The organism is Frankia sp. ACN1ag (genome assembly GCF_001414035.1).
GTDB classification, from domain to species: domain Bacteria; phylum Actinomycetota; class Actinomycetes; order Frankiales; family Frankiaceae; genus Frankia; species Frankia torreyi.
Genome location: NZ_LJPA01000020.1, coordinates 1 through 57,671 on the forward strand (window position 1 = coordinate 1; position 57,671 = coordinate 57,671).

Below are 57,671 nucleotides of genomic sequence, written 5' to 3' on the forward strand. Positions count from 1 at the left end.
GTCTGATACTGCTTCAACACCTGCTGGCCTGCCTGCGCAGGCAGCACGGAAAGCCACTCGAAGCCTTCCGGTAGATTCTTCCGCGCTTCCCGCATCTGCCGATCAACCTCGGCCACGGCGAGCATGGGACGGCGATGCTCGCGGCACGTCGTGTGCCATTCGTGTAGCAGATTCCACAACCCCCGCGCCGCATGACCCTGCCCGTCCAGTTTCCCTGCCTGACCCGAATCCGGGTACAGACGGGCGACGTGAACCGACCGGGGCATGGCTGTAATTCTACCCGAATACACGGCGATTCACCTCCCGACTAAAGGCGGAAGCCCTCTCGCCGAAGCCTGGTAGCGATCAGCGTCGAGACGGCCCGGTCGCGGTCGAGCTGGCCGGTCTTCGTCGGTGGAATCCCCGGGCGGCTCCCCAGGCGGCATCAGTCCGGTGCGTCTGATCCGCTGCCGGCTTCCACCAGCCATCCAAGATCATTTATGTTGCTCCCGTTTCGTCAACAACGTTGATTATCTTGTGTACGACGGGCCTTCACCGGACCGAGTCCGGCGGGGGCCGGCCGTGCTCCAGCAGCAGCGGGAGAAGGAGGTCGACGAGCTCGGTGCAGGCCGCGACGGTCTCCGCGTCGCTGGTGGTGTCCGTCTCGAGACCATGAGCCAGCGCCTTCAGGGTGATCGCGCCGTANAGGCACTCGATGACACGGGCCCGGGTGATCGGGTTGATGGGTTCGCCGCGCTCGGCGGCCCGGGTGAGCACCACGCCTGCGGCTCGGCGATGGCGTTCGGCCACATCGATGGTGACCTGGGGGGCGGCGCGGCTGGCCACGGCCTCGACCGCGAGGCGCAGCGTCGCGAACCCCACGGGGTCGAGCAGGAATCGCAGCATGTTCGTACTCAGGGCGATCAGGTCGTCGCGCAGTGATCCGGTGTCGACGTCCTCGATCGCGCGGGACCGCGCCAGGACGCTGTCGACGAGGAGCGTGTCGCGGTCGGGCCAGCGCAGGTAGACCGTGGACTTGCCGACCCCGGCGCGCCGGGCGACGGCGTCGATGGTGAAGCCGGTCGCGCCGCGTTCGAGGTACTCGTCGATGGCGGCGTCGAGGATGCGCCGCTCGGCGTCGGCCTTGCGAGGCCGGCCGGGGGATCGTCGCGCGGCCGTCGCGCCGTCACCCATGGATCTCCTCTCCGCCGCGTCCGCGAGCTGATCCTCACCGTAGCGGCGAGCAGCGGGGCCTGCGGAGCCGATCTCCGCGCAAGGATTTACGGACGACTTTGTCCGATTCCTTGACACGTGACGACCACCACAGTTCACTAAGGTCACTCAGTCACCTCACTGTTCAGCCCCGAGCGGCGCACCTCCGAGCGGCCCGCCTCCCATCCGCCCGCCTCTGATCCGCCCGCCTCCGATCCGCCCATCCACTCCGTCGTGCGCGCGAGAACGTCCCGAGGAGCCCCATGCCAGACATCGACCGCACCCCACCGAGGGTCCATCTCCGCATCAACGGTGAGAAGCGTGCGTCCGGATCGGGCGGCACCTACGGTCACGTCAACCCGGCCACCGGCGAGGTCGACGCGCAGATTCCGTTGGCGGACAAAGACGAGATCGACCTCGCCGTCACCGCGGCGCACGAGGCGTTCCAGACCTGGAAGCGGACCCCGCCCGCCCAGCGCCGCGCCCTGCTCCACCGGCTCGCGGACCTGATCGAGGCCCACGCGGACGAGTTCGCCCGGCTCGGGGCGCTCGACAACGGCACGCCGCTGTCCGTCGGAGCGGCCTTCCCGGTGCTCTCGGCGGAGTGGACCCGTTACTACGCCGGCTGGGCCGACAAGATCCACGGCGACCTGACCGGCAACCCCGTCCAGGACTCCGAGCTCGGTTACACCCTCGCCCAGCCGTACGGCGTCATCGGGATCATCATCACCTGGAACGGCCCGCTCATCTCGCTGGCCATGAAGATCCCGGCCGCGGTCGCGGCCGGGAACACCGTGGTGGTCAAGCCCTCCGAGCTCACCCCGTTCAGCGGGGAACTGTTCATGGACCTCGTCGAGCAGGCCGGGTTCCCGCCCGGGGTCGTCAACGTCCTGCCCGGCACCGCCGAGGCGGGCGCCCAGCTCGTCTCCCACCCGCTGGTCCGGAAGGTCACCTTCACCGGTGGCCCGGCCACGGCGACCAGGATCCTCGAGGCGTGCGCGCCCAGCATGAAGCCCGCCGTCCTCGAACTCGGCGGCAAGTCCGCCAACATCGTCTTCGATGACGCCGACCTCGACGTGGCCTGCCAGCTCGGGACGACGTTCTCCCTGATCGCGCTCTCCGGCCAGGGCTGCGCCTTCGCGACCCGGATGATCGTCCACGAGGACGTGTACGACGAGGTCGTCGCGCGAGTGAAGCTGATCGCGCAGAACATCCCGGTCGGTGACCCGTTCGATCCCGCCGTGGCCTCCGGTCCGGTCGTCAACCAGGCGGCCGTCGAGCGGATCCTCGGGATGATCGAGCGGGCCTCCGAGCAGGGCGCGACCCTGCTGACCGGCGGGAGCCGGATCGACCGGGCCGGCTTCTACCTCCAGCCGACGGTCTTCACCGACGTCGACCCGGACTCCGAGCTCGCCCAGACCGAGGTCTTCGGACCGGTGCTGACGATCTTCCGGTTCCGGACCGAGCAGGAGGCGGTCGCCCTGGCCAACGGCACCCGGTACGCGCTGTCCTCCTACGTCCAGACCAGGGATCTGCAGCGGGCGCTGCGGGTCGCCGCCGAACTCGACGCCGGCGAGACGCTCATCAACGGCGCGACGAACCTCAAGGTCGGCCGGCCGTTCGGGGGGTTCGGGCTCTCCGGGGTCGGCAAGGAGGGCGGCCGCGAGGGCATCGAGGAGTTCCTCCGCATCCGCAGTGTCGGCATCGCCGTCTGACCGCACCGGCCGACCTCACCGGCACCGGCTTCTCGGCGGCCCTGGCCGCTCAGCGGCACCGGCTTCTCATCGGCTCGCGAGACAGGACAGGAACAATGACCGGAAAGCTCGAAGGGCNCGTCGCGTTCATCACCGGCGCCGCCCGTGGCCAGGGCCGCGCGCACGCCGTTCGCCTCGCCCGGGACGGCGTCGACATCATCGGCGTCGACATCTGTGCGGACATCCCGTCGATGAACTACCCGTGCGGCACCTGGGCCGAGCTTCAGCAGACCGCCGACCTGGTCGAGAAGGAAGGCCGCCAGGCGGTCATCGGCAAGGCCGACGTCCGTGACCAGCCTGCGCTTCGGGCCGTCTTCGACGAGGGATACGCCGCGTTCGGCCGGGTCGACATCATCCTGGCCAACGCCGGCATCCTGCGGGTCGGCGACAGCGTCGACCCGCAGCGCGAGTGGCAGGACACCATCGACATCCTGCTCACCGGCACGTTCAACACCGTCCAGGTGGCCCTGCCGCGGTTGCGGGCGGGTGGGCGCGGTGGCTCGATCGTCATCACCTCCTCGAGCGCGGGGCTGAAGGGCACCGCCAGCGAGGAGCCGAGTGCCCAGGCCTACACGGCGGCCAAGCGGGGCCTCGTCGGCTACATGCAGGTGCTGGCCACCCAGTACGCCGCCGAGATGATCAGGGTCAACACCATCCACCCGACCGGTGTCGTCTCGGGCATGACGATGAACGCCGCGATGCAGGCGGCGATGGCGAAGGCGGACAGCAACGTCTCCGCGATGCAGAACGCCCTGCCCATCCCCATTCTGCAGCCCGAGGACATCGCGGGCGCCGTCGCCTACCTGGTCTCCGACGAGGCGACGTTCATCACCGGGACCCAGTGGGCCCTCGACGCCGGCTTCACCGTCCGCTGACAGCCCGGGACAGCCGACAGCCCGGGACAGCCGACAGCCCGGGACAGCCGACGGCCCCGGACAGCCGACGGCCCGGGATAGCTGAGGAGAATCTGCGATGACAACGCCCACCACCGAGGTCACCGACCACCGACTCGTGGGAGTCGGCGCGGTCGGCGAAGCAGGCGACCGTTTCGACGCGCTGCGTGCCTTACACCGCGTCGTGCGGGTGACCGAACCCGCCCTGTCGTACTGGATGGTGCTGGACCACGATCTCGTCCGCGAATGCCTGCAGAATCCGGCGGTCTTCTCCAGCGAGGTCATCACCCCGCTCAGCCCGGACCCGCCGTTCGCAATGATTCCCATCCAGCTCGATCCGCCGGAGCACACGCAGTGGCGGCGGCTGCTGGCACAGTACTTCTCCCCGCGCACCATGGGGTTGCTGCGGCCGCGTCTGGAGGAGCGCACCGCCGAGCTCGTGGCGGCGATCCGCGCCAGGGGCGAATGCGACTACGTCGAGGATTTCGCGCTGGAGCTGCCGACGGTGGTCTTCCTCGAGCTCATGGGGCTGCCGATCGACGAGTTGCCGACCTTCCTGGAGTGGGAGAAGCAGGCGCTCGCCCCGACCGACGAAGGCGTCTTCGACCCGGACCGGCAGATCGGCGGGATCTTCTCGGTCGTCGGGTACTTCCAGGCCGAGATCGCTCGTCGGCGGGAGAGCGGCGAGCGGGGCGAGGGACTGCTCGGCGCGATGCTCGGCTGGGAGCTCGACGGCGCGCCGGCTCCCGACGACGCGCTGGTCAACTGCTGCCTGCTGCTCTTCCTCGCGGGGCTCGACACCGTGGCGATGAGCCTGTCCTTCGCGATGCACCACCTCGCCACGCATGAGGCCGACCGGCGTTATGTCGCCGGGCTGGCCGCCGCCGGCGAGCCGATCGACGGCGTCGTCGAGGAGCTGCTGCGGTTCTACGCCGTGCCCGAGATCGGCCGGAAGGTGACCCAGGACATCGAGGTCGGCGGCCAGCAGCTACGGGCCGGTGACCTCGTGCTCTTCCCGCTGGTCTCCGCGAACCGGGACGAGGCGCTCGTCGCCGGCGCGGACGCCCTCGACCTCACCTCGCGACAGCCCGCCCCGCACCTGGCGTTCGGCGCGGGCCCCCACCGGTGCCTGGGCTCACACCTCGCCCGGATCGAGATGACCGTCGCGCTCGCCGGCTGGCACCGCGTCATCCCGGACTACGCCCTGCGCGACGGCGCCACGCCCCGGGCGTACTGGGGCAATGTCCACGGCATCTTCTCCCTGCCCCTGGCGGGATTCGGATCCCGGCCCGGGCGAAAGGACGACCGATGAGAATCGTGGTCGACACCGGGCGCTGCTCGGGCCACGCCCGCTGCAACGCCACCGCCGACGATCTCTTCCCCCTCGACGACCTGGGCTACGTCGCCGTGACCGACCCGGAGGTTCCGGCGGGCCAGGAGAAGCGCGCCCGCGACGCCGTCGCCGCCTGCCCGGAGCGGGCGCTGAGCCTCGTCGACGAGTGAGTGCCCGCGGTCGTGCTGTACGTGATCGTGGGAGGTCGAACCGGCGGGCGCTGAAGTCGCGGGAGTCCCGCCGGGCGCCCGGCGGGCCGACCCGGCCGGCAGGCCCTCGACCGGGTGGGTCCCTGCACGCGTCAACGTCGTCGTCGAAGGTGTGGAAACCTGCATCTGTGACGGATGCGAACAAGGTGATCAATCTGGCGGCGCTGTCCGGCTGGCTGGACGAGCACGTCCCGAGCCTGGGCGACGGGCCGCTGGAGACGGCCCTGGTCTCGGGCGGGTCGACCAACCTGATCCTGAGCCTCGACCGGGGCGGCCGGAAGGCGATCTTCCGCAGCCCGCCGCTCGAGGGCAGCCCGCAGGGTGCGCGCACGATCCAGCGCGAGGCCACCGTCCTGCGCGCGCTGACCGGGACCGACGTCCCGAGCCCGGAGTTCCTCGGCTTCTGCGCGGATGACTCCCTGCTCGGGGTCAGCTTCTACGTCATGGAGCTGGTCGACGGCTGGGCGGCCACCATCACCGCCGAGAACGAGACGATCTGGCCGGCGGGTTTCGACGGCGGCCCCGACCAGCACTACATCTGCTGGGCGATGACCGACGGGCTGGTCGCGCTGGCCAACCTCGACTACGAGGCGGTCGGGCTGGGCGGCTTCGGCCGGCCCGAGGGATTCCTCGAGCGCCAGCCGGACCGGTGGCTGGGCCAGGTCGACGGCTACCGCCGGCGCTACCCGAAGTACGAGCCGCGCGACCTGCCCGGGCTACGGTACGTGGCGGACTGGCTGCGGGACAACGTCCCGGCGGGCTCGCGTCCCGCGCTCATCCACGCCGACTACGCGCCGAACAACGCGCTGTTCCACCACCGGCCGCCGGCCCGACTCGCCGCGATCATCGACTGGGAGACCGCGACCATCGGCGATCCCCTGCTCGACCTCGCCGCGTTCGCGAACAACCTCGTCACCGCCGAGGAGGACGACGGCGCCATGCGGTACTTCACGCCGGGGCGTTTCCCGCACCGCGACGACGTCATCGCCTACTACGGCGAGCAGACCGGCCGCGACGTCTCGACGATCGGCTACTACTCGGTCCTGTCCAAGTGGCGCGNGGCCTGCATGATCGAGTACAAGGTCGCCGAGTCGCTCCAGGGCCTGTCACCGAAGGCCAAGGGTGACCGCTTCGACGCGATCGTCCGCCGCCTGCTGCTCGACTCCGAGGCACTCGCCCGCTCCCTGACCTGACGGCCGAGCCCCAGTGCGGGCAGGCCACCCCATGAGCCGAACCAGGCCCGCTGGTTGTGCCGTGGCCGCGGGCCGACGGGAGCCAGGTCTGCCCCTCCGGCACGCAGGCAGCAGTGGTCAGGATCGGGTGGATGCGACGAGCAGCTCGTCGGTGGCCTGGCGGAGATGGCGGCGGGCAGCGGGGTCGTAGGCCTGGGCGAGAGCGCGGGCCTCACGTTGGCCGACGAAGTAGCGGCCGGTGCCCGAGGTGGCTGCGGGGCCGGTGATCAGGTTCAGGGTGGCGTCGCCGCCCTCGGTGACGGTGCTGCTCACGGGGGAGCCGGCCTGGCGGACCATCGTGGTGTCCATGAAGGTCGCGGGGTGCAGGGCGTCGACGGTGACGCCGGTGCCGGCCAGCTGTTCGGCCAGGTCGAACGTTCCCATGATTTGGGCGATCTTGCTGCGGCGGTAGGCGCGAATGCCGCCGTAGTCCCGAGTGGTAAGCAGGTCGGCGAAGTCGAGGGGTTCCTGCCCGGCGGAGGCGACGTTGACGATCCTCGCCGGGGCGGAGCGGGTCAGCAGCGGCAGCAGCAGGCGGGTCAGCCGGTAGCCGGCCAGGTAGTTGACGGCGAAGCGCAGCTCGATGCCGTCGGCACTGGTCTCGCGGACGGCGCCCGGCGTGCCGAACCCGACCCCGGCGTTGTTGACCAGCACGTCGAGCCGGTCGGTGTGCCGTTCGACGGCGGCGGCGAGGCCGTCGACCTCGCCCAGATCCGCGAGGTCGGCGAGCAGCACCTCGGGCCGCGGCCCGCCGGCCGCGCGGATGCGGCCGGCCACCCGCTCGGCGCGGTCGGCGTCGCGGCCGTGCACCAGCACCCGCCAGCCCGCACCGCCCAGCCGTTCGGCCAGGTGGGCGCCCAGCCCGTCGGTCGCCCCGGTGATGAGGACCGTGCCCTCGTTCACGTGCGTTCTCCTCTCGCCTGTCCTGGCAGGGACCGTGCCCGACAGCGGGGCCGTTCCTGTCGAAGCGGCCCTGCTCCTCAACCGGCCCTGCTCCTCAACCGGGTGGGAACCCGTCGACCGCGGCGGCTCTTCCCGTGACGGCTCTTCCCGCGACGGATCCGAGCGGTTGGATGAGACGGGTAGGAACGTTCGGTACGGGCATAGGCACCTTCAGCGACCGCGGCGCGCCACCGGCTCGCGGCGGCGCGGGATCGCGGCCGCCGGTCCCCCGATGCCATGCCCGTAGCGGAGTCGGGGCTGGACCGCATCACGATGCTCAGAGGGCACGACGCCCAGAGGAGAGGTCGCCCATCATGACCACGACCGTGGAGCACGGGAACATCACCGGGACGAAGGACGCCCAGTACGACCTGCTGTGGTTCACCGAGATCTGCCTGAACAACGCGCTGCGGCTGGAGACCTACGCCGCCGACGCCGAGCGCGACGGGGACCGGGAGCTGCACGACCTGTTCCGCCGGGCGCAGACCGAGAGCCGCAAGGGCGCCGAGCAGGGCAAGCAGCTCCTGCGCAACCGGTTGTAGACCACCGGCGGCGTCACGGGGCGTCGGCGGCGTCACGGCACGCCGGGCGGGACGAAGGGCAGGCCGGGCGGGGCTCCCCCGTCGAGCAGGCGGCGCAGTGCGGCGGTGTCGAGATGGTCGGCGACCAGATCGCCGAGGACGTCGAGGCGGCGGCTGCGCACGTCGGCGAAGCGGGTGCGGGCCGGAACGAACGCCCGCCCGGCCGCACCGGCGACGTCGGCGAGGTAGGCGCGGCGGAACTCGTCGTTCTCCAGCAGGCCGTGCCAGCTCGTACCGGCGACCGCGCCGACCCGCACGCCGTCGGCGGCGAACGGCTCGGCCCGGGGATGGTCGGCGACGGTGAGCCGGCCGTGGCGGATCTCGTAGCCGGTCACCGGCCGGCCGTCCGCGTCGGTCGCCGCGCGGCGGCCGAGCAGCTTCGACGCCTCGAAGGTGGTTGTCACCGGCAGCAGGCCGAGGCCGGCGACCTCCCCCGCACCCGACTCGACGTCGTCGTGGATGCGCCGGCCCAGCATCTGGTAGCCGCCGCAGATGCCCAGCACGGGCCGGCCGGCGGCGGCGCGGGCGGCGACGGCGTCGGCGAGGCCGCGGCGGCGCAGCCAGCGCAGGTCCTCCACCGTCGAGCGGGTGCCGGGCAGCACCACCAGGTCGGCGCCGGCCAGCTCATCCGGACCGGTGACCAGCCGCACCACGACGCCGGGCTCGGCGCGCAGCGCGTCGAGGTCGGTGACGTTCGACAGCCGGGGCAGCCGGACCACGGCCACCCGCAGGCTCTCCCGCCGCACACCCTCCCCCGCCGATACGCCCTCCCCCGCCGATACGCCCTCCCCCGCTGGCTCGGCGTCGGGGTCGGGGTCGGCGTCGGGGTAGGAGGCCAGGTCGAGGGAGTCCTCGACGTCGAGCCAGAGCCCGGAGCGGAACGGGACGACGCCGTGCACGGGCCGGCCGGTCAGCGCCTCGATCTGGCGCAGCCCGGGTTCGAGCAGCCGGGCGTCGCCGCGGAACCGGTTGATCACCCAGCCGGCGACGAGAGCCTGATCGGCGCGGTCGAGCAGCGCCAGCGTGCCGAACAGGGCGGCGAAGACCCCGCCCTTGTCGATGTCGCCGACGACGATCACCGGCAGGTTCGCGGCGCGGGCCAGGCCCATGTTCGCGATGTCGGTGGACCGCAGGTTGATCTCCGCCGGCGATCCGGCGCCCTCGCAGATCACCGCGTCGAACCGGCCGCGCAGGTCGTCGAGGCAGTCCAGGACGATCTTCGCCAGCCGTTCCTTGTACGGGCGGTAGCCGAGCGCGTCGACCTCGGCGACGGGGCGGCCCAGCACGATGAGCTGACTGTGGCGGTCGCCGCCCGGCTTGAGCAGCACCGGGTTCATCGCCGCCTCCGGCTCCACCCCGGCCGCCGCGGCCTGCATCGCCTGCGCCCGGCCGATCTCCGCGCCGTCTGCGGTGACGGTGGAGTTCAGCGCCATGTTCTGTGCCTTGAACGGCGCGACGCGCACGCCCTCCCGGGCCAGCCACCGGCAGATGCCGGCGGTCAGCACGCTCTTGCCGGCGTCCGACGCCGTCCCGGCGACCAGCAGTCCCCCGCTCACCGACGTGGCCCCCCTTCGACCCCGACGCGGCGCACCCGGCGCAGGCCGCTGGCCAGCAGCGCGCCCGCCGCGCCGCCGACCAGCGCCGTCACCGCGAGGCACAGCACGCTGACCGCGCCGGACAGCCGGGCGGCGGCGGCGACGTCGGCGCCCCGCGGCGGGCGGCCGAACCCCAGCTCGGGCCGATGCTCGACCCGGTACGGGTAACGCAGCTCCCCGCCGAGGCGCAGGCCCAGCGCCCCGGCGAACGCGGCCTCGGCCATCCCGGCGTTCGGGCTGGGATGCGATCGGCCGTCGCGGCGCATCACCCAGAACGCATCGGCGGCGCTGCCCCCGACAACCGGCGCGCACACGCAGGCCGCCAGCGCGCACAGCCGGGCCGGCAGCAGGTTCACCAGGTCGTCGAGGCGGGCCGCCGCCCAGCCGAACCGTTCGTAGCGGTCGCTGTGATGGCCGATCATCGCGTCGAGGGTGTTCACCACCCGGTAGCCGACCAGCCCCGGCAACCCGGCTACCGTCCCCCACCACAGCGGCGCGACCACGGCGTCGCAGGTGTTCTCGGCGATCGACTCGATGGCGCCGCGAGCGATCCCGGCCTCGTCGAGCAGTGACGGATCCCGTCCGCACAACGTCGGCAGCCGCGCCCGGGCGGCGGCCAGGTCGCCGGCGAGCAGCTCGGCACCGAGCCGACGGCCCTGCCGGCGCAACGACGCCCCGCCGAGCACCACCCAGGTCCCCGCGGCGGTCATCGCGACCGCTGCGCTGCCACGCTCCCAACGGCCAACACGCTCCCCGCCGCCGGACCGGTCCTCCACGGTGGACCGCGCCGGCACCGCCCGGGGACGTCCCCACGCGTGCTCGACCGCGGCGGCCGGAACGGCGACGGCGGCCAGCAGCAGGGCGGTGTGCAGCACGCCGGCGGCGCGGCCGTCCCGGTAGTCCAGCCGTTCCAGCCGGACGGCGGCCCGCCCGAAGCCGGCGACCGGGTGCAGCCGCGTCGGATCGGCGAGCAGCGCGTCGAGGGCCGCGCCGAGCACCAGCCCACCGGCGCGCGCCGCCGCGCGCCGCCCTGCCGTACCACCCACCGACACCGCCCCGGACACCGACACCGCCCCGGACACCGGCACCGCCCCGGACACCGGCACCGGCACCGGCACCGGCACCGGCTCAGACACTGGTCGCGTAGGCGACGACGCCGCGGCGCAGCGCGTCCATCGCAGAGCGGGCGGTGCGGCGCACCCGGGAGTCGTCGGGGGCCACCTTGGCGATCTGGTCGAGCAGGTCGAGCAGTTGGCGCATCCACCGGACGAAGTCGCCGGCGGTCAGCTCCAGCCCGCTGTCGGTGAGGACCCGTTCCAGCGGCCGGCCCACCGCCCAGTCGTGGGCGGCGGGGACGAAGCCGAGCTCGGGCGGGCGCAGGAACGCCAGGCGGTGGCCCTGCTCGGTCGCGGCGAGCCGGAACGCCAGGCGGCCCATCTCGTCCAGGCAGTCGCGTAGCGCCGCGCCGCCGGGCAGCGCCGGGACGCCCACGTCGTCGCCGCGCGGCTCGAAGACCAGGCTGGACACGGCGGCGGCGAGCGCCGGCGCGGTCAGGTCCTCCCAGATGCCGGCGCGCAGGCACTCGGAGACGAGCAGGTCCTGCTCGGAGTAGATGCGCGCCAGCACCCGGCCGGCGTCGGTGACCGTGTCGCCGTCGAGGTAGCCGAGCTCCGTCAGCGCCGCGCGGACCCGGTCGAACGTCTTCGCGACCGTGTTCGTGCGGCCCTCGACCTTTCGCGAGATCGCCGCGGTCTCCTTGGCGAGCCGGTTGACCTGCTCGGCCGAGCGTAGATGCTCCTCGCGGCGCGGGCAGTCGTGCACCGGGTGGGCGCGCAGGGCCCGGCGCAGCCGGGCGAGCTCGGCGTCGTCCGCGGCCGCGGAGCGCGCCTTGGCCCGCCGGCTGGGCGGACCGTCGGGGTCGACGTCCGCGGCCCGCAGCGAGGAGGCCAGATCCCGGCGGGACTGCGGCGAGCGCGGGTTGAACGACCGCGGCACCCGGACCCGTCCGAGCGGCTCCACCGCGACCGGGAAGTCGACCAGCGACAGCCGCCGCACCTGCTTGTCCGCGGTCAGCACGACGGGCCGGGGCCCCTCGGCGCCGACCGCGCCCGCATCGGCGTCGAGGACGACGGCGAGCCCGCTGCGCCGCCCGGCGGGCACCCGCACGATGTCACCGGTGCGCAGCCGACCCAGCGCCGCCGCCGACTCGGCGCGTCGGCGCGCCGAACCCTCCCGGGACAGCGCCGCCTCCCGCTCGCGGATGTCGCGGCGGATCCGGTCGTACTCGGCGGCGTCCCCGCGGTCACAGCTCACCTGCGCGCGCATCTCGTCGATCGCCTCGGTGTTGCGCGCCACCACCCGCGCCAGACCCACCACGTCCCGGTCGGCCTGGAACTGCGCGAACGACGATTCGAGGACGGTGCGGGCCCGATCGGCGCCGAGCCGGCCGACGAGGTTGACCGCCATGTTGTAGGAGGGGCGGAACGACGAGCGCAGCGGATAGGTGCGGGTGGACGCGAGCCCGGCCAGCGCCAGCGGGTCCAGCCCCGGCTGCCACAGCACGACGGCGTGGCCCTCGACGTCGATGCCGCGGCGACCGGCGCGGCCGGTGAGCTGCGTGTACTCCCCCGGGGTGATGTCGACGCGGCTCTCGCCGTTGAACTTCGTCAGCCGTTCCAGGACGACGGTGCGCGCCGGCATGTTGATGCCGAGCGCCAGGGTCTCGGTGGCGAACACGACCCGGACCAGCCCCTGGACGAACAGCTCCTCGACGATCTCCTTGAACGTGGGCAGCATCCCGGCGTGGTGGGAGGCGATGCCCCGCTCCAGGCCCTCCAGCCAGGCCCAGTAGCCGAGGACGCCGAGATCGGAGTCGGGGATCCCGACGGTGCGCTCGCGGACGATCGTCCGGATGCGCTGCTGCTCGGCCGGCCCGACCAGGCGCAGCCCGGAACGCACGCAGGAGGTGACCGCGTCGTCGCAGCCGGCCCGGCTGAACACGAACACGATCGCGGGCAGCAGGCCGTCCCGGTCGAGGCGTTCGACGACCTCCGGCCGGCCCGGCACCCACATCCGCCGACGCGGGCCGCCGGGGCCGCCGGGGCCGCCGCGGCCCCGGCCGTAGCCGCCGGGCATCGCCCGGTTCTCCTCCCGGGCGAGCCGGACCAGGTCCGGGTTGACCACCCGGCCGCCCACCTTGGCCGTCGCGCCGCGGGCCGGGCCGTCGCCGCCGACGCGTGCCGCGGGCACCGTCTGCGACGGGGCCCGAGTGCCGTCGGCAGCGCGCCCCCGCCCGTCGCGGCGCCGGCCGCGTTCCCCACCGCGGCCCCGGTCCCCGGACCGCCCGCCNGCGNCGGNCGGNACCGNGNGGNCGGACCCGGCGGCGGGCGGGNCCNNNCNGNCGGNCCGGGCGAGCTCCTCCTCGGACACCGCCCGGGCGAGTGCCGCCCCGGCGGACGGCGCCGGCGCGCCGGAACCGTCCTCGAGGAACAGGTCGTGCAGGGTGCGGTCGGCGAGGACGTGCTGCCACAGCGGCACGGGCCGGTGGTCGCTGACGATGACGCGGGTGTGCCCGCGGACGGTGACGAGCCACTCGCCGAACTCCTCGGCGTTGCTCACCGTCGCCGACAGCGACACCAGCCGGACGTGCGCCGGCAGGTGGATGATGACCTCCTCCCAGACGGCGCCCCGCTGGCGGTCGGCGAGGTAGTGCACCTCGTCCATGACCACGTAGGCGAGGGTGTCGAGGCCGCCGCCGCCGACCGGGCCGGCGTAGAGCATGTTGCGCAGCACCTCGGTCGTCATGACGACGACCGGCGCGGAGCCGTTGCGAGAGGTGTCGCCGGTCAGCAGGCCGACCTTGTCGGCGCCGTAACGGGCGACAAGATCGGTGTACTTCTGGTTGGACAACGCCTTGATCGGCGTCGTGTAGAAGCAGCGCGTTCCCGTGCTCAGGGCGAGGTGGGCGGCGAACTCGCCGACGACCGTCTTGCCCGCTCCCGTGGGCGCCGCGACCAGGACCCCTTCACCGGCCGCCAGCGCCGAGAGCGCCTCGAGCTGGAACGGGTCGAACCCGAAGGGGAGGCTGGCAGCGAACTCCACGAGAGCCTCAGGCGTGGAGGACACAGTGCCACCCTACGGGACGCGGCGCCCCCGCACCGACCGCCACGGCAGGTGGGAGCGGGGCACGTCAGGTGATGTCGAGGTCAGGTGATGTCGAGGTGCGACGGATCGCCGCCGGGGGCCGCGGAGCCGGTCCCCGCGCCGACCGGCGACGCCGGGGTCGCCTCGGCCGGCCGGGCGGCGCCGGGCGCGCGGGGCGGGGCGTCGTCGTAGTCCAGCGGCGAGGTCTCGTCGTCNCCGAGGTCGGCGTACGGGGAGTCGTCGCCGCGGCGGGCCTTGCGCCGATCGTTGATCCAGCCGACGATCAGCGCGACCTCGTAGAGGATCACCATCGGCAGACCCAGCGCCAGCATGGTGAACGGATCCTGGCTGGGCGTGACGACGGCGGCGAAGACGAACACGAGGAAGATCTCGGCGCGCCGCCAGGACCGCAGCCGGGCGGTGGTGACGACACCGGCCAGGTTCAGCATGGTGACGAGCAGCGGAATCTCGAACGACAGCCCGAAGATCAACAGCATCGCCTGGACATAGCTGAGGTACCTGTTGCCGTCGAGGACGCTGACCAGGCCGTTGCCGCCGAACCCGAGCAGCAGGCTCAGCCCCGTGGACAGGGTCAGGTAGGCGAAGACGGCGCCGGTGGCGAACAGGATCAGCGAGATCCCGACGAACGTGAGCGACCAGCGCCGCTCGTGCCGGTGCAGGCCAGGGGTGATGAACGACCAGAGCTGGTAGAGCCACACCGGGGAGGACACCACCGCCGCGGCGATCATCGAGATCTTCAGCCGGATGGTGAACGCGTCGAGGATGCCGAAGAAGTACAGCGTGCAGTTGGTCGACGCCGCGCCGTCGGGGCTGAAACGCTTACTGGCCGGCAGGTCGCAGTAGGGCGCCTTGAGCCAGTTGAAGATGTGCGGTTCGAAGATGAAGCACACGACCGCGGCGATCGCGAACCCCAGGAGCGCGATCGCGATCCGGTTCCGCAACTCACGAAGGTGTTCCGTGAGGGGCATCCGGCTGTCCTCGACCGTGCGGGTCCGCCGCTGGTGCACCGAGGCGAAGAGCCTGCGCGGCGTGGGGATCCCTGGCACGTCGGCGTCTCCTGGTCAAGGGGGCAGGGTCGAGGGTCAGGCAGCCTCGAGGGTCAGGCAGCGTCAGGGGGTCGAGGGGTCAGGTCGAGGCCGCGAGGGACCGCCGACGGCGACCGGCATCCACCGGCCGGACGCTGCGGCGCCCGGCCGGGACGTGGGGTCAGCGCCGGTCCGCCGCCGGGGCGGAGCCGTTCACGGACGCGCTGGACTGGGCCGCCTGGGCGGGGGCCGCAGCCGGGGCCTCGATCGGCAGCGGGGCCGGCTGAGCGGCCGGGGCCGGGTGCTCGTCGTCGCGCAGGCCCTTGGTTTCGGCCTTGAAGATGCGCAGCGAGCGGCCGAAGGAACGCGCCGCGTCGGGGAGCTTCTTCGATCCGAACAGCACCAGCACGACGAGGGCGATGATGATGATCTCGGTGGTGCCCAGGTTTGGCATGGTCTGCGTCCTCCGATGAGCGGTACCGGCCCGGTCCCACGACCGGTGCGATCGATGCTACGTCCGCCAGCCTAGGAGGCGATAGAAGGCATACGGGTATCTCGGAGATGACGGCTGCGCAACGAAGCGGGTCTGCCGGACGAATTGTAGCTGTTCCGGAACGCTTCGCACGCGAGAATCCACACCACCACCGCCCGATGTTTCCCACAGTCATCACGAAAGCGCGCCGCGTCGACCACAATGTGACCCTGCGTTACGAAACCGAATCCCCCGATCGCTCCTCGCGGATCACGATAGATCACGATGGGACCACACCCGAGCTGCCCGCTCGCGCCCCGCATCCGGCCCGGTCGGGCCGATCAGGATGTGCGCTCGGCGAGCCGGGCCGTGACCTCGGCATGGTTCAGCCGGGCGGAGAGCTCCGCGGTGTCGGCGGCAAGACCGGACACCCGCGTCGACAGCTCGCCGAGAGCCCGGCGCACGCCGCGCACCTTCTGCCACACCCGCCAGGCGCACAGGGCGAGCAGGACGAGCCCGCCGAGGATGAGCACGAGGTAGACGAGCGTCCAGAGCATGCCGGTCACCCTACCGTTCGCCGCCGGCGCCGCCGGCGGGGGCGTCGAGCCCGTAGGCGGCCAGCGCCCGACGCGCCAGGGCGTGCACCTGGGCGGCGAGCCCCGGCGGTTCGACGACCCGCACGTCGGCGCCGAGGCCGAGCACGAGCCGGTGCAGCCAGGACGTCTCCCGCGCGTGGAGGGTGACCTCCAGGCGACCGCCGGGCAGCTCCCGCACCCCCGTGACCGGGTAGTAGTCGGCGACCCAGCGGGCCGGCGAGGCGAGTTCGAGGACGACCCGGACGTCGGCCGGGCCGGGACGGTAGATCCCCTCGCTGGTGTCGCGGGACACCGCGCCCGGCGGCGGGGCGGCCGGAACGTCGAGCACCTCGACCCCGCCCGGCCCGTCGATGCGGTCCAGCCGGAACAACCGCACCGCCTCCGCCCGGTGGCACCAGCCCTCCAGGTACCAGTGGCCCTCCCGGACCAGCACCCGCATCGGGTCCACGTCACGCTCGGTCAACTCGTCGCGGGACCATACGAGGTAGCGCAGGTGCACACGGCGACGTTGCCGTACCGCCCGCTGCACCGCGGCGAGCACCTCGGCGTGGGTGTCGAGGCTGACGCGCACCTGGCCGGCGACGCTGCCCGCCGCACCGACCGCCTTCTCCAACTTCTCCAGCGCCCGATCGAGGGCCTCCCGGCCGGCGAGCCCCGGCACGTCGGCGAGCGCGCGGGCGGCGACGACCAACGCCGTGGCCTCGTCCACGGACAGGCGCAACGGCCGGTCAAGCGTCTGCGGATCGGCGACGGTGATCCGGTCGCCGGAGTAGCTCAGGTCGATGAGGTCGCCCGGCGCCCCGCCGGGCAGTCCGCACACGAACAGCAGGTCCAGGTCATCGCGTAGCTGCCGCGGCGTGATGCCGAAGGCCTCCGCGGCGGCCGGCAGCGGGATGCCGGGATGCGCCCGCAGCCAGGGGACGAGGGCGAGCAGCCGGCTCAACCGGTCGGTCGCGGCGCTCATCGCTCATCGCCCGCCGGGAACCGCGGCGGCCTCGCGCGCGCCGGCGGTGCCCGCGGCCGCCGCCCGCAGCCGGGCGACCACGGCGGCGCGCAGCTCCGGCGGCCCCAGCACGATCACGTCCGGCCCCGACCCGACGATCCAGCGGGCAAAGCGCTCGGTGTCGGCGAACTCCCGCTCCACCAGGTCCATGTCCGCCGGCACGACCGGCCGCCGCCCCGCCTCGGCCGGCCGACATCCCACCTCGGCCGGCGGGCCGGTGAGCAGGTCCGGCGGCAGCTCGGTCGGCGGGCAGGCGGCGTGGACGGGGCGGGCGCCGCGGCGCAGCGCGTGGCCGGTGCCGCGGCGCACGGCGAGCGTCGCGGTGCGCACCCGGTCCGGCGGGGCCTGGGTGGAGACCATGGCGTGCAGGTCGACGTCCGGCGGGACGCGCACGGCCCCGCCGGGTCCGACCGGCCGCACGGGCCCGGCGAACCGGGACAGCCGGAACACCCGCGGGGCGCCGCGGGTGACGTCGTGGCCCGCCAGGTACCAGCGGCCCCGCCAGGACAGCACGCCCCACGGCTCGACGTGCCGCTCGGCGACGTCGGTCTCGCCGACCTTGCGGTAGGGAAAGCGGATCGCCCGGCCGGCCTGCACCGCGGCGAGGCACGGTTCGAACGCGGGATCCGTCGCGTCGACCCGCGGCTCGAAGCCGTCCAGAGTGTCGAGGCCGGCGAGAGTGTCGAGGCCGGTAAGGGGGTCGAGGCCGCCGTCGCCGACCGCGGCGCTGCCGGCGGCCAGCTTGCGCAGGGCGCTCGCCGCCGGCCCGGCCAGCGCCGTCGTCGACCACAGCGACCCGGCCAGCGCCAGCGCGGCGGCCTCGTCCGGCGCCAGGGCGATGTCGGGCAGGGCGTAGTCGCCGCGGCGGATCCGGTAGCCGACCTCGTCGCTGAACGCCGAGTCCGCCCCGGTCTCCAACGGGATGCCGATCTCGCGCAGGTAGGCCTTGTCGCGCTCGAACATCCGCCGGAAGGCCTCCTGCTCCTCCCCGGTGACGCCGGGCTCGTAGCCCTCCACCAGCTCACCGAGCTGGGACACGGTGAGAAAGCGCGATGTCGCCATCAGGCACATCGTCAGGTTCAGCAGGCGCTCCACCCGTCGCCGGGACACATCGTCACACGGTAGTCGACCTGCAACGCCGGGCCGGCACCGCCCCCACCACGACCCGTTGTCCCACCGCCGGAGGACGGACGCCCGGATCCGAGCGAGGGTCGGGACGGGCCGGGATCGATCCGGGCGCGTGGCCAGGCGTTGCGGTGCGTTGTGCACGATCCCAGGGCTCAGACCGGACACAACGCACCGCAGCCGGCCCCGCTCGGGTTCGGACGATCTCGGCTAGGGCTGGACGGTCGCCCCGCCCGCGCCGGCACCGCCGCCGCCCTGGACGGCGAGCAGGTCGACCACGAAGACCAGGGTGTCGTCGGCGAGGATGGTCGGCGGCTGGCCGCCCGCCGGCCCGTAGCCGAGGTCGGGCGGGATGACGATCTGCCGGCGGCCGCCGACGCGCATCCCGTCGATGCCGCGCCCGAAGCCGGCGATCGTGCTGTCCAGCGGGAAGGTGGCGGTCTGCCCGCTGCCCCAGGTGGTGTCGAACTCCTTGCCGTTGCGCCACAGCACGCCGGAGTACTGGACGACGACGGTGCTGGCGGCCGAGGCGCGCGTCCCGTGGCCGGTGACGAGGTCGTCGGTGACCAGCGTGGTCGGCGGGGTGCCCGACCCCGCCGCGGACAGCGGCTTACGGGTCAGGTCGGTGGCGTTCTGCACCGCGGGCAGGCGGGGCCCGGCGGTCACGGTCGGCGCCGGCGCGGCGCCCGTGCCGTCGGGGGCGTCCGAGGCGGAGCAGCCCGCAAGGACCGGGACGACCAGCACTGCGGGCAGCACCACGCCGGCGAGCAGGCGGCGACGGCTCGCGGCTCGCGTGAGCGGGGCGACCACGCGCAGGGCGGTCAGGGCAGTCAGGGCGGCGCGGGCACGCCGCGGAGCGGACATCACAGGGAGCGGGTCCTCACATGCTGGCGATGAGCTTGTCGACCCGGTCGTCGACGGAGCGGAACGGGTCCTTGCACAGGACCGTACGCTGCGCCTGATCGTTGAGCTTGAGGTGGACCCAGTCGACCGTGAAGTCGCGCCGCTTCTCCTGGGCCCGCTTGATGAACTCGCCGCGCAGCCGGGCGCGGGTGGTCTGTGGCGGCCGCGACTTGGCCTCGAACACGTCGAGGTCGCGGGTCACCCGCTCGACGAGCCCCGCCCGCTCCATTCGGTAGTACAGCCCGCGATCGCGGTGGATGTCGTGGTACTTCAGGTCGAGCTCGGCGACCCGCGGCGAGGCCAGCGACAGGCCGTGCTTGTGCCGGAACCGCTCGATGAGCACGTACTTCGTCACCCAGTCGATCTCCCGGGCGACGAGCTCGAGGTCGTCGGTCTCGATCGCGAGCAGCGTGNGGCCCCACAGGTCGAGCACCCGCTTGGCGACCTCGTCGCCGCCCCGGCGCTCGACGAACTCGACGGCCTTCGAGTAGTACTCCCGCTGGATGTCCAGCGCGCTGACCTCGCGGCCGTTCGCCAGTTTGATCTTCCGCTGGCAGGTCATGTCGTGGCTGACCTCGCGGATCGCCCGGATCGGGTTCTCCAGCGTCATGTCGCGCAGCATGACGCCGGCCTCGATCATGCGCAGCACCAGATCGGTGGAGCCGAGCTTGAGCAGCATCGTCGTCTCGCTCATGTTCGAGTCGCCGACGATGACGTGCAGGCGGCGGAAACGCTCGGCGTCCGCGTGCGGCTCGTCCCGGGTGTTGATGATCGGGCGGGACCGGGTGGTCGCCGACGACACCGACTCCCAGATGTGCTCGGCGCGCTGGGAGATGCAGTAGACCGCGCCGCGCGGGGTCTGCAGCACCTTGCCGGCCCCGCAGAGGATCTGCCGGCTGACCAGGAACGGCACCAGCACGTCGGCGAGCTTGGAGAACTCGCCGTGCCGGCCGACGAGGTAGTTCTCGTGGCAGCCGTAGCTGTTGCCGGCGGAGTCGGTGTTGTTCTTGAACAGATGGATGTCGCCGGCGATGCCCTCCTCCCGCAGCCGCCGTTCGGCCTCGACGAGCAGACCCTCCAGGATCCGCTCGCCGGCCTTGTCATGGGTGACGAGGTCGGGGACGGAGTCGCATTCCGGAGTGGCGTACTCCGGATGGCTCCCGACGTCGAGGTAGAGGCGGGCGCCGTTCTTGAGGAACACGTTGCTGCTGCGTCCCCATGACACGACACGACGGAACAGGTACCGCGCCACCTCGTCCGGGGACAGCCGCCGCTGCCCCCGGAACACGCAGGTGACGCCGTACTCGTTCTCCAGTCCGAAGATGCGGCGATCCACGTCTGTGACCCTATGCTCGGATGCCACCCTGGCGTGGCCAGACGCTCGGGCTCGAGGTCACCGGGATTCCGATCCGCCCGCCGTCGCACCCCCCGCGGGACCTCCCCCACGCCCTGGTGGCGGGTCGCCAGGGCGGGTCGGGGGCACCAGCCGGACGCCTCCGCCCGACGGTTCGATCGGCACTGTGCGCTCCAGCGGCGAGCGCCACGTCGGCAGGGGCGCCGCGACCGCAGCCGGTGGGCCACCGGGCGTGCTTCCCGCGCGCGCCGCCGGTGCCTGGTCCACCACCGCCCCACCGGGCAGCGCAGGGCCGCCGGGGAGCGCAGGGCCGTCGGCCGCTTCCTGGAGCGCCCACGCCTCGTCCGCTGTGGTCGCGCCGGCTCGTGCGGGCACCGCCGCCGCCACCCCCGGGCCCGCCGCGCCCGAGCCCGAACCGGCCGTGGCGCCTGCGCCTGCGCCTGCGCCTGCCGGGATCGTGGCCCCGCCCGCCGGGACCGTGCCCGTCGTAGGTGTGCCGGCCGGGGCGATGCCGGCCCCCTGTCGTTGGGCCCCCTGGCCCGACCGGGGGGTCCCCCGGGCACCCGGGTACAACGACGGGGCGGCGCCGCGCTCCCCCACGAAGGCCAGCCAGAGGCCGACGACCAGCCAGACGGCCAGCACGACCACCGGTCGGCCACCAGCCGCGCCCTCGAAGTAGCTGGTGGAGCGCAGCAGGGTCGCCCCCGCTCCGGGCGGCGCGAACTGGCCGATGTCCCCCCACGGGCGGGGCAGCATCTCCGGCGCGGACTGCACCGCCGACAGCGCGGCGCCCGCGACCGTCACCAGGACGGCGCCGACCAGGCCCGGCGTCCCGGCCACCGCGCCGACCCCCACGATCGGCCCCGCGACCGCCAGGGCCAGCAGGGTCAGCACCGCCATCGTCGTCAGGAAGGAACCCGGCAGGACGTCCAGCGCGCCCTGCAGCGCCACCGTCCCGGCGAACCCGGAGAGCACCGCGAGTACCGCGATGCCGGCCAGCCGGACCGCGCGGGAGCGGACCAGCCGGGTCAGCAGCACTCCCGCGGCGGCGATGACGAGCACGAGCGGCAGGTATCCGGCGGCCAGTCCCCCGCCGGCCAGATCCCGGGACGCGTTCGCGACCACGTCGACGACCGGGATCTCCAGACCGGGCATGAACACCCGGATGCCCCGGGTGATCGCCTCGGTTACCGCGGGACTGGCCGCCGAGGCGACCCGCAGCGTCAGTCCGTCGTTGCCGATGACGATCGCGGCGTAGGCGTCGCGGTCGCGCAGAGCCTGGTCGGCCGCGGCGACGGTCGGCACGGTGTGCACGGTCAGCGCGCCGGGTTCGACCCGGCTGATCTGGTCGGCGAGCGCGGTCGCCGCGGGCGCCGGACCCACGGTGAGGATCGGCAGGTCCCGTGGCCGCAGGCTGGTCACCGACGTCCCGTAGAGCCAGACGAGAATCCCCATCAGCACGGCCATCCCGACCGTGATGGCACCGGCCCGCCGCACAGCGCGCAGGCCGAGCGGGTCACGGCCGGGACGCTGCTGCGCCGGGGCGCCCGGCCTCCACCGGCCCGCCACCGCGTCACGATGGACGCCGGGGACGAGACCGGCGGGCACCTCGCCCGCACCGGCGATCGCCTCCCCCGCAGCAGGGATGCCGGCCGGTCCGGGCACCCCTGTCGAACCAGGCGCACCGGCCGAGCCAGCGCCAGCGGTCGAGGTCGCGCCCGGCAGGGTGTCGCCGGCAGGGACGCTGCCGTCCGAGGTCGGGAGCACGCTGCCGTCGGCGGCATGGCGGTGGCCGTACGCCGGTCGATGGTCCGGCGGGCCGGTGTCGCCCGGCCCGTGGTCGTGCGGCGGGTAACCGGGATGGGCGTGCCAGCCGACGGCGGGATCGACCCCGGCCGGATCGCGCATGCCGGCCGGACCCCGCTCGCCGCCCGAACCGCGCAGACCGCCCGAACCGTGCAGACCGCCTGAACCGTGCAGACCGCCTGAACCGTGCAGACCGCCCGAACCACCAGGGCCGTCGGCACCACCAGGGCCGACAGGCTCGCGATGGACGTCCGGCTCGGTGTTCGGCTCGAGGACGCCGTCCGACTGCGGGCCGGGTTGGTGACGTTGCCCAGGCAGGGGGCCGTGGTCGCCCTCCTGGTGCCTGCCGCCGGTCACCACGGGACCGCTGTCCCGGTCACGCCGGCCCGCGCCGCGCCCGCCGTACCCCGCGAGTCCGCCGTCGCGCGCACACTCGCCGTCCTGTTCGGCAGCGGTCTGCTCACCGCATCCTCCCCTCTGTCCGGCGGAGCCCGCCGGGACGCTACGGGGAGTAGCGTGACGCCTTCACGGTGTCGCGGCCCGTCCGGCGGCGTGTCGCGGCACGGCGTTTCGCGACGGACCCGTCGTCACCCGGCGGTTCCCGCCGCCGTCCGGCGGCCCCCGGCGGGGAAGCACGGGGGCGCTCAGGTGGGCCACCGCGTGGGGATCGACGCGATGCGCCCGCGCGCCCCCTGCCGCGACGGTGGCAGGTCCGACGCAGGCCATGCGGTCACGAAGCCTGCGACGGGGAAGGATGGCCGCCATGACAACCGGAACGAACGATGCGACGTCCAGCCAGGCCCACCGCAACGGCACCCTGAAGAGCCACCTGCGGGCGGAGGTCGCCCGGCGGGGTTCGGTCCCGCTGACGATCGTGGCCCCCGCGGCGGACGATCCGCCCCGGGGTGGCGTGGTCGTCGTGCAGGACGCCCGCGGCATCACGCCCTACCTGGTGTCCGTGTGCGACCGGTTGGCCGGGGCCGGCTGGCTGACTGTGGCGCCGCACCTGTACCACCGGGACGGACGCGACGAGGTCGACCCGGCCGGCGGCTGGCCGGGGGCGATCCCAGCGATGGAGGCGCTGACGGGGACGGGCATCGACGCCGACGTCGACGCGGCGCTCACCCATCTCGCCGACTCCGGCTTCGACGCCGGGCAGAGCGCCATCGTCGGGTTCTGCATGGGCGGCACCGTTGCGCTGCACACCGCCACCCGCCACCCGCTGGCAGCGGCGGTGTCGTTCTACGGCGGCGGGGTGAGCACGCCGTACTGGCCGGGTGTGCCGCCGCTGGTGGAGGCGGCCCCGACGCTGCGCGTGCCGTGGCTCGGTCTCTACGGCGAGGAGGACGATCTGATCAGCACCGACGAGATCGCCGCGCTGCGGGCCGCGGCCTCCCGCAGCGGCGCGCCGACGGAACTCGTCAGCTACCCGGGCGCGGGACACGCCTTCCACAGCGACGACCGGGAGGCGGTGTACCGCCCGGTTGCCGCGGCGGACGCCTGGTCTCGCGCGCTCGCCTTCCTCGACGAGCATGTTCGCCCGCACTGAGACGTCATCCGCGCTGAGACACCACCCGCACTGAGACACCACCTGCACTGAGCACTACGCCGACCCGCCGTTCGGCCGGTCCGACGGTCGCCGCAGCGGCACCGATCGGACCGGCCGACGCGGCCGGTCAGGAGCGCGGTCGGTCAGGAGGAGGTGGCGGTCTGGGCGAGCAGCTCGGCGAGGGCCGTGCCGGCGATCCGCTTGAACTGCCGCCGGGCGCGGGTCCGGTCGAGCATCCCGACCTCCAGGTTGGCCGCGGTGAGCACCCGCTCGCCGTTCTGCGGCAGCCCCGGCGGGACGCTGACGGTCAGCGCCTGCACCGCGACCCGCAGGGCGTCGGCGAGGGGCTGGCCGTCCCGGTGATGCTCCTTCAACGAGGTCGTGACCTGGTCGGAGGCGCCGCCGATCGCGACGAACCCCCGCTCGTCGGCGATCGACCCGTCGAACGTCAGCTTGTAGATCTGGTCGTCGTCGGTGGTGGGGCCGACCTCGGCCACCACGATCTCGACCTCGTAGGGCTTCACGCTCTCGGTGAAAATCGCACCGAGGGTCTGCGCATAGGCGTTGGCGAGGGCGCGGCTGGTCACGTCGCGCCGGTCGTACATGTAGCCGCGGGAGTCCATCAGGCGGATGCCGGCCGTGCGCAGGTTCTCGAACTCGTTGTACTTGCCCACAGCGGCGAACGCGATGCGGTCGTAGATCTCACTGATCTTGTGGAGGGTCGCCGAGGGGNTCTCGGCGACGAACAGGATCCCGTCCGCGTAGGTGATGACGACGACGCTGCGCCCGCGCGCGATGCCCTTGCGCGCGTACTCGGACTTGTCGCGGACCTGCTGTTCGGGGCTCGCGTATCCGAACGGCATGGTCACGTCAGCCTCCCGCGCTCGTGGAACGGTCCGCGATGATGGCGGTCACCACGGGTTCTACCTCGTCGTCGCCGTAGCGCCGGTACCCGTCGGACGTCACCGACGCGACGATCGGATACAGCTTGCGGATCGTGTCCGGCCCGCCGGTCGCCGAGTCGTCGTCCGCGGCGTCGTAGAGGGCCTCGACGGCGATCCGCGCCGCGTCGTCCTGGGTCAGGTCGGGACGGAAGCGCTTCTTCAGCGAGCCCTTCGCGAACACCGAGCCGGAACCGATCGACTCGTACGTCCGCTCCTCGGACTTCGCCGCGGCGATGTCGTAGGAGAAGATCCGGCCCTTGTCCAGGTCCGGGTCGTAGCCGGCAAACAGGGGGACCACGGCGAGGCCCTGCAGGGCCATCGGGAGGTTCCCCTTGACCATGGCCGCCAGCCGGTTGGCCTTGGCGTCCAGGCTCAGGGTCGCGCCCTCGATCTTCTCGTAGTGCTCCAGCTCCACCTGGAACAGCCGGATCAGCTCGGCGCCGACCCCGGCCGTGCCCGCGTAGCCCACGCAGGAGAAGTCGTCGGCGTGGTGCACCTTCTCGACGTCCCGCTGGGCGATCATGTGCCCCTGCGTCGCCCGCCGGTCACCGGCCATGATCACACCACCGGGGAACGTCACCGCCACGATCGTCGTGCCGTGCGCCACCTCGGTGACCGGCCCCGGCAGGCCACCCCGGGCCCCCGGCAGCAGGTGCGGCGCCGACTGCGACAGGAAATCGGTGAACGACGACGTTCCCGGTGTCATGAACACAGCCGGTAGGCGCCCGGCGCCACCCATTGGATCAGCCACGCATCCCCCTTCCGATAGACGGTCACACGGTCCGCGGCGTCCCGATCGTCTCCGGGAACCGCGGGCGACGTGCGCATGAGCACAACATAGGGCCATCGCCTCCTGGTGCGGTCGGCCAGGGCGACCGGCCGGGCGATCGACGGCGATCCGCCCGCGGGGGCCCCGGCCCCGAACCGGCCCCACACCGGCCCCACGAACCGTCCGCAGGGCCTCCGCCAGCCCCCGGCCGACCCGCCCGCAGCACCCGACCGCACCCGGCGCCGCGCCGCGGGCCGGATCAGGGCCGTCCGGGCACGCCCGGACGGCCGCCGACGCGACCAGCGACGATCCGCACCCCGCGAACCGCAGCGGCGCGGCGCGTAGACGGGCGAAAACGCGGTTCCCGGGCCCGGCGGACCATCCACGACCCTGCCTCACCTGCCGGCGGAACCGACGGGCGACACGCGGAGCGCGGGTGGGCGACCCGGCCGACGGCGGTCAGGCGACACAGGGCGACCGCCACGATCGGGAGGCACCTTCGGTGCCCGGAGCCGGTGCGTGGCGCGGGCTCAGCCCCGCCGACGCCGGGGTTGCGCGGTCACTCGCCGCCCTTCTGGACGTAGCCCTTCACGAACTCCTCGGCGTTCTCCTCGAGGACGTCGTCGATCTCGTCGAGGAGCGAGTCGACGTCCTCGGAGAGCTTCTCGTGCCGCTCCTTGAGGTCGCTGGCCTCGTTGCCCTCGGCCGCGACCTCCTCGACCTCGTCGGCCTGCCGGTTGGTGTGCTGCTGCCCGCCGCCGCTGTCCCTGGTGGCCATGAAGCCCTCCTTCGATCGCCTGGCGCGACACTATCCCGCCCCACCGACACCATCAGACGGATCGGTGAGAGGTCCACTCCATCACGAACTGACCGTCTCGTCGCGACGTCCGCCCAGGGCGCAACGCGCGCAGGTCAGCCGGGGAGCAACTCGGCCCGACGGTGGGCCAGGACGGGCCGCTCGGCTCACCGACCGGGCAGCGCCGCCAGGCGGCCCGGCGAGCGGCCAGCGCCGCCGGTCGGGCTCAGCGGCCGGCCAGCGCGTCGACGAGGTCCGCGGCGGTGGCGCAGCGGTCGAGCAGCTCGCCCACGTGCGCCCTGGTCCCCCGCAGCGGCTCCAGGGTCGGCACCCGCTGCAGGGAATCCCGGCCGATGTCGAAGATGACCGAGTCCCACGACGCCGCGGCGACCTGCTGCGGGTAGCGGGCGAGGCAGCGGCCGCGGAAGAACGCCCGGGTGTCCTCCGGCGGCTCGGTCATCGCCCTGGTGACCTCGTCCTCGCTGACGACCAGATCGAACCGGCCGCGCTCGACGAGGCGGTTGTACAGGCCCTTGTCCGGCCGCACGTCGTGGTACTGCAGGTCGACGAGCTCCAGGCGGGGCGAGTCCCAGGCCAGGGCGTCGCGCGAGCGGTACCCCTCCAGGATCGACAGCTTGGCGACCCAGTCGAGTTCCCGGGAGCAGCTCATCGGGTCGACCTCGAGGCGGCCGAGGACCGACTCCCAGCGGGAGAGGATGTCGGCGGTCTGCGGGTCCACGTCCGAGCCGAACCGGTTCTCCACGTACTTGCGGGCCTGCTCGAAGTACTCCATCTGCAACTGCACGCCGGTCATCTTCCGACCATCGCGCAGCGTCACGAGATGCTTGAGCGAGGGGTCGTGCGAGATCGCCCGCAGCGCGGCCACCGGGCCGTCCACGGACAGGTCGACACTGAACCAGCCGTCCTCGATCATGGCGAGAACCAGCGCCGTCGTCCCCACCTTCAGGTAGGTGGCGACCTCGCTCATGTTCGCGTCGCCGATGATGACGTGCAGCCGGCGGTACTTCTCCGGGTCGGCGTGCGGCTCGTCGCGGGTGTTGATGATCGGACGCTTCAGCGTCGTCTCGAGGCCCACCTCGACCTCGAAGAAGTCCGCCCGCTGGCTGATCTGGAAGCCGGCCTCACGGCTGTCGACGCCGAGGCCGACCCGACCGGCTCCGCAGACGACCTGGCGGGAGACGAAGAACGGGGTGAGGTTGCGGACGATCTCCCCGAACGGGGTCGACCGGGCCATGAGGTAGTTCTCGTGGCAGCCGTAGGAGACGCCCTTGTTGTCGGTGTTGTTCTTGTACAGGTTCACGGGCTTGGAGCCGGGCACCGTCAGGGCGCGGCGGGCCGCCTCCGCCATCACCCGTTCACCGGCCTTGTCCCACAGCACGACGTCACGCGGGTTGGTGACCTCGGGCGAGGAGAACTCCGGATGGGCGTGGTCGACGTAGAGCCGCGCCCCGTTGGTCAGGATGACGTTGGCGAGGCCCAGGTCGTCCTCGTTGGCCGGCGCGCTCGGGTCGACCGCGGGCTCCCGGGGGAGCTCGAAGCCTCGCGCGTCCCGCAGCGGCGACTCCTCCTCGAAGTCCCACCGGGCACGGCTGCCCGAGGACGACGTTCTGTTGGCATAGGAGTTCACCACCAACGACGAGGCCAACATCTGGTTGGTGTTCGGCTGACCGGGCACCGACACCCCGTACTCGGTCTCGATTCCCATGATCCGGCGCGCGCTCACTCTGCAAGCGTAGGTGCTGCGCGGGCGGTCGGTTGGCCGGACGTCCGCCTTGTTTGTTCTGGGCGGTCCGCACGGACCCGTTCCGCCCGACGCGGATCGGTGCGGCGAGCCCCCGAGCCGGACCCTCCCGAGGCCCGGGGATCCCCGATCGGGGGCACCCGGGGCCGGGCCCGGATCGCGGCGCGACCGGCACGCGGGTGTCGCCCATGCCGGTGGCGGCGCGCCTCGGTGAGAGCCCTCGTGGCGGGCGCAGGCCCCGCGGACTGGGCGGGTTTTCGGCGCACGCATGCCGCGGCGCCCGGAACCTTCTCGGTCCCGGGCGCCGCGGTACGGAGCAGGCCGCCCCGCCGCGGTCGCCGTACCTAGCGCGACCGCGACGGAACTGCGGTGAGTGTTCCGCCGGTCGTTACAGGTACTGGCCGGTGTTCGCGATGGTGTCGATGGAGCGTCCGGCCTCGGTGCCCTTCGTTCCGGTGACGAGCGTGCGGATGTAGACGATCCGTTCGCCCTTCTTGCCGGAGATCCGGGCCCAGTCGTCCGGGTTGGTCGTGTTCGGCAGGTCCTCGTTCTCCTTGAACTCGTCCAGGCACGCGGCGAGCAGGTACTGCATGCGCAGACCCTTGAGGCCGCCCTCGATGTGCGCCTTGACCGCCATCTTCTTGGCGCGGGCGACGATGTTCTCGATCATCGCGCCCGAGTTGAAGTCCTTGAAGTACAGGACCTCCTTGTCGCCGTTGGCGTAGGTCACCTCGAGGAAACGGTTCTCCTCGCTCTCCGCGTACATCCGCTCGACGACGCGCTGGATCATCGCCGCGACCGTGGCCTCCCGATTGCCGTCGAACTCGGCGAGGTCCTCCGGGTAGAGCGGCAGGCTGGGCACGACGTACTTGGCGAAGATGTCGCGGGCCGCTTCGGCGTCGGGCCGCTCCACCTTGATCTTGACGTCGAGCCGCCCCGGCCGCAGGATCGCCGGGTCGATCATGTCCTCGCGGTTGGACGCGCCGATCACGATGACGTTCTCGAGCTGCTCGACGCCGTCGATCTCGCTGAGCAGCTGCGGAACGATCGTGTTCTCCACGTCCGAGGACACACCCGAGCCGCGGGTCCGGAAGATCGAGTCCATCTCGTCGAAGAACACGATCACCGGCATTCCCTCGGACGCCTTCTCGCGCGCCCGCTGGAACACCAGCCGGATCTGCCGCTCGGTCTCGCCGACGAACTTGTTGAGCAGCTCGGGGCCCTTGATGTTGAGGAAGAAGGCCCGGCCGTTGCCCTGGCCGGTGATCGCCTCGACCTTCTTGGCCAACGAGTTGGCGACCGCCTTCGCGATCAGCGTCTTGCCGCAGCCGGGTGGGCCGTAGAGCAGCACACCCTTCGGCGGCTTGAGCTGATGCTCCCGGTAGAGCTCCTTGTACAGGAACGGCAGCTCCACCGAGTCGCGGATCGACTCGATCTGACTCTTCAACCCGCCGATCTGCTCGTACCCGATGTCCGGGACCTCTTCGAGGACAAGCTCCTCGACCTCGGACTTCGGGACCCGCTCGAAGGCGTACCCGGAGCGGGGCTCGATCAACAACGAGTCCCCCGCGCGGATCGGACCGTCGAGCAGCGGTTGGGCCAGCATGACCACCCGCTCCTCGTCGGTGTGACCGATCACCAGTGCTCGGTCACCGCTTTCGAGGACTTCCTTGAGCAGGACAATCTCACCCTGCCGCTCGAACGAGCGCGCCTCGACCACGTTGAGGGCCTCGTTGAGCATGACCTCCTGGCCGGGCGAGAGCGAGCCGACGTCGACACTCGGCGACACGGTCACCCGGAGCTTTCTGCCCTGAGTGAACACGTCGACGGTGCCGTCGTCATACCGGAAGACGAAGATCCCGTAGCCGCTTGGCGGCTGCGCGAGTCTGTCGACCTCCTCCTTCAGGGTGACGATCTGGTCGCGCGCCTCCCGGAGAGTGGCGACGAGTCTGTCGTTCTGTCCCGTGGCGGACGACAGCTCGGCCTGTATCTCCGCGAGGCGTTCCTCCAGCACCCTGACCTGCCTGGGCGATTCGGACAACCTACGCCGCAGCATGGCCACTTCCTCTTCCAGGAAGGCGACCTGCGTCGTGAGCTCGTGTGCTTCCTTCTCGTACGCCGACCGCCGTGATTCGGCATCACCTGGACGACCCGTGCTCCCACCGGAGCCAGAGCCCGAACGGGGACCGGACACTGCGCCTCCNCCNCCCCCGTGCTGACCGGGACGCACCCACACTACCGTTGTGACCGCCGCTGGCAGGCCGGTCGCGCAAGGACGACCGGGCTTTGCCGTAAACAGCGGGTTACGGTGCCATGGTGACAGAAGATCGGAGCCCTGTGGCAACTCCAGCGAAGCCGGGCGTTTCGGCGGGCCTGCGCGTGCGGGTCGACCAGAACGCCTGCACCGGCGACGGTCTGTGCGTCCAGCTCGCCCCCAGCATCTTCGAGTTCGACGTCGACGGGCTGGCCTACGTCAAGGACGACGCCGGCGAGCTCCAGACGACCGACGGGGCGTACGTGCCGGTACCCCTCCCCGTCGTGGACGCGGTCGTCGATGCGGCCGACGAGTGCCCGGGAACGTGCATCTACGTGGAACGCCCGGATGGCACCCTGGAGGCCGGCGGCCCCCTCGGCTGACGCCTCCATCACGCCGAGCCCCTCCATCGCCGCGAGACCTCTCCATCGGCGAGAGACCCCCCGTCGACGAGACCCCTCCATCGGCGAGAGACCCCTCCGTCGGCGAGAGGGTTTACAGGAGGTCGATGACGCCCCAAGGGCGGCGAGAGGTCACTGGCCTTCTGCAACTGCGACCGCCCTGCCGCCTCGGTCCCGATCGACCCGACCGTGGGGCCGCCGTGGCCTCTCCTGGTCCGCGTGTCCTGGTCCGCGCGGGTCAGGCCCCGGGCCTGCCTGGTCGGCTCGGCCTCGTGCAGCCGCTCACCAGTTCCTCATCCCGCGTTCGGTGACGAAGCGTGATGTCGGACTGCACCCGCCTCGCCATCGAACGGCCCACCGCCACCCCTCCACACCGCCTCGCGAGGCGGGGGTGTGCAGGGGAACGGGGCAACCTGTTCCTTCTGGGGGGACGAATCGGACGCCGAACCCCCCAGAAGAAACAGGTAGGCGCTCTCCCCGTATCCGCCGCTGGCGCACGGGCCGTAGCCCGCTTCGCGACGCGCCTCAGCCACACCCCCTAACGTCACGGAAGGTGACAGCAGGACGAGAGGGGGCTTCTGGGGGGTACGCCACGTCGCTGGTGGAGTCAGCTCCCACGCGTGGCTTCGGGCACCGCATCCACGACGGGTTCGGGCACCGCATCCACGACGGGTTCGGGCGCAGCTCCGGCGAGGGCCGTCGCGGCCGGCTCGGCGAGAAGGGCACCCGCCTCGGCCGGATCCGCGCCGGCCGGATCCCCGAGGGCGCCCTTTGCCGGGCGTCGACGGCGGACCGGAGGCGTGACCCCGTCGGCGAGGCGACGCGCGGTGACCAGGAAGCCCGTGTGGCCGACCATGCGGTGGCCGGGGCGGACCGCAAGGCCCTCGACATGCCAGTCCCGCATCATCGTCTCCCACGCGGCGGGCTCGGCGAACGTGCCGTGGGCCCGCAGGGCCTCCACGACCCGGGACAACTGCGTCGTCGTGGCGACGTAGGCACAGACCACCCCGCCGGGAACGAGCGCCGCGCTGACGGCGTCCACGACGTCCCAGGGCGCGAGCATGTCGAGGACGACCCGGTCGACGTCCCGTTCGGTCGTCTCGGCCAGATCGCCGACGATCACCGTGTGCGCCGGATGCGGCCCGCCGAAGAACGTCTCGATGTTGCGCTGGGCGATGGCGGCGAAGTCCTCCCGCCGCTCGTAGGAGATCAACCGACCGGCATCCCCGATGGTGCGCAGCAGGGAGCAGGACAGCGCGCCCGAGCCGACGCCGGCCTCAAGCACCCGCGCGCCCGGAAAGATGTCCGCGTACGTGACGATCTGGGCCGCGTCCTTGGGGTAGACCACGGTCGCCCCGCGGGGCATCGACAGCACGAAGTCCACGAGCAGGGGGCGCAGCGCCAGGTAGTCGGTGCCGCCGGTGCTGGTGACGACGATGCCCTCGGGCCGGCCGAGCAGCGCGTCGTGTTCGACGGCGCCGCGGTGGGTGTGGAACTGCTTGCCCGGTTCCAGGACGACGGTGTGCTTGCGTCCCTTGGGGTCGGTGAGCTGCACCCGGTCGCCCTTGGTGAAGGGCCCGCGGCGGTGCGCCGCGCCGGTGGGGCCGGGGCGAAGATCGGGCTCGGTCACCGCTGCGCCACCATGCGCGCGGCGGCGGCCGGGTCGAGGCGGGCGACCAGGTCGACCATCGCGAGCACACCGACCGGCCGGCCGTGCTGCAGCACCAGGTACTCCGAGGCGGGCATGCTCTGCACGGCGGCGAGCAGGTCCTCGCCCTCCAGGTCGGCGTCGAGCACCATCCCGGGCGAGATCGCCCGACTCACCTCGTCCACGGACATCCACGGCCTCCGATGCTCGGGCAGCGCGTCGACCGCCGAGCCATTCATGATCTTGATGGGATTACCGTCTCGGTCGATCACCGCGACGGCGGTGGCGCCGACCTCCTGGGCCCGCCGCAACGCCTCGGCCAGCGGCACGGCGCCCTCGACGGGCAGCGTCCGGCGCACCAGCCGGCCGGCGGACAGCCCCGGCAGCCGACCGCGCAACTGGGCCGCACGCAAGGACTGGAAGGCCGCGAAGGCCAGGAACGCCGCCAGAGCATACGTGTAGAACAGGCCGAAGCTGTCGCCGGAGATCGTCGTACCCCAGACGACCATGCCCGCGGCCACCACGAAGCCGCCGTAGGCGCCGGCCCGCAGCCCGCGCAGCTTGTCCCCGGTCACCGCCCACACGGCGGCGATGACCACCCGCCCGCCGTCCAACGGCACGCCGGGGGCCAGGTTGAACACGAACAGCGCCAGGTTGATGACCCCGAGATCGCGCAGCACCACCCCGACGTTGGTGTCGTCGCCGATGCCGAGCAGGCCGAGGAAGCACAGCCCGNCAAGCAGACCGTTGGCCGCCGGACCGACGAAGGCGATGAGGAACTCGCGGCCGGGACTGCGGGGTTCGGGCTCGAACTCGGTGAACCCGGCGAACCCGTGCAGCGTCACCGAACGGACGGTGTGGCCGAAGGCGAGGGCGGCCAGGCAGTGGCCGATCTCGTGGACCAGCAGGGAGAGCAGGAAGCCGACGGAGATCACCGTGGCCATCGCGAGGACCTGGCCGTCCGACGCCGTCGGCAGCCGGTCCCGGATGGAGCCGGAGAGCAGGTAGGCCACCAGGAGGGCGAAGATCAACGCAAGCGGCGACACCATGATCGGGACGCCACGAATGCGCCCGATGACGACCCCCGGCGGCCGTTCACCCGGATGCCGCGACGCACCACCCGTGCCGCCATGGGCATCCGAGCCGGTGCCACCGCGCTGATCCGTCATAGAACCGATGCTACGGACCAGATCCGGCCGCGTCTGCCGGCCCTGTCCACGCCTGTGACCAGCGGGGGTGCCAGGGGTCTCCGGCGAGGGCGGGACCGTCGCCGGGGACGTCCCTCGCCGCCGGCCGGGACCGACCCGCGGGACTGTCGGTGGCGGGTTCTAGGGTCGGGTCATGACCACGACGCCGCCGCCTGGTTCCGCGGCATCCAGCGAGGCTTCCGTGCCGGCGGTCGACCCCGCAGCGCCGGGCGGGCCGCGGGATGCCGAGCGGCCGCTGATCGGGTCGCTGTCGCCGTCGCGGGCGGCGGACTTCGTCAACTGCCCGCTGCGCTACCGATTCCGCGTCATCGACCGGCTGCCCGAACCGCCGAGCGAGGCGGCCAGCCGCGGGACCGTCGTGCACTCGGTCCTGGAGAACCTGTTCGACCTGCCGCCGGCCGGGCGGACCCTCGAGGCCGCGCGCGCGCTGGTCGAGCCGGCCTGGCGGGCGCTGCGCGAACGGGAGCCGGCGGTCGAGGCGCTCTTCGACGGCCCGGACGCGCTCGCCGCCTGGCTGGATTCCGCGCGCGAACTGCTCGCGGGGTACTTCGCGCTGGAGGACCCGGCCCGGCTCGCCCCCTCGGCCCGCGAGCTCTACGTCGAGCATGTGCTCGACTCCGGGCTGCGGCTGCGCGGCTACGTGGACCGGCTCGACGAGGCGACGACTCCGCAGGGCGTGGCCCTGCGGGTGGTCGACTACAAGACCGGCCGCTCGCCCGGGCCGGCGTTCGAGGGTTCGGCGATGTTCCAGATGAGGTTCTACGCCCTGCTGCTGTGGCGGATCCGCGGCGTGATCCCCCGGGAGCTTCGCCTGTACTACCTCGGTGACCGCACCTGGTTGCGGGCCGCCCCGGACGAGGCGGACCTGCGGGCCACCGAGCGGCGGATCGAGGCGCTGTGGGCGGCGATCGACCGGGCCCACCGCAGCGGGGACTGGCGGGCCACCCCGAACCGCCTGTGCTCCTGGTGCCACCACCAGGCGCTGTGCCCGGCGTTCGGCGGCACGCCGCCGCCGCTGCCCCGGCCGGCCCCCGCCGTGCCCCTCGACGACGCGGCCCCGGCCGTCTGCGAGGCGGACGGCTGACTCCCGCCGTGCAGGACGCCGCCCACGGGCGAGGCCGGGAACGTCGAGGGGACGCGGGTTGTCCGGGGATTCCGGATCAATCCCGAGATGCGGATCATTCCTCGGTCGTTGGGGACTCCGACGGCGCGATCGAGGTTCGTCCGGACCGGGCGGCCGGCGGGCGGACCCCGCCGAGCGTGGCAGTCGCAGTCCGCGCGCCGAAACACCTACGTAGGACGATGGGACGGCCCTGTACCCGGCGGCGGGCAGGGGCATCGGCAGACGCGCCGAGCGCGCGAGGAGAGGACGTCACGATGGCCCGACGGACCGGATCATCCCCAGGCGGGAGGCGGGACGCGGGCAGGGGCGCTCCGCCCGGTCGCCCGCAGCGGGTGGCGCGGACCACCGAGCGCGGGGACGACCGCCGCGAGCAGCCCGCCGCCGGCATCGCGGGCAATCCCGGCGGCACGGGCGGCCAGGTCCCGGCGGCGCGCGCCGACCGTCTGACGAAGGTCTACGGCACCGGGGACACGACCGTCACCGCGCTGCGCGGGATCGACCTGGACTTCCCACGCGGCCGGTTCACGGCGATCATGGGGCCGTCGGGTTCGGGGAAGTCCACGCTCATGCACTGCCTGGCCGGCCTGGACACGGTGACCCGCGGGCGGGTGTTCATCGGCGACGTCGACCTGTCCCGGCTGTCGGACAAGGAGCTCACCCGCCTGCGCCGGGACCGGATCGGTTTCATCTTCCAGCAGTTCAATCTGCTGCCGACGCTGACCGCGGCGGAGAACATCACGCTGCCGCTGAGCATCGCGGGCCGCGCTCCGGATCAGGCGTGGATGCGCACCGTCGTCGACGCGGTCGGCCTCGCCCCCCGGCTGGGGCACCGGCCGAGCGAGCTGTCGGGCGGCCAGCAGCAGCGGGTCGCGTGCGCCCGCGCCCTCGTCACCCGGCCCGAGATCATCTTCGCCGACGAGCCGACCGGCAACCTGGACTCCCGCTCGGGCGCCGAGGTGCTGTCGTTCCTGCGGGACTCGGTTACCGAGCTCGGGCAGACGATCGTCATGGTGACGCACGACGCCACCGCCGCCTCCTACTCGGACGAGGTGATCTTCCTCGCGGACGGTCGGCTCGTCGACGCGATCGAGCAGCCGACCGCGGACGAGGTGCTCGACCGGATGAAGCACCTCGACGCCGCCCAGCGCGGGCTGCTCCCCGACGGCGCCGACGCGGCCGGCGAAGCGGACGCCTACGACGACGTCCGGGACGGCCGGGACGGCCGGGACCGCCACGACGATCGGGACCGCCACGACGGCCGGGACGGCCGGGACCGCCATGACAGCCGGGACGACCGCGACGGCCGGGCCCGCCGCGCGCGTCCCGCGGACCGCGAGCCTCAGGGCGACCGCGCCCGCCACGACGACTACGGCGCGGCGCCCCGCCCACGGGGCTACCCGGAGGGCGACGACCGGTACGGCGACTACGACTACCCCGACCAGCGCTACGGCAACGATGGCCGGCCGGCGCGGCCGGCGCCCTACGACGGCCGCTACGCCGAGCCGTTCACCGGCGAGTTCGACCCCGTTCCCGGGCCCGAGACCGGGCCGTTGGACGCGACCGGACCGCTGGACGGGAGCGGGCCGGGCGGCGGCCGCTACGGTGGCCCGGCAGGCGACCCGCGGCGCCGGCCGGTGCCGCGCCCCACCGGCCCGCGCGATGACGACGCCCCGGACGGCTACGGCGCCCCGGACGGCTACGGCGCCCCGGGCGGCTACCGGGCGGACGGGCCCGGGTCGGCGGGCTGGGCCTGAGTCGATGCTGCGCGCCACCCTCAAGAGCCTGCTGGCCCGTAAGGTCCGGCTCGCTCTGTCCATGCTGGCGGTTGTCGTCGGCGTGAGCTTCGTCACTGGCACCCTGGTCCTGACGGACACGCTCAACCGGACGTTCAACAGCCTGTTCGCCGACATCAACAAGAACGTCAGCGTCGCGGTCCGAGCGGTCAACCAGATCGACCCGACGAGCGACTCCGGCCGACCGCCGCTGCCCGCGTCGATCCTCGACACCGTGGCCAGGGTCGACGGGGTGCGCGCGGCCGTCGGGTCGGTCAACGGCCAGGCGGTGCTCATCAACCCGCGCACCGGCAAGCCGGCGAAGGAGGGCGGGGCGCCGGGGCTGGGCAGAAACTGGACGGGCGGCCAGCCGACCGCGTCCGAGCAGCTCGCCGAGGGCCGCGCCCCTGGTCCCGGCGAGATCGCGGTGGATCGGGCGACGGCGCGGGACCTTCATCTCGCCCTCGGAACGCGGATCTCCGTGCAGACCAAGGGTGCACCGGCGACATACACGCTGGTCGGCACGTTCCGGGTCGCCGGGCAGGACAGCCTCGGCGGCGCCGCCGTGACCGCGTTCGACACCGCCACCGCCCAGCGGGTGCTGCTGGCCCCCGGCCAGTTCAGCTCCATCCACCTGGCGGCCGTCCCCGGCCTCGGCCAGCCGGAGCTGCGCGCGCGGGTCGCCGCCGTGCTCCCCGCCGGCATCGAGGCGATCACCGGCACGCAGCTTTCGGAGGAGAACGCCAGCGCCGTGCAGCAGGCGATCAGCGGCTTCTCGACCTTCCTGCTGATCTTCGCGGCGATCTCGGTGTTCGTCGGGGCGTTCATCATCTTCAACACCTTCACGATGCTGGTGGCGCAGCGGGTGCGGGAGCTGGCACTGCTGCGGGCGATCGGCGCCAGCCGGCGTCAGGTGCAGATCTCGCTGCAGGTCGAGGCGGCTCTGGTCGGCTTCGCCGGCGCAAGCGTGGGGCTGCTGTTCGGCGCGGGGCTCGCCGTGCTGCTCCGGGCGGCCGTCGGGGCGTTCGGCGTGGATCTGCCCAGCGGCTCGCTGGTCTTCGAGGCGCGCACGATCATCGCCGCCTACGGCGTGGGGATCCTGATCACCTCGGCCGCGGCCTTCGTGCCGGCGCGCAAGGCGGCGTCCGTGCCGCCGATCGCGGCGATGCGGGAGACCTACGTGCTGCCGACGCGCTCGCTGCGCACCCGGGCCGTCGCCGGGACCGCCCTCACGGCGCTCGGGGTGCTGCTGCTCGTCCTCGGGACCGCGTCGGCGGGCAAGTCGGGAGCCGCCGCCGTCGGGGGTGGCGCCGCGGGAATCTTCCTCGGTATCGCCACCCTGTCGCCCCTGCTGTCCGGCCCGATCATCCGGGTGCTCGGCGCGCCGTTCGTCTCGCTGTTCGGCACCACGGGCCGGCTCGGCCGGGAGAACGCGATGCGCAACCCGCGACGCACCTCCTCGACCGCCTCCGCCCTCATGATCGGACTCGCGCTGGTCAGCGCCTTCTCGATCCTCGGACAGTCGATCAAGGAGTCGGTGCGCACGACCGTGCAGGACAGCCTCGGCGCCGACTTCTTCCTGACCGCCCAGGGCTTCGGCCAGGGCTTCAGCGGCCAGGTGGCACGCGATCTGGCCGGGAAGCCCGGCATCGAGGTCGCGACCGGGCTGCGCGGTGGCCTGGCGAAGATCGGCGGGCGCGACGCCCAGGTGCTCGCCGGGGATCCGGCCGGCCTGCCCAAGGTGCTGGCCCTCAAGAAGGTCGCCGGAGACCTCCACGCCCTCGGCGACGGCACGATCCTCGTGGATGACGGCGTCGCCGCCGACCGCCACCTCGGCGTCGGGCAGAAGATCCCCGTCACCTTCCCCAACGGCACCCAGGACCTCACCGTCGCCGGGACGTACAAGAAGAGCCAGGTGGCCGGCTCGTGGATCATCTCGACCGGCCAGTTCGCCCGGCACACCACCGACGACCTCGACCTGTTCGTGCTGGTCAAACGCGCCGACGGGGCCGACCCCGCGGCCGTGCGCGCCGAGATCGACAAGATCGTCAAGCCGTACGCCACGGTGGAGGTACGCGACCAGTCGGAGTTCGTCGCCCAGCAGGAGAAGCAGATCGACCAGCTACTGGGCTTCATCTACGTCCTGCTGGCCCTGGCGGTGATCATCGCACTGTTCGGCATCGTGAACACGCTCGCCCTGTCCGTGATCGAACGGACCCGGGAGATCGGGCTGCTGCGCGCCGTCGGCATGAGCCGCGGGCAGATGCGGGCCATGGTCGTCATGGAGTCGACGATCATCTCCGTCTTCGGCGCCGTGCTGGGCGTCGTCGTCGGCAGCATCTTCGGCTGGGCCCTCACGAAGGCCCTGGCCTCCCAGGGCATCAGCACGTTCGCCTACCCGGTCCAGACGATCATCATCGTCATCATCGTCGGCGTCCTGCTCGGCATCCTCGCGGCCGTCTTCCCCGCCCGCCGCGCCGCCCGCATGGACGTCCTGCGCGCCATCTCCGCCACCTGAGCTGGGCCAGAGCCGCGACAGGCGCACCCGCGACCTCGCCCAGGGGTTTGCGGCGCCCACGGCCCTCCTACTCGCGGGAGGCCAGGCACCCGCACCGGACCGCGACAGCCAGCCGGCACCCGTCCACGCGACCGTCGACGCACCCGTCCACGCACCCGTCCACGCGACCGTCGACATGGCCGGAACATCCCAGGCCAAGCCGAGCCGACCCAGCCCGTCGTCGCCCCACCCCGAGCGCGGCGCGGCCAGATTGNTGCCACATCATGCCGAGGGTTCGGTACGGTTTTCGGGCGAAAAACCGTACCGAACCCTCGGCACGATTATGTACACGGACGATTACCGAAGGAGCCTTCCCGCGAAATCCTCGTCCGCAGGTGCCCTTGTCCACAGGCCTCCGGCTCATCCACAGCTGGCCGAGTGCCGCTGCCCAGAAGGCGACATACCCGCCAGGCTGGCCGGGTGGACCTTCCCGCGCTTCCGCTCTCCCTGCGTCGGCTCGCCGCCCGCCAGGACGGCATGCTCACCCGGACCCAGATCCGGCAGGCGGGTCTGACCCGCCGGCAACTCGATCGCCTGGTCCGGGGCGCCGGCTGCTCCACGCCGTTCCGCGGTACCGTCCTGCTCCCGGGTGCGCACCCGCTGCGCGGACCGGTGCGGGCCGCGCTGGTCGGCCGGCCAGAGGCAGTCGTCTGCGGCGTGACCGCCGCCCGGCTCCTGGGCCTGCCGGGGCTCGACCAGACAGGCACGGCGCGCGAGCCGGTTCACCTTCTGCTCCCCCGGTCCGCTCACGCGGCCGCCGGCATCGACAACCTCATCCGGCATCTCGGTGCCCTGCGCCCCGACGAGCGGCAGCTCCGGCGAGGCATCCCGGTCACCACCGTCGAGCGCACACTGGCGGACCTGGTCCTGGACAGCGATCGGGAGACCGCCGTCAGCCTGCTCGACGCCGCGCTGCACCAGGGGCGGGTCCCGGACATCGACGCCGTACTCAGGCCGGCAGCCGGCCGCCGGGGAGTGGTCGCCCGCCGGCACTGGTTTGCGCTCGCCGACGGTCGGGCCGAGTCACCTCTGGAGACGCGGCTACGCCTGTTGCTGCTCGACGCCGGCCTGCCGCCGGAGGAGCTGCAGTGGCAGGTGTGGGACCCCGCCAGCCCGACGGAGCGGGGCAGGCCGACGGGGTCCACGAGCGTCGATCCCCTCGAAGGGACGCCGGACGAGCCGCCGGACCGGGTCCCGACGCTGGGAGGCCGTCCAGTTGCCCGGCTCGACCTGGCCTGGCCGAGCCGGCTGGTCGCCGTGGAGGCGGACGGCGCCGCCTATCACCGCCAGCCACGCGCGCTGTTCCGCGACCGCATGCGGCAGAACGACCTGCTGGCGGCTGGCTGGACCCTGCTGCGCTTCACCTGGGCCGATGTGCTGGGCGGTCCGGCCGGCGTCGCCGAGATGGTGCGCCGCGCGCTCGCGCTCGCAGAGGTCACGGTCAGGTTCCGACCGGATGGGCGCCCAGCAGTTCGTCGAGCAGGTCGAGGGTGACGTCGTGCAGGCTGGCGACGATCGCGGCGAGGCCTGCGGGCACTTCGAGGGCGTCCGCTGACGCCGCGTCGGACCCCGCGAGGGCGGACGGCGCTCCATCCGACGCAACGGCGGCAGGCGGGACGGCGGCAGGCGGGGTGGCCGTGGGACGCGGGGTGGCCGTGGGCGGGGCCGGGGCAGGCGGGGTGGCGGTGGGCGGGGTGGCGGTGGGGTCGAGGAGATCGGGCATGGAGGGGACGAGGATGGTCGCGCAGCCGGCGGCCACACCGGCGCGCGCGCCCGAGGGGCTGTCCTCCAGGACGACGCAGCGCCGCGGGTCCACGCCGAGCATGCGGGCGGCGGTCAGGTAGGGCTCGGGATCCGGCTTCCGGCGGCTCACCTCGTCGCCGGCCACCGTCGTCGCGAACAGCTCCCGACCGATGACGCCGAGCACAGGGTCCATCAGGTCCCGGAAGGACGAGGAGACCAGCGCCGCCGGGACGCCCCGCTCTCGCAGGACGGCGAGCAGTTCGACGGCGCCGGGCTGCGGGACGATCACGCCTGGCTCGCGGAACAGCTCGGCGGAGCGTCGCAGCAGGAACCGCGCCGTGGCCGGGACGTCGGACGGCGGCCGGCCAAGCATCGAGACCATGATCGGCACCGCGGTGTCGATGCCGTGGCCGATCATCGCCCGCTTCATCGCCGACGTGAACTCGCCGCCGAGCCGCGCCGCCGCCTCGTGCTCGGCGACGGTCCAGATCGGCTCCGTGTCGACGAGCAGGCCGTCCATGTCGAAGAAGACCGCCGCGAGGCTTCCCACGTTGTGCTCCCAGCTCGAATCGGTGCGCTCCGGACGGTTCCGGGTGCGCGGGTCGGACGTGCCTTGCCCGGACGCGGGGTCGCGGCTGCCGGCCGCCGGCTGCCCACGCCGGCCGGTCCCGCCCGGGCGGGACCGGCCTCCGGTCTGGAGAGGCGCCGCTCTGCCCGGTACGGACCGGTCCTGCCCGTATGCTGCCGGATCGCGGCCGCGCAGCGGGCGGCGGGCGGCCCAGCGGGCTCGGAACGCGGGGTTCGGCCCGTCCGGGCGGCCGAGACCTGAGGACCTCGTTACACCGCCCTTCGGCGGGAATGCCGCGCGGGAAGGGGGCGGGGCCCGGCAACATGGTGACCATGGCGCCAGAGGCCCCCGGCACACGTCGCGACAGCACGGACAGCGGACCGTCGGGAATCCGTCGGCGACCCCGCCGCGAACCCCGGCGCCGTCTCCCCCGGTGCGGGCGGGCGCCCCACCGGGGCAGTCCGCTGCAGGCGCCGATCGCGGCAGCCCCGCGGCCGCCCTCGGGCCGGCGTTCGCGGCCGGGAATGTGATCGCCCGGGCGTCGGTTGGCGACGACGCTGCCACCGGTGGCCGAGTGAACTCCGCCAGAGATGGCCGGGTGAACGGGAACATCCAGGAAGGTGGTAGGACGGGCGGCGCGGAAGTCACCGCAGCCGGTGCGGCACGGCGCCGCGGGCCCGCGGCGCCGCCGCCGGGGCGGACGGGGACGCGGCGGCCGCCAGAGCCGGCGGGCGGGCCGGGAGACGGGAGTGGGCGGGTGTCGCAACGTGGACAGTGCTCGCCGCGGCCGTTGGCCTTCCCGCGACAGCGGGTACTCGTCAGGAGCCGGTACGGTGCAGCCACCGCGTCGATCCGGAACGGATGTCCGATCCGCCCGGCGTCGTTTGCCATCGACAGACCGAGGAAAGGCGTTCCCACGAGAACACCGGCAGACTGGTCCCGCGGAGGTTCGCCGCGGGCGAGGGCAGGTTCCCCACCGGATGCAAGGAGGGCTGACGTAACGGATGTCGGCTCTGGGCAGGAGTCGTCTCCGTGAGGACGTACCGTTGCACTGTCACGGGGGCAGTGGGCCGCCGCTGGGCGGCAGGAGGTGGTAGGTGATCGAGTTTTCCGGCGTCGGTCAACTGCGGTCGCCGGTCGTGGTAGCGGCCTTCGAGGGTTGGAACGACGCCGCCGACGCGTCCTCCGCCGCCGTGGAGCATCTCGAGACGGCGTTCAAGGCCCGGGTGATCGGCGCGATCGACCCGGACGACTACTACGACTTCCAGGTGAACCGGNCGACGGTGAGCGGAACCGACGGGGCGTCGAGGAAGATCACCTGGCCGACCACCCGGCTGTCGGTGGCGCGGCCGCCGAAGTCGGAGACGGACCTGGTGCTCATCCGCGGGCTGGAGCCGAACATGCGCTGGCGCGGCTTCACCGATGAGCTGATCGAGGCGGTGCATGCCCTCGGCAGCGACATGGTGATCTCGCTCGGTGCGCTGCTCGCGGACTCTCCCCACACCCGTCCGGTGCCCATCAGCGGGACGGCCGGGGATGCGGCGACGGCGGCGAGGCTCGGCCTGGAGCCGTCCCGCTATGAGGGTCCGACCGGCATCGTCGGCGTCTTCGGCGACGCCTGCGCCCGGGCGGAGCTGGCGTCGGTGTCGTTCTGGGCGGCGGTGCCGCACTACGTCGCGAACCCGCCGTGCCCGAAGGCGACGCTCGCCCTGCTGCGGCGCGTGGAGGACCTGCTCGACATCGAGATTCCGCTCGGGGATCTGCCGGAGCGGGCCAAGGCATGGGAGCGTCAGGTCGACGAGCTCGCCGCCGGGGACACCGAGGTCGCCGAGTACGTCCGCTCGCTGGAGTCCCGGGAGCCGGAGACCGCGCTGCCGGAGGCCAGCGGCGACGCGATCGCCCGCGAGTTCGAGCGCTACCTGCGGCGCCGCGGGCAGTGATTTCTCTCATGCCCTGACTCCGCCCGCCGGCCCGTCGCACGGTCCGACCCGCCCCGGCCGACCGCCGTCAGCGTGGTCGGCCGGGGCGGGCGGCCAGCGTGGTCGGCCCGCCACACGGTCGGCCCTGGCTGTGGCGCGGGTGGTCCGGGTGGCCGGGTGGCCGGGCCCGGAGGGTCCCGGTCGGGCGGAGCGGCGCGTGGAACTCGGTGCCGCCGCCGCGGACTGGGGTGTGCGGACAGGGGCGGTGCCCTACTCCTCGACGATCTCGGCGTCGATGATGTCCTCGTCGGCGCCCCGGCGGAAGGGAACGCCGGCGGTGCTGGCCGCCGGCTCCCACTGCGCGGCGCTCGCCGGGTACGGCTCGGCGTCGGCGACCTCACCCTGCCGATGCCGGCCAGGAGGGCGCCGGCCGAGCCCGGCGGCACCCAGGCGGCCCGAGACCCGACCGGCCGCCGCGGCAGCACCAGCGCCGACGGCCGGGCCGAGAGCATCTCCGGCGGACCCGTTCCCGGCGGTGCCGCCGTGCGAGCCGAAGGCGCCCGCAGCGTCCCAGTCCGCCCCATCTGCACCCGCGGCCGCCGGCCAGCCCGGGCCGTGCTGACCGGTGCCGTGCGGCCCGGCTTCGCCCCGGCCTGCGCCGTACGATCCGCCGCCGTGATCGCTGGCACCGTGCTGACCGGTCCCATGCTGCTGACCGGTCCCGTGCTGCGGGGCGGCGCCGTGTTGGCCCGGGGCGGCTGAGGATCCCGGGGCGGCTGAGGATCCGGGAGCGGCTGAGGATCCGGGACCGTCGGGGCTACCGGGCACCCTGGGCGGCCGGGGTGGGACGCCCACGGGGGGCGTGGACGGCATCGACGGCCCGTCCACGACCGACGGAGCCGTCGGAGCCGTCGGAGCCGTCGGAGTCATCGTGTCCGGTCCGCCCGGAAAGCCGCCGCCGGTCGCCTGCGCGGCCGAAGCGCCGGGGACGGCACCGTCCTGCGCGGTGGAGGTGCCAGGGACGAAACCTTGCCGCGCGCCGCCGGCGGCGGGGTCGCCGTCGCCCGCCTCCGGCGGGGCCGTGCCGGCCCGGGCGAGGTCGGTGAGGGCGCGGTCGACATCGTCGGAGCCGAGGATGCGGCGCAGCCGCAGGACCGCTCCGATGATCTCGCCCTGTTGGTGGCGAAGCGCGTCGAGGGACGCGGAGCTGCGGGCGATCTCGTCCGCCAGCTCCCGGTGGCGTTCGACGGCGAGCCGACGGCTCTCCTCCACCGCGTCGAGCAGCAGCTTCTCGGCCTGCTCGCGGGCCTCGCGGACGATCGGATGATTCGCCCCGGCGTCCTCGATCACCTCCTCCAGGGCGGACTCGGCGATCCGGCGGGCGCCGTCGATGATCTCGTCGGCCTCCCGCTGGGCGATGGCGAGCATCTGCCCGATCCGACCGCCGGCCTGGGCGGCGAACGCCTCGGTGCCGGTGACGCCCACGTTGCGCTCCCGCTCGTGCCTCAGCGCGCTCTCGGCGGCGGCCGCGCGCGAGGTCACCTGGCTGGCGTACCGCCACAGCGTGGCGAGGTAGTCGTCGACCTGGCGCGGGTCGTAGCCGTGGGCGACCTCGTCGAAGGCGGGCCGTTCGGTCGCTGCTCCGGGATCTGTACTGCGGTGGTGAGCCCCCATCCATCAGCTCCCTCTGGGTCGGACGGGTTCAAGGTCTACACCGAGCAGTGTGTCAACGAGCCTCGCGACCAGTGCGGGCGCCTCCCCCCCAGCACCCGCCGCACCGCCGGAACCGCGAAGGGACCCGCCAGACGAACCGACGCCAGCCGAACCACTGCCAGCAGATCCACCGCCGACAGAACCGCCGCCGGCAGAACCGCCGCCGGCAGAACCACCGCCGGCGTCGGCGAGCGCCGCGTCGACCCAGGCGTCGACCGCGGTGAGGGCACCGGGGGCGTCGAGGTCGTCGGCGAGCCGCTCCCGGACGGCGGCGAGCACCCCCGCCGCGTCCGGGCCGGCGGGCAGAGCGACGGCCGCCCGCCACCGCTCGACCCGGGTCACCGCGTCCGCCAGCAGGCCCGCCGTCCACTCCCAGCCCGCGGTGTGGCGGTGGTCCAGCAGAGCGAGGCGCAGCGCGGCCAGGTCCGTCCCGGCGCGGCGCAGCCGGGAGACGAACTCCAGGTTGCCGCGCGACTTCGACATCTTGTGGCCGTCGAGGCTGACCATCGCGGTGTGCACGTAGCTGCGGGCGAACGGGCGGGCACCGGCGGCGACCTCGGCGTGCGCGGCACTGCACTCATGGTGCGGGAACGACAGGTCGGTGCCCCCGCCCTGGATGTCGACGACGCCGCCGAGGTGGTGACGGGCGATCGCCGAACACTCGATGTGCCAGCCCGGCCGGCCGGGGCCGAACGGGGACGGCCACGACGGTTCCCCGGGGCGCTGCGCCCGCCACAGCAGCGGGTCGAGGGGGTCCTTCTTGCCGGCGCGGTGCGGGTCGCCGCCGCGCTCGGCGCAGATCGCGAGCATCTCGGCCCGGGACAGGTGGGAAATGTCACCGAACGCGGGGGCGGCGGCAACGGAGAAGTACAGGTCGTCGTCGACGTGGTAGGCCGCACCCCGGTCCACGAGTTCGGCGACCATGTCGACGATCATCGGGATCGCCTCGACCACGCCGATGTAGGAGTCCGGGGCGAGCATCCGCAGCGCGGTCATGTCCTCGCGGAACAGCGCGATCTCCCGGGCGGCGAGGTCGCGCCAGTCCAGACCGTCCCGGTNGGCACGCTCGAGCAACGGGTCATCGACGTCCGTAACATTTTGCACATAAAGGACGTCATGCCCGGAATCCCGCAGAACCCGCTGCGCGAGGTCATACGTCAGGTACGTGAACGCGTGACCCAGATGCGTCGCGTCGTACGGCGTGATGCCGCAGACATAGAGATGGGCCGTGGGCGCGGAATCCAGGGCCCGCACACTCGACGTGGCCGTGTCGAAGATCCGCAAGGGCCGGCCGGAGCCTGGAAGTGGACGTATCGGAGGAGATGGCCACGCCTGCATGCGTGTCAGAGTAACCGCGAACCGTTCCGCCGGCGGGCACAAGACGGGTAACCATCCCGTAACCGACCTGCGAAAACGGACACAGATCGCAACATCACCGTCAGTAAACCGACGATGCGGAACGCAGGCGGTTCCGAACGGCGACGGTTCAGAACGGCGGCCACGGGATCGGCGGCCAGTCCCCCGAGGGCAGCGGGAAGCGTCCCTCGTCGAGCAGCCGCTCCACCCGAGCGGCCAGCGCGCCGGACTCGGCGACGGTGAGCAGCTCGGCGAGCCGGTCACCAAGGTCGCCGGCGAGTGCCTCGCGCAGGCAGCCGAGCAGGGCCGTCTCCTCGGCGACCAGCCGGCGGCCCCGCCACGTCCACAGCAGCGTGCGCAGCTTGCCCTCGGTGTGGAAGGTGACGCCGTGGTCGATGCCGTGGATGCGCCCCGACGGCGCGGGCAGCAGGTGCCCACCCTTGCGGTCGGCGTTGTTGATGACGGCGTCGAACAACGCGATCCGGCGTAGCTGCGGGTCGTCGGAGCGGGTGAGGGCGACCAGGTCGACGGTGACGTCGGTGTCGATCCAGAGCTGGACCATGCCCTCGCCGAACGGGCCGTCGCGCAGGACCGTCGGCGGCACGATCCCGAGGTCGAGGTGCGCGGAGACCTCGTAGGCGGCCAGCTCGCGAGCGGCGAGGGTGCCGTCGGGGAAGTCCCACAGCGCCCGTTCGCCGCGCACCGGCTTGTAGACGCAGCGGCCGGCGACGTCGCCCGCGGTGATGTCGCAGTACAGCGTCGCGTTGCTGGCGTCGGCGAGCCTGGCGCTGACCGCCAGCTCGCCGCGACGCAGCAGGTCGAGCGCGGCGGGGGCGTCGAGGCCGCCGCCGTCGATCGGATCGAGTGGCAGCCGCCGCCCCGGAGGGGGACCCGCCGCGGGAACGCCCATCAGCCCAGTGTGTCCGCTACGCGCCGGCTCTGTCGCCGGGTCCGGGTGGTGACCGGGGTCTCTCCGTGGCGAACCCGCACGCCGCGCCCCCGGCCGAGCCCCGAGACCGGCGCCCGACCAGGCCTGTCCCGCAGGCCGTGCGGGCGCATGGCGCGCATCAGTGCCGGTGCCCGTTCTGCCGCGGGCAGACGTGGTCCTCGTCGAGCGGCAGGCCGCACAGCGGGCACCGCGGGCGCCCGGCGGCGACGAGCCGCCCCGCCCGGCGGGCGAAGGCGCGGGCGGGGCCCGCCGCGAGCAGCACCCGCAGGGCATCGGGGCCGTCCGGGTCGTCGCTGAACCCCGACGCCGACTCCTCGCCGCCGGCCGCCTGCGCCTCGACGACGACCCGGCTGCCGCGCGGATCCCACCCGAGGGCGATCGTGGCGACCTGGAACTCCGCCTCGATCGGCTGCTCCAGCGGCGACGTGTCGGGCGCGCCGACGGGTTCGGCCGGCCCCATCGCGACCCCGCGCCGGCCCAGCTCGTCGAGCAGCTCGGTGAGCTGCTCGGCCAGCAGGGCGACCTGGGCCTTCTCGACCGCGACCGTGACGAGCCTCGCCGCGTCCCGGGCCTGCAGGTAGAACCCTCGGGCGCCGGGCGAGCCGACGGTGCCCGCGACGAACCGCTCCGGCGGGTCGAAGACGTGTATCCGACGCGCCATGGCCGCTCAGACCGCTCCCCCGCCGGCGGGGGGCGGGTAGGACCCGGCGCCGCCGCCGACGACCTCGTCGGGACTGAGCGCCGGCCGGGGCGCCGCACCGTCCCCGGCGGGCGGCCCGGCGGCGCCGTCCCCGCCGTCCCCGCCGTCGCCCGCGGCGGCCTCCCCCTCGGGCTTGGGCGGCGGCGGGAGCAGCTCGGCGACGTCGCCGCCGATGTCGTTGATCCGCCGGACGAACGGTCGCCGCTCGCCGTAGCGGATCACCGTCAGCGAGCACGGGTCGACGGTGATGCGGTGGTACATGTCGAGGTGCATGCCCAGGGCGTCGGCGACGATCGTGCGGATGACGTCTCCGTGCGAGCACAGCAGCCAGGTCGCGTCCGGGCCGAGCCGGTCGTTCCACTCCCGCACCGCGGTGACGCCGCGGGCCTGGGTGTCGCGCAGCGCCTCACCCTCGGGCCCGGGGAAGACCACGGCGCTGGGATGGCTCTGCACCACCGCCCACAGCGGATCCTTGGCCAGGACGGCGAGTTCCTGCCCGGTCCAGTCCCCGTAGCGGCACTCCCCGAACCGCTCGTCGACGGCGACCGGCTGGACCCCGCCGGGAGCCGTCGGGCCGTCGGGGCGGCGGGCCGCGATCGTGCCCGCCGTCTCGCGGCAGCGCTCGAGCGGGCTGCTGACGATCGCGGCGAGCGGGATGTCCCCGAGCCGGCCCGCCAGGTCCGAGGCCTGCCGCCGGCCACGCTCGTCCAGGCTGACGCCGGGGGTCCAGCCGAGGAGGATCTTGCCCGTGACGGCGGTCAGGCCGTGGCGGACCAGCAACACAGTGGTCAACCGGTCGGTCCCTTCGAGGTCGGACGGGTCCGCGACGCCACCGGACCCGCGGGTGGCCGACCAGGCGCGACGCGAGGCCGTGGCGCCGGACACGCCGGGTCCGGACCACGGCGCGCCCTGGCACGGCCACCGGTGATACCACGCTACCCAGCGGGCTTCGCCGGGCGCCGAGTGGTGCGTCGTTACGCTTCCCGGCATGCCCGACGAGTACCCGACCGCCGCCGCTCCGGGACCCGATCCCGTCCCGGGAGCCGCCCACACCGCCGGTCCCGCCCCGGGAGCCGACCCGGTCGATGCCGACGCAGCCGTGGACCCGACGACGGTGTTCGCAGCGTTCTGCGAGGCCGCGCTGTGGCCGGGGCTGGGCCGTACGACGGCCGCCCGCCTGCCCGCCGCCGGCATCACCCGGCCCGAACACGTCGACCTCGGCCGGCTCGGCGCCGTCGAGGGGGTCACCGGCCCGCGGGCCCGCCGGCTCGCCGACAGCTTCCGCGCTGCCGCGGGCACGTACGCGGTCGTCGAACTGCTCGTCGCGGCGGACCTCCCGGCCCGCCTCGCCCGGGGGGCCACCGAGCGGCTCGGCCCGACCGCCGCCGAGGCCCTGCGGGCCGACCCGTGGATGCTGCTGACCGCCGCCGAGGCCGAGATCGGCCAGGCCGACCGGTTCGCCCGCCGCCGCGGGCTGCGCCGAGACGACCCGCGCCGCGGCCCCGCGGTGCTCACCCACCTGCTGGGCCGGGCGGCGACGCGGGCGGGGGACACCGCCGGCCCGGTCGACGCCGTGCTGCAGGCCGCGGCTCGGGAGGGGGTGGCCGATCCGCACCGGGCGCTGGACGCCGCCCTCGACGACGGGCGGATCATCGCCGTCGGCGACCGGATCGCGCTGGAGCGCTACGCGATGGCCGAGCAGTCCATCGTCGACGGCATCGAACGGCTGGTGGCCACCGCGGAGCCGCTGCGCGCGGGCGCGCCGAGGGTCCGCCGCCGCCCGGACGAGGACGACGACAACGACGATGACGACGGGTCGCAGGCCGTGGCCGCCGCGGCCGGGCCGCCGCCGACCGCGCTGATGTTCGACGACGAGGACGCCGCGGATGACGACCCGCCGAGCGGCGGGAACCGGGCGACTGGCGACGCCGGGCCGGACGGGACGTCCGAGGCCGCGGACGCCGGCGGCCCGACCGGCCCGACCGGCCTGCAGGGATCGTCCGGCGGGTCCGGGGACGACCCGGTGGGCGGCCTGGACGAGGTCCAGCTCGCCGCGGCCCGGGCGGCCCTGGAGTCGGGGGTCAGCGTGCTGACCGGCGGGCCGGGGACGGGCAAGAGCCGCACCGTCGCCGCCGTGGTCCGCCTGGCGTGGGCGGCGGACGCCGAGGTCGCGCTCGCCGCGCCGACCGGTCGGGCCGCCAAGCGGCTGGAGGAGCTGTGCGGGGCGCCGGCGAGCACCCTGCACCGGCTGCTCGGCGCGCAGGGCCGCGGCGGCGGCTTCGCCCGCGGCGAGCACAACCCGATCGACGCCGATCTCGTCGTCGTCGACGAGGCGTCGATGCTCGACGCGGAACTCGCCGCCGCGCTGCTCGACGCCTGCGCCGAGGGCACCCACCTGATGTTCGTCGGGGACCCCGCCCAGTTGCCGAGCATCGGACCGGGCCAGGTCCTCACCGATCTGCTGGAGTCCGGCGAGGTCCCGGTGACGGAGCTGCGCCGGCTCTACCGGCAGGTCGACGGCGGGGCGATCGCGCTGATGGCCGCCGCGGTGCGCGGCGGGGAGCTGCCGCCGCCCCCGCCCGGCCCCGGCCGCGAGGTCGTCGTCGTCCCCTCGAGCAGCTCCGGGGAGGCCGCGCACCGCACCGTGCAGCTCGTCACCGACTCGATTCCGCGGGCGTTGGGAATCCCCGTCGCCGACATCCAGGTCGTCACGCCGGTGCATGCCGGGCCCGCCGGCACGGGGGCGCTGAACGCGGCGCTCAAACGCGTCCTCAACCCGGGCGCGGGCGCGGTGTCGGGATTTGACGTCGGGGACCGGGTGGTGGCGACGGCCAACCACATCGACGTGGGGTTCGCCAACGGCGAGATCGGCACCGTCGTCGCCGCGGGCGAACGCGGGGCGTTGCGGGTCGCCTTCCCGGGGGGGGTCGTCGAGGTGCCCGCGGGGATCCTCGGCGATCTGCGGCACGGCTGGGCGGTGACGGTGCACCGGGCGCAGGGCAGCGAGTGGCCGGCGGTCGTCGCCGTCTTTCCCCCGGAGGCCGGCCGGATGCTGACCCGCCCGCTGATCTACACCGCGCTCACCCGGGCGGCGACGCACCTGTCGATCGTCGCCGTGAACGGCCCCGCGGTGCGCCACGCGGTGCGCAACGCGGGCGGCCGGCGGCGCCTGACGTCACTCGCCGCCCTGCTGGCCGGGGAGATCGCCGGCCAGCTCGCCGAGGACGACGAGGAGCTGGACGACGAGGAGCTCGACGGCCAGGACTCGAAACGCGAAGGCCCGCAACACGCAGAGCTGGAGCGCGCAGGACTGGAGCGCGCAGAACTAAAGCGCGAGGGCCCGGACGTCGCCCGTTCCGGCGGCGGCGTCGGGTCCGTCGGGGCGGGGGCAGGGGACGACCTCGAACGTCTCCGGGCCCGGGTCGCGGCACTGCGCGCGCAGGCATCCGGCGCCGGGGTGACGGGTGGATGACAGGCTGACGGCGGGCCGATGGCCGGTGGACGCCGTCGCCGCGAGAGCCAGCGCCACCCCCGACGAGCCGGGGGTCCCCGATGGGAGGCAAGATCGTGCAGTATGAGGATGGGTAGCGTTCCCATCGTGGACGCAGACGCACCCGGAACGGCAGCCGCCGGCCGGGAGGCCGGGTCCGGCCCGACTGTTCTGCCCGGTCCGCGCGCGCCCCGGCAGGCACCGGACGGCGACCCGCCCGAGAGCCCCGTGGGCGACGCGGACGTGGCGACCGTCCCCGTCACCGCCGACACGGCCACCACCACCACCGACACGGCCAGCACCGCCACCGACACGGCCAGCACCGCCGACACGGCCAGCACCGCCGTCCCCCCGGCCAACGCCGCCGACACGGGCAGCACCGCCGTTCCGGCGACGGCGCCGACCGCCGCCGGTACAGCGACCGCCGCAGTCCCGGCGACGGTGCCGACCACGACGCCCGCACCGCCGCCTCCAGCGCCAGCCACGACGCCGACGACGACCCCGCCACCAGCAGCGCCCTCCGGCGGGGCGGCGCCCGGGGATCGAGCACCGGTGGATCGGCGGCGTCGGGTCGGGCGCGTCGAGCGGCTGGGGCGCGCGGCGGGGGCCTGGATCGTGCCGCAGGTTCCGCGGCTGCTGGTGGCCGCCGTCGCGGTCGCGGTCGCGGTCGGCGCGGTCATGCGGTTCGCCACGCCGAGCCACCTGTGGCTCGACGAGTCGCTGACGGTCGCGATCGCCTCCCGGCCGGTGCCGGACCTGCTCCACGCGCTGCGCCACGACGGCTCACCGCCGTTGTACTACCTGCTGCTGCACGGCTGGATCAGCGTCTTCGGTGACGGCGACATCGCGGTCCGGGCCCTGTCGGGCGTGTTGTCGCTGCTCACGCTGCCGCTGGCGTGGCTCGCTGGACGCCGGGTGGGGCGCATCGCCTTCGCCGCCGGCAACGGCGAGCGGGACGCCCCGAGGTGGGTGGGCGTGGCGACGCTGCTGATGTTCGCCTGCTCCCCGTACGCCATCCGCTACGGCAGCGAGACCCGGATGTACTCGCTGGTCGTGCTGCTGGTGCTGGTGTTCGGGTTCGCGGCGGTGCGCGCGCTGGAACGCTCGACCCTGCCCCGGCTGGCGACGCTGACGCTGGCCACGGCGGCGCTGGTCTACACCCACTACTGGACGTTCCTGGTGATCTTCACGGTGGCGGCGTTCCTGCTGGTGCAGGCTCACCGGCGCCCGCACTACCGCCGGGTCACGCTGCGGGCGTTCGCGGCGATGGCGGCCTCGGCGGCGCTGTTCGCCCCATGGATGCCGTCGTTCCTGTTCCAGATGCTGCACACCGGCACCCCGTGGGCGCCGAAGGTGCAGGCCCAGGTGCTGCTCGACACGGTGTTCGACTGGGCGGGGCCGCAGTCGACCGGCGCGCTGCTCGGCGTGGTGCTGCTCGGCGGGGCGCTCATCGGCCTGACCGCCCGGCCGGTCGGCAGGCGGGAACTCGCGGTCCGGGTGACCGGCCGGGTGCCGGGCCGCTACCTGGCGGCGATCTGGCTGCTGCCGCTGGTGCTGGCGTACTTCGTGAACATGTTCGGCGGCAGCGCGTACGCCGAGCGGTACACCGGCATCGCCCTGCCGGCCTGCCTGCTGCTGGCCTCCCTGGGCATCGCCCAGCTTCCGGGCACACGGGTGCGGGCGATCGTGCTGGTCGTGGCCGTGTTCAGCGGGCTGGTCGGCGGCTGGCAGCTCGCCCGCACCGAACGCACCCAGGCCGGGGAGATCGCCGGACGGATCGGCGCGCTCGCGCGGCCGGGCGACGTGGTCGCCTTCTGCCCCGACCAGCTCGGCCCGGCCGTGCACCGGGCGCTGGTCCGGCACGGCCCGCTGACCGTCCGCGAGATCGTGTACGCGGACAACACCGGCCCGGCGCTCGTCGACTGGGTCGACTACGCCGACCGGATGCAGCGGGCGAACGGCACGACGTTCGCCGCCGAGGTCAACGAGCTCGCCGGCCCCGACCACGCGGTGCTGCTCGTGCGCGCCGACGGGTACCGGTTCCTGGAAGGTGCCTGCGCGGTGCTGTCCGACCAGCTCGCGACCCTGCGCGACCGGACCGTCCAGGTCGAGCGGCGCAATCTCTACGAGGGCGCGTCGCTGGAACGCTTCTCCACCCTGCGCTGACCGGCGGCGCCGGGCTCGCCGGCGGCGCTCCCCTGACCGGCGGCGGCCTGGGCGGGCACGCCCGCGTCCTGGCCGCCGCGGCCGGAACCGACGGCCGCGGCGGCCAGGACCAGCAGGCCCATCGGCAGCGTGTAGTGGTTGAAGAACGTCTGCTTGTTCATCAGGTCCACGGCGAGCAGGACCAGCGCGGCCCCGAGGCAGAATCCGGTGGCGTCGCCGCGCGCCCGCCAGGCGGCGGCATACGCGGCGACCAGCGCCACCACGGCCGGCGCGAAGCCGAGCGTGACCCCGAAGTGCGACGCCCAGCCCGGCACGGACAGGGAATGGCCGAGCACCCGGTAGTGCAGGTTCGTCCAGACGGCGTCGTCGACGAAGTCCCCCGGTCCGGCCAGCACCCACGGGACGACGAGCAGCGCGGCGGCGCCCGCGGCCACCGCCGTGCGGCGCGGGCCGAACCGCGGCCAGGCCGCCGCGACCGGCAGCAGCAGGGCGATGTGCTGCTTGGTGGCCAGCGCGAGGGCGAGGGCGACGACCGCCGTGCGCCCGTGGCCGCCCCGGACGGCCAGCACCATGGCCGCCAGGCAGGCGACCAGCAGCGGTTCGGTCCACGACTGCTGCAACGCGTACATCGACTCGGGCAGGATCACGACCAGCAGCGGCAGCACGGCGACCGCAACCACCCTCCCGTCCGCGCCGCCCCGACCAGCCCCGCCGGCACCAGCATCGCCGGCACCGCCGTCGCGGACCGTCCCGTCTCCGCCGCGCGGGCCGGTGGCGAGGCGGCGCGCGCAGATCGCCGCCGCCGCGAGCGCCAGGAGCAGGCCGTAGCGGACGTCGCCGAGCAGCAGCCGCGACGGCGCGAGCAGCACCGAGGTCAGCGGCAGGTAGGGGTAGACGTCGAACAGGCCGTCGACGGGGTAGGCGGCCCGGCTCGGCGCCCACTGCTGGCGGTACATGTCCGCGCCGTGCGCCAGCCCCGACGTGGAGACCTGCAGCAGGTGGAACACGTCGATGCGGGGCGCGGGCGCCGCCCGGATGGTGGCGACCCCCGCGGCTCCCGCCAGGCCGAGCACGACCCAGAACAGCGCGGGCGAGCCGAGCACCCGCCGCGCCGCCGCGAGACCCGCCGGCACCGGTCTCCCGCGGGCCGGCCGTGCGGACAGCGCCACCAGGACGGCGGCGGCGAGCAGACCGGCGACGATCGCGAGCGCGTCGGCCGCGGCGGCCAGCGGCCCGGCGGCGTAGTAGCGGGGATGGCGCACGATCGGGCCCAACCCGACGGTGATCGCGACGAGCAGCCAGGCATTGCCCCACGCCCGCCCGCGGCCGGCGGCGACGCCCGCGGACGCGGACACGGAGGACTCGGACGGCGGGCGGTGACGGACGGTGGCGAACGCGGCGGCGGCGGTGCCGAGCAGGACGGCGGCCATCGCCCAGGCGCCATACCGGCCGTCCTTCGCCGCGATGCCCCAGGCGACGGCGCACCAGCCGACGAGGATCGCCGGCAGCGTCCGGTCCGGACCCGGGTCAGCACCTTCGGGCCGCGCCGCGACCGGCCGCCGCGGGCCGGATGCAGGCAAACCCATGCCCGCACGATGCCAGAGGCGGGCCGGGGCACGGCCGACGGACTCACCCGATCGCCGGGGGGACAGGGGGAATAGTCCGGATGTACCACGGATGATCGAGCCGGTGACCGCGAGGGGGTGCGGGCGGGTCACACCCGTCCGCATGCGAGACTTCCCCCCGAGGCCGGTCCCAGGGTCCGGCGCCCCCGGCGGCCGATGCCCCGCATCCGGCCGCGGGAGTGACCATGAAGGTGTGTTGAGGAGAGGTCCGGCACAGTGACCGAAAAGCCAGAGGTAGTCGTCATCGGAGCCGGGCCGGCAGGTCTGTCCGCCGGCTGGGAGCTGGTGAAACGGGACGTGCCCGTGACGATTATCGAGGGTGACTCGGTCGTCGGCGGAATCAGCCGTACCGCGCAGCGGGACGGCTGGCGTTTCGACATCGGCGGCCACCGTTTCTTCACGAAGGTGCCTGAGGTCGAGAAGCTCTGGCACGAGATCCTGCCGGACGAGGACTTCCTGCTCCGGCCGCGATCGAGCCGCATCTACTACAACGGGAAGTTCTTCGACTACCCGCTGAAGGCGACGAACGCGCTCGGCGGGCTGGGCCTGGTGGAGGCGGCGCGCTGCATCGCCTCCTACGCCGCGGCCCGCGTGCGTCCGCCGGCCGACCAGAGCAACTACGAGAACTGGCTGGTGGCCCGCTTCGGCTGGCGGCTTTACCGCACGTTCTTCAAGACCTACACCGAGAAGCTGTGGGGCGTTCCGGTCAGCGAGATGCCGTCGGACTGGGCGGCGCAGCGCATCAAGAGCCTGTCCATGATGAATGCCATCGTGAACTCGGTGCTGCCCAAGCGGAACCAGACCGACATCACCTCCCTCATCGAGGAGTTCCAGTACCCCAAGTACGGGCCCGGAATGATGTGGGAGACCGCCACCGACAAGATCGTCAAGCAGGGCGGTCGGGTGGTCTTCGAGGAGAAGGTCCGTAAGATCCATCACGAGGGCGGTCGCGCGACCGGCGTCACCACCACGGTGACCGGCGGCTACGGCCCGGGCGCCGGCGCGCCGGAGTCGTCGCGCACCGACATCGGCAGCGAGTACCAGTACCCCGCCGACGAGATCATCTCGTCCATGTCGTTCTCGTCGCTGGTCCGCGTGATGGACCCGCCGGTGCCCGACCACGTCCTGGCCGCGGCGAACGCGCTGAAATACCGCGACTTCCTCACCGTCGCCCTCGTCGTGCCGGAGTCGGCCGGGTTCCCGGACAACTGGATCTACATCCACTCCCCCACGGTCAAGGTCGGCCGGATCCAGAACTTCGCCTCCTGGTCGCCGTTCCTGGTGAAGGACGGGCGGACCTGTCTGGGGCTGGAGTACTTCGTCTTCGAGGGCGACGAGACGTGGAGCAGCTCGGACGAGGACCTCGTCAAGCTGGCCACCAAGGAACTCGTCGAGCTCGGGCTCATCCGGGCGTCCCAGGTCGAGCAGGGATACGTCGTGCGGATGCCGAAGGCGTACCCGTACTACGACATGCAGTACAAGAGCAACGTCGATATCATTCGGGCCTGGCTGGCCGAGAACACGCCGAACGTGCACCCGGTGGGCCGCAACGGCATGCACCGGTACAACAACCAGGACCACTCGATGCTGACCGCCATGCTGACCGTCGAGAACATCATCGACGGCACGAAGCACGACGTGTGGGAGGTCAACGTCGAGGAGGACTACCACGAGGAGGTGTCGTCCGGCGGCGCGGCCAAGCGCTGACGCCCGGACCGACCTGCTGAGCGCGGCGGCTCGGCCCGCCGGGACATCCGGCCGGGTCGAACCCGCCGACCGCCGACGAAGAACCTGGCCGGGATCTTCGGTCGTCGGCGCGCGGTGCCTTCGACGTGCCGTCGGCGGCCGACCCGGCCAGAATGCGGGACGGTACGCTCCGCGCCCGCCAGGCGCGCCCTGGCGGCGGCTTCGGTGGCCAGCCCACCGCCCCGGCATGCAATCCGCGGTCTGCCCCCCGCGCCCGCCCGGCATCGCCGCGGCGCGGGGGCTGCCGCACGAGACCTGCACCGGGTGCGGACCTGCCTGGTCGGCCGGATCGTGGCCCGGTTGACCCCGCCGCACCGCGGGCAACGTGGACGGAAGGGACTGACCGTGACGGATGTCGCGGTCCGGCCGGCGGAGCAGCTCCCCGGGCCGGTCGACCGGGTCGGGAACGCGCCCGACCGCGCGGGGCGGATGTTCGCGGTGGTCGTGGGGGTGCTTGTGGCCGCCGCGGTCATCGTGCGCTTCACCGCCAACCAGGCGTTGTGGCTCGACGAGGCGCAGAGCGTCGCCATCGCGCGACTCCCCCTCGGCGGGTCGGGCGTGACCATGTGGGACGGTTTGCTGCAGGACGGCTCACCGCCGCTGTACTATCTGGTGCTGCACGGGTGGATCGCCGTGTTCGGGGAGACCAACCTCGCCGTCCGGTCCCTGTCCGCCGTGATCAACATCGCCGCGGCATGGCCGCTGTTCGTGCTGGCCCGCCGGGTGGTGAACGCC

42 protein-coding genes and 10 pseudogenes (1 of these 52 running past the window's edge) are annotated in these 57,671 nt (G+C 73.5%); 18 read left to right on the forward strand and 34 right to left on the reverse strand.

What is annotated here, in order from left to right; all coding sequences use genetic code 11:
- Window positions 1–531: 531 nt before the first annotated feature.
- Together UK82_RS41545 and UK82_RS18450 are read right to left on the reverse strand one after the other, a co-directional pair.
- Window positions 532–684, reverse strand: a pseudogene (locus UK82_RS41545) (TetR family transcriptional regulator); the annotation flags it as partial.
- A gap of 1 nt (window position 685) precedes the next feature.
- A pseudogene (locus UK82_RS18450) lies at window positions 686–1,173 on the reverse strand (TetR/AcrR family transcriptional regulator); the annotation flags it as partial.
- 281 nt (window positions 1,174–1,454) lie between these two features.
- Here UK82_RS18450 and UK82_RS18455 point away from each other — a divergent pair.
- The 5 genes and pseudogenes from UK82_RS18455 to UK82_RS18475 all read left to right on the forward strand — a co-directional run.
- Window positions 1,455–2,906, forward strand: a complete 1,452-nt coding sequence (locus UK82_RS18455; RefSeq protein WP_055408365.1) for an aldehyde dehydrogenase — start codon at window positions 1,455–1,457, stop codon at window positions 2,904–2,906.
- A 118-nt stretch (window positions 2,907–3,024) separates the two neighbouring features.
- A pseudogene (locus UK82_RS18460) lies at window positions 3,025–3,820 on the forward strand (mycofactocin-coupled SDR family oxidoreductase); the annotation flags it as partial.
- Window positions 3,821–3,917: 97 nt separating this feature from the next.
- Window positions 3,918–5,150: a cytochrome P450 gene (locus tag UK82_RS18465; RefSeq protein WP_044885218.1), complete on the forward strand. Its 1,233-nt coding sequence runs from the start codon at window positions 3,918–3,920 to the stop codon at window positions 5,148–5,150.
- Entirely contained in the window at window positions 5,147–5,341 is a 195-nt protein-coding gene (locus UK82_RS18470) for a ferredoxin (RefSeq protein ID WP_044885217.1), read from the forward strand. Before UK82_RS18465 ends, UK82_RS18470 begins: the two co-directional genes overlap by 4 nt.
- A gap of 185 nt (window positions 5,342–5,526) precedes the next feature.
- The coding region (locus UK82_RS18475; protein WP_236706126.1) for a phosphotransferase family protein at window positions 5,527–6,439 on the forward strand (913 nt) is incomplete at its 3' end.
- Between the two features lie 251 nt (window positions 6,440–6,690).
- Here the strand turns inward: UK82_RS18475 and UK82_RS18480 are convergent.
- Window positions 6,691–7,515 carry an SDR family NAD(P)-dependent oxidoreductase gene (locus UK82_RS18480; RefSeq protein WP_055408371.1) on the reverse strand — a complete coding sequence of 275 codons (825 nt, stop codon included), beginning with the start codon at window positions 7,513–7,515 and terminating at the stop codon, window positions 6,691–6,693.
- A 353-nt stretch (window positions 7,516–7,868) separates the two neighbouring features.
- Here UK82_RS18480 and UK82_RS18485 point away from each other — a divergent pair, with 353 nt between their 5' ends.
- Complete coding sequence (locus UK82_RS18485; RefSeq protein ID WP_044885214.1) at window positions 7,869–8,096, forward strand: hypothetical protein; 228 nt, start codon at window positions 7,869–7,871, stop codon at window positions 8,094–8,096.
- 32 nt (window positions 8,097–8,128) lie between these two features.
- On the opposite strand, the gene UK82_RS18490 is transcribed toward UK82_RS18485, so the two are convergent.
- From UK82_RS18490 to UK82_RS34380, 14 genes and pseudogenes are all read right to left on the reverse strand, one after another.
- Window positions 8,129–9,691: a cobyric acid synthase gene (locus UK82_RS18490; protein ID WP_055408373.1), complete on the reverse strand. Its 1,563-nt coding sequence runs from the start codon at window positions 9,689–9,691 to the stop codon at window positions 8,129–8,131.
- Window positions 9,688–10,776 (reverse strand): cobalamin biosynthesis protein, encoded by a 1,089-nt coding sequence (locus tag UK82_RS18495; RefSeq protein ID WP_052681080.1) that lies wholly within the window; start codon window positions 10,774–10,776, stop codon window positions 9,688–9,690. The genes UK82_RS18490 and UK82_RS18495 overlap by 4 nt, the downstream gene beginning before the upstream one ends.
- A gap of 82 nt (window positions 10,777–10,858) precedes the next feature.
- On the reverse strand, window positions 10,859–13,078 hold a 2,220-nt coding region (locus tag UK82_RS18500; RefSeq protein WP_236706105.1), incomplete at its 5' end, for an RNA helicase.
- Window positions 13,079–13,135: 57 nt separating this feature from the next.
- Window positions 13,136–13,855, reverse strand: a 720-nt coding sequence (locus UK82_RS38580; RefSeq protein WP_236706106.1) for a DEAD/DEAH box helicase, incomplete at its 3' end; no start/stop codon positions are given.
- A gap of 80 nt (window positions 13,856–13,935) precedes the next feature.
- Window positions 13,936–14,088 (reverse strand): annotated as a pseudogene (locus tag UK82_RS38585) (twin-arginine translocase subunit TatC); the annotation flags it as partial.
- 1 nt (window position 14,089) lies between these two features.
- Window positions 14,090–14,940: pseudogene (tatC, locus tag UK82_RS18505) on the reverse strand (twin-arginine translocase subunit TatC); the annotation flags it as partial.
- Between the two features lie 160 nt (window positions 14,941–15,100).
- On the reverse strand, window positions 15,101–15,373 hold the full coding sequence (gene tatA / locus UK82_RS18510) for a Sec-independent protein translocase subunit TatA (RefSeq protein WP_044885210.1): 273 nt from the start codon (window positions 15,371–15,373) through the stop codon (window positions 15,101–15,103).
- Window positions 15,374–15,732: 359 nt separating this feature from the next.
- Window positions 15,733–15,948, reverse strand: coding sequence for a hypothetical protein (locus UK82_RS18515; protein ID WP_044885257.1), 216 nt, complete (start codon window positions 15,946–15,948; stop codon window positions 15,733–15,735).
- 10 nt (window positions 15,949–15,958) lie between these two features.
- A complete protein-coding gene (locus tag UK82_RS18520; protein ID WP_044885209.1) occupies window positions 15,959–16,951 on the reverse strand; it encodes a YafY family protein in 993 nt (330 codons plus the stop codon).
- Between the two features lie 3 nt (window positions 16,952–16,954).
- On the reverse strand, window positions 16,955–18,052 hold the full coding sequence (locus UK82_RS18525; protein ID WP_236706107.1) for a YafY family protein: 1,098 nt from the start codon (window positions 18,050–18,052) through the stop codon (window positions 16,955–16,957).
- A gap of 273 nt (window positions 18,053–18,325) precedes the next feature.
- A complete protein-coding gene (locus tag UK82_RS18530) occupies window positions 18,326–18,982 on the reverse strand; it encodes an FKBP-type peptidyl-prolyl cis-trans isomerase (RefSeq protein ID WP_152989939.1) in 657 nt (218 codons plus the stop codon).
- Between the two features lie 13 nt (window positions 18,983–18,995).
- On the reverse strand, window positions 18,996–19,431 hold a 436-nt coding region (locus UK82_RS38590; protein ID WP_236706108.1), incomplete at its 5' end, for a proteasome accessory factor PafA2 family protein.
- Window position 19,432: 1 nt separating this feature from the next.
- Window positions 19,433–20,354 (reverse strand): annotated as a pseudogene (locus UK82_RS38595) (proteasome accessory factor PafA2 family protein); the annotation flags it as partial.
- Window positions 20,355–20,411: 57 nt separating this feature from the next.
- A complete protein-coding gene (locus UK82_RS34380) occupies window positions 20,412–22,535 on the reverse strand; it encodes a hypothetical protein (RefSeq protein ID WP_201784213.1) in 2,124 nt (707 codons plus the stop codon).
- 406 nt (window positions 22,536–22,941) lie between these two features.
- Between UK82_RS34380 and UK82_RS18545 the strand changes: the two genes are divergently transcribed.
- Window positions 22,942–23,727, forward strand: a complete 786-nt coding sequence (locus UK82_RS18545) for a dienelactone hydrolase family protein (RefSeq protein ID WP_055408379.1) — start codon at window positions 22,942–22,944, stop codon at window positions 23,725–23,727.
- A gap of 143 nt (window positions 23,728–23,870) precedes the next feature.
- Here UK82_RS18545 and prcA read toward each other — a convergent pair.
- The 6 genes and pseudogenes from prcA to arc all read right to left on the reverse strand — a co-directional run.
- Window positions 23,871–24,459, reverse strand: a 589-nt coding sequence (prcA, locus tag UK82_RS18550; protein ID WP_236706109.1) for a proteasome subunit alpha, incomplete at its 5' end; no start/stop codon positions are given.
- 1 nt (window position 24,460) lies between these two features.
- Window positions 24,461–24,596 (reverse strand): annotated as a pseudogene (locus tag UK82_RS38600) (proteasome subunit alpha); the annotation flags it as partial.
- 1 nt (window position 24,597) lies between these two features.
- Window positions 24,598–25,422, reverse strand: a complete 825-nt coding sequence (gene prcB, locus UK82_RS18555) for a proteasome subunit beta (RefSeq protein WP_173667317.1) — start codon at window positions 25,420–25,422, stop codon at window positions 24,598–24,600.
- 577 nt (window positions 25,423–25,999) lie between these two features.
- A complete protein-coding gene (locus UK82_RS18565; RefSeq protein WP_044885205.1) occupies window positions 26,000–26,218 on the reverse strand; it encodes a ubiquitin-like protein Pup in 219 nt (72 codons plus the stop codon).
- 244 nt (window positions 26,219–26,462) lie between these two features.
- Window positions 26,463–27,980 (reverse strand): depupylase/deamidase Dop, encoded by a 1,518-nt coding sequence (dop, locus tag UK82_RS18570; protein WP_370657138.1) that lies wholly within the window; start codon window positions 27,978–27,980, stop codon window positions 26,463–26,465.
- 406 nt (window positions 27,981–28,386) lie between these two features.
- Window positions 28,387–30,192: a proteasome ATPase gene (arc, locus tag UK82_RS18575; protein WP_044885204.1), complete on the reverse strand. Its 1,806-nt coding sequence runs from the start codon at window positions 30,190–30,192 to the stop codon at window positions 28,387–28,389.
- 119 nt (window positions 30,193–30,311) lie between these two features.
- Between arc and UK82_RS18580 the strand changes: the two genes are divergently transcribed.
- The gene (locus tag UK82_RS18580; RefSeq protein WP_044885203.1) at window positions 30,312–30,635 is read left to right on the forward strand and encodes a ferredoxin; all 324 of its coding nucleotides are present in this window, start codon (window positions 30,312–30,314) and stop codon (window positions 30,633–30,635) included.
- 625 nt (window positions 30,636–31,260) lie between these two features.
- Here UK82_RS18580 and UK82_RS18585 read toward each other — a convergent pair.
- The 3 genes and pseudogenes from UK82_RS18585 to UK82_RS42865 all read right to left on the reverse strand — a co-directional run.
- On the reverse strand, window positions 31,261–32,283 hold the full coding sequence (locus UK82_RS18585) for a tRNA (adenine-N1)-methyltransferase (protein WP_052681075.1): 1,023 nt from the start codon (window positions 32,281–32,283) through the stop codon (window positions 31,261–31,263).
- On the reverse strand, window positions 32,280–33,036 hold a 757-nt coding region (locus tag UK82_RS38605; protein WP_236706110.1), incomplete at its 5' end, for a site-2 protease family protein. The genes UK82_RS18585 and UK82_RS38605, both read right to left, overlap by 4 nt.
- A 1-nt stretch (window position 33,037) precedes the next feature.
- Window positions 33,038–33,470, reverse strand: a pseudogene (locus UK82_RS42865) (site-2 protease family protein); the annotation flags it as partial.
- Between the two features lie 172 nt (window positions 33,471–33,642).
- Here UK82_RS42865 and UK82_RS18595 point away from each other — a divergent pair.
- The 4 genes from UK82_RS18595 (at window position 33,643) to UK82_RS18610 (ending at window position 40,455) form a co-directional block, all read left to right on the forward strand.
- Window positions 33,643–34,593 (forward strand): PD-(D/E)XK nuclease family protein, encoded by a 951-nt coding sequence (locus UK82_RS18595; RefSeq protein WP_044885201.1) that lies wholly within the window; start codon window positions 33,643–33,645, stop codon window positions 34,591–34,593.
- 293 nt (window positions 34,594–34,886) lie between these two features.
- Complete coding sequence (locus UK82_RS18600) at window positions 34,887–36,386, forward strand: ABC transporter ATP-binding protein (protein ID WP_055408387.1); 1,500 nt, start codon at window positions 34,887–34,889, stop codon at window positions 36,384–36,386.
- Window positions 36,387–36,390: 4 nt separating this feature from the next.
- Complete coding sequence (locus UK82_RS18605) at window positions 36,391–38,922, forward strand: ABC transporter permease (protein ID WP_044885199.1); 2,532 nt, start codon at window positions 36,391–36,393, stop codon at window positions 38,920–38,922.
- 459 nt (window positions 38,923–39,381) lie between these two features.
- Window positions 39,382–40,455: a type IV toxin-antitoxin system AbiEi family antitoxin domain-containing protein gene (locus tag UK82_RS18610; protein WP_055408389.1), complete on the forward strand. Its 1,074-nt coding sequence runs from the start codon at window positions 39,382–39,384 to the stop codon at window positions 40,453–40,455.
- Here the strand turns inward: UK82_RS18610 and UK82_RS18615 are convergent.
- Entirely contained in the window at window positions 40,403–41,224 is an 822-nt protein-coding gene (locus tag UK82_RS18615) for an HAD family phosphatase (RefSeq protein ID WP_396230592.1), read from the reverse strand. The genes UK82_RS18610 and UK82_RS18615 overlap by 53 nt on opposite strands.
- Before the next feature lie 1,145 nt (window positions 41,225–42,369).
- Between UK82_RS18615 and UK82_RS38615 the strand changes: the two genes are divergently transcribed.
- Together UK82_RS38615 and UK82_RS18620 are read left to right on the forward strand one after the other, a co-directional pair.
- Window positions 42,370–42,549 (forward strand): PAC2 family protein (locus tag UK82_RS38615; RefSeq protein WP_236706111.1); only part of this gene is annotated, 180 nt, incomplete at its 3' end.
- A 1-nt stretch (window position 42,550) separates the two neighbouring features.
- A pseudogene (locus UK82_RS18620) lies at window positions 42,551–43,212 on the forward strand (PAC2 family protein); the annotation flags it as partial.
- A gap of 249 nt (window positions 43,213–43,461) precedes the next feature.
- On the opposite strand, the gene UK82_RS18625 reads toward UK82_RS18620, so the two are convergent.
- The 6 genes and pseudogenes from UK82_RS18625 to UK82_RS18645 form a co-directional block, all read right to left on the reverse strand.
- Window positions 43,462–44,865, reverse strand: a complete 1,404-nt coding sequence (locus UK82_RS18625; RefSeq protein WP_055408395.1) for a DivIVA domain-containing protein — start codon at window positions 44,863–44,865, stop codon at window positions 43,462–43,464.
- A gap of 3 nt (window positions 44,866–44,868) precedes the next feature.
- Window positions 44,869–45,962: cysteine--1-D-myo-inosityl 2-amino-2-deoxy-alpha-D-glucopyranoside ligase (locus UK82_RS18630; protein ID WP_236706112.1), on the reverse strand; the 1,094-nt coding region annotated here is incomplete at its 5' end.
- Window position 45,963: 1 nt separating this feature from the next.
- Window positions 45,964–46,242 (reverse strand): annotated as a pseudogene (locus UK82_RS38620) (cysteine--1-D-myo-inosityl 2-amino-2-deoxy-alpha-D-glucopyranoside ligase); the annotation flags it as partial.
- 148 nt (window positions 46,243–46,390) lie between these two features.
- Window positions 46,391–47,170, reverse strand: a complete 780-nt coding sequence (locus UK82_RS18635) for an SCO1664 family protein (protein WP_044885198.1) — start codon at window positions 47,168–47,170, stop codon at window positions 46,391–46,393.
- A gap of 157 nt (window positions 47,171–47,327) precedes the next feature.
- Window positions 47,328–47,870: a DUF3090 family protein gene (locus UK82_RS18640; RefSeq protein WP_055408399.1), complete on the reverse strand. Its 543-nt coding sequence runs from the start codon at window positions 47,868–47,870 to the stop codon at window positions 47,328–47,330.
- 6 nt (window positions 47,871–47,876) lie between these two features.
- Window positions 47,877–48,701 carry a histidine phosphatase family protein gene (locus tag UK82_RS18645; RefSeq protein WP_044885247.1) on the reverse strand — a complete coding sequence of 275 codons (825 nt, stop codon included), beginning with the start codon at window positions 48,699–48,701 and terminating at the stop codon, window positions 47,877–47,879.
- A 196-nt stretch (window positions 48,702–48,897) separates the two neighbouring features.
- On the opposite strand from UK82_RS18645, the gene UK82_RS18650 reads away from it, so the two are divergent.
- Together UK82_RS18650 and UK82_RS18655 are read left to right on the forward strand one after the other, a co-directional pair.
- Window positions 48,898–51,381, forward strand: a complete 2,484-nt coding sequence (locus tag UK82_RS18650; protein ID WP_083507249.1) for an AAA family ATPase — start codon at window positions 48,898–48,900, stop codon at window positions 51,379–51,381.
- Between the two features lie 126 nt (window positions 51,382–51,507).
- The gene (locus tag UK82_RS18655; RefSeq protein WP_396230590.1) at window positions 51,508–53,565 is read left to right on the forward strand and encodes a hypothetical protein; all 2,058 of its coding nucleotides are present in this window, start codon (window positions 51,508–51,510) and stop codon (window positions 53,563–53,565) included.
- On the opposite strand, the gene UK82_RS18660 is transcribed toward UK82_RS18655, so the two are convergent.
- Window positions 53,523–55,151, reverse strand: coding sequence for a glycosyltransferase (locus UK82_RS18660; RefSeq protein WP_236706113.1), 1,629 nt, complete (start codon window positions 55,149–55,151; stop codon window positions 53,523–53,525). The genes UK82_RS18655 and UK82_RS18660 overlap by 43 nt on opposite strands.
- A gap of 255 nt (window positions 55,152–55,406) precedes the next feature.
- Here UK82_RS18660 and UK82_RS18665 point away from each other — a divergent pair, with 255 nt between their 5' ends.
- Both UK82_RS18665 and UK82_RS18670 read left to right on the forward strand, forming a co-directional pair.
- Window positions 55,407–56,897, forward strand: a complete 1,491-nt coding sequence (locus UK82_RS18665) for an NAD(P)/FAD-dependent oxidoreductase (RefSeq protein ID WP_044885195.1) — start codon at window positions 55,407–55,409, stop codon at window positions 56,895–56,897.
- Window positions 56,898–57,281: 384 nt separating this feature from the next.
- On the forward strand, window positions 57,282–57,671 hold part of the coding region annotated (locus UK82_RS18670) for a glycosyltransferase family 39 protein (RefSeq protein WP_236706114.1) (this coding region is incomplete at its 3' end). The annotated region continues 1,333 nt past the right edge of the window; 390 of 1,723 annotated nt are visible.

Coding starts and splice junctions, on each gene's coding strand:
- tatA (WP_044885210.1), bottom strand. CDS start 15,373: ATGCCAAACCTGGGCACCACCGAGATCATCATCATCGCCCTCGTCGTG.
- UK82_RS18615 (WP_396230592.1), bottom strand. CDS start 41,224: ATGGACGGCCTGCTCGTCGACACGGAGCCGATCTGGACCGTCGCCGAG.
- UK82_RS18515 (WP_044885257.1), bottom strand. CDS start 15,948: ATGCTCTGGACGCTCGTCTACCTCGTGCTCATCCTCGGCGGGCTCGTC.
- UK82_RS18545 (WP_055408379.1), top strand. CDS start 22,942: ATGACAACCGGAACGAACGATGCGACGTCCAGCCAGGCCCACCGCAAC.
- UK82_RS18595 (WP_044885201.1), top strand. CDS start 33,643: ATGACCACGACGCCGCCGCCTGGTTCCGCGGCATCCAGCGAGGCTTCC.
- UK82_RS18625 (WP_055408395.1), bottom strand. CDS start 44,865: ATGGGGGCTCACCACCGCAGTACAGATCCCGGAGCAGCGACCGAACGG.
- UK82_RS18565 (WP_044885205.1), bottom strand. CDS start 26,218: ATGGCCACCAGGGACAGCGGCGGCGGGCAGCAGCACACCAACCGGCAG.
- UK82_RS18470 (WP_044885217.1), top strand. CDS start 5,147: ATGAGAATCGTGGTCGACACCGGGCGCTGCTCGGGCCACGCCCGCTGC.
- UK82_RS18525 (WP_236706107.1), bottom strand. CDS start 18,052: ATGGCGACATCGCGCTTTCTCACCGTGTCCCAGCTCGGTGAGCTGGTG.
- UK82_RS18635 (WP_044885198.1), bottom strand. CDS start 47,170: ATGGGCGTTCCCGCGGCGGGTCCCCCTCCGGGGCGGCGGCTGCCACTC.
- UK82_RS18485 (WP_044885214.1), top strand. CDS start 7,869: ATGACCACGACCGTGGAGCACGGGAACATCACCGGGACGAAGGACGCC.
- UK82_RS18580 (WP_044885203.1), top strand. CDS start 30,312: ATGGTGACAGAAGATCGGAGCCCTGTGGCAACTCCAGCGAAGCCGGGC.
- UK82_RS18660 (WP_236706113.1), bottom strand. CDS start 55,151: ATGGGTTTGCCTGCATCCGGCCCGCGGCGGCCGGTCGCGGCGCGGCCC.
- UK82_RS18605 (WP_044885199.1), top strand. CDS start 36,391: ATGCTGCGCGCCACCCTCAAGAGCCTGCTGGCCCGTAAGGTCCGGCTC.
- UK82_RS18455 (WP_055408365.1), top strand. CDS start 1,455: ATGCCAGACATCGACCGCACCCCACCGAGGGTCCATCTCCGCATCAAC.
- UK82_RS18650 (WP_083507249.1), top strand. CDS start 48,898: ATGCCCGACGAGTACCCGACCGCCGCCGCTCCGGGACCCGATCCCGTC.
- UK82_RS18600 (WP_055408387.1), top strand. CDS start 34,887: ATGGCCCGACGGACCGGATCATCCCCAGGCGGGAGGCGGGACGCGGGC.
- UK82_RS18520 (WP_044885209.1), bottom strand. CDS start 16,951: ATGAGCGCCGCGACCGACCGGTTGAGCCGGCTGCTCGCCCTCGTCCCC.
- UK82_RS18465 (WP_044885218.1), top strand. CDS start 3,918: ATGACAACGCCCACCACCGAGGTCACCGACCACCGACTCGTGGGAGTC.
- UK82_RS18640 (WP_055408399.1), bottom strand. CDS start 47,870: ATGGCGCGTCGGATACACGTCTTCGACCCGCCGGAGCGGTTCGTCGCG.